The following is a 56,166-nucleotide window of genomic DNA, read 5'->3' as shown; positions in this document are numbered from 1 at the left end:
CTCGCCCGCTGTCTCGCTACGTTCCAGTCCGCGATGTTTCCGGTCACTCCGGCGACAGAGTGAAATTACTCTGCAGCTTCTTCTTCAGTCGCTTCTGGAGCAACACGTGGAGCGTGGACGTTGGCAACAGCCTTGTCATCGCCGTGCGCCAGGGCAACAAACTCAACGCCTTTAGGGGCCTTGAGGTCGGACAGGTGAATGATCGTGCCGATTTCGGCGTCAGCCAGGTCGACTTCGATGAATTCAGGCAGGTCTTTCGGCAGGCAGGAAACTTCCAGCTCGGAAGTTACGTGCGAGATTTCGCCGCCTTTCTTGACCGGAGCAGCTTCGTTGATGAAGTGCACTGGAACAACAGCAGTCAGCTTCTGACCGGCAACAACGCGTACGAAGTCAGCGTGCATCACGTGGCCTTTGGCCGGGTGACGCTGCAGGGCTTTGATCACGACGTTTTGCTTGGTGCCGCCAACGTTCAGCTCGATGATGTGGCTGTAGGCCGCTTCGTTTTCGAGCAGTTTGGCAACTTCTTTGGCCAGCATGCTGATGGACTCAGGGGCTTTGTCGCCACCGTAGACTACAGCTGGAACCAGGCTTGCGAGACGACGCAGGCGGCGGCTCGCACCTTTCCCCAGGTCGGAACGCACTTCAGCATTCAGGGTAAATTCGTTCATGTTGTATCTCCAAAGTAACCACATTCACCCCAGCGCTTGCGACCAGCGCTAAAGGCGATATGGGCAAAAAAGCCCCGCCCCGGCAGGTAATGTCGGGGCGGGGCGCTTTTCGTCAACGAGATGTAATGGAAAGGGCAGGGCCCTTAACGGAACATCGCACTGATCGATTCTTCATTGCTGATGCGGCGAACCGCCTCGGCAACAACCGGTGCGATATCCAGTTGGCGGATACGCGCACAGGCTTGTGCTGCAGCGGACAGCGGGATGGTGTTAGTGACCACCAGCTCGTCCAGCACGGAATTTTCAATGTTTTCGATCGCTCGGCCCGACAGCACAGGGTGTGTGCAGTAGGCAAAGACCTTGGCAGCGCCATGCTCTTTCAGGGCCTTGGCCGCGTGGCACAGGGTGCCGGCGGTATCGACCATGTCGTCGACCAGAATACAGGTACGCCCTTCGACGTCGCCGATGATATGCATCACTTCGGAGTGATTGGCTTTCTCACGGCGTTTGTCGATGATACCCAGATCAACTCCCAGGGATTTGGCAACGGCCCGTGCACGCACGACGCCGCCAATGTCCGGGGACACGATCATCAGGTTTTCGAAGCGCTGATCTTCAATGTCATCCACCAGAACCGGGGAGCCGTAGATGTTATCCACGGGAATATCGAAGAAGCCCTGAATCTGGTCAGCATGCAGATCGACCGTGAGCACACGATCGATGCCGACTACGGTAAGCATGTCAGCCACGACTTTCGCGCTGATTGCCACACGTGCGGAACGCGGACGGCGATCCTGACGGGCATAACCAAAGTAAGGAATAACAGCAGTAATACGAGTAGCCGAGGAGCGGCGGAAGGCATCAGCCATCACGACGAGTTCCATCAGGTTATCGTTGGTCGGAGCGCAAGTCGGCTGAATAATGAAGACGTCTTTACCGCGAACGTTTTCATTGATCTCGGCAGTGATTTCGCCGTCGGAGAACTTACCGACAGAAATGTCACCGAGAGGGATATGCAGCTGACGTACAACACGCCGAGCCAGATCGGGGTTAGCGTTCCCCGTAAAGACCATCATCTTGGACACGCGCAGTACCTGAAGGCTGAGGGTATACCTGGATGAGTATAGGAAAATGGCAGGGGCGGCTGGATTCGAACCAACGCATGGCAGGATCAAAACCTGCTGCCTTACCGCTTGGCGACGCCCCTGTATCTGTTGCTTCGAGTGCCCAGCACTCGATTCCGTTAGAGCAGACTTTGCAGCTTGCGATGCAACATCGAAACGTTGCTTCCTTTTGCTACAAACCCTGTAAGGGTCTCTGTCAGAAGGGCCGAGACTTTATCAGCTTCAGCTTTGCTTGGGAAGCCCCCAAACACACAACTTCCAGTTCCGGTGAGTTTTGCTTCGGTAAATTTACCTAACAAATTCAAAGCGTTACGAACATCTGGATAACGCCTTGCTACCACCGGTAAGCAGTCATTTCGACTGTTTCCCTTGGGAACGGGGCGCACTTTAATGGGAGGAGAGTTACGTGTCAACAGTGGATCTGAAAAAATTTCTGCTGTACTTACAGATACTTGCGGCACCAGCACCAAGTACCAAGGTTCCTCGGGCTCTACCGGTGTGAGTTTTTCCCCGACGCCCTCGGCAAAAGCCGCGTGGCCCCGTACGAAAACCGGCACGTCGGCGCCCAGCGTCAGGCCCAATGCGGCCAGGCGATCAGCGTCCCAACCCAGCTGCCACAGGTGGTTGAGCCCCAGCAAAGTCGTTGCCGCGTTTGAGCTGCCGCCGCCGATGCCGCCGCCCATGGGCAGGATTTTTTCGATCCAGATATCAATGCCCAGCGAACACCCGGATTGCTCCTGAAGTTTTTTCGCGGCTTTGACGATCAGGTTGCTGTCGTGAGGAACGCCTTCGAATTCGGTGTGCAGGTGAATCACGCCGTCGTCACGCACGGCAAAGGTGATTTCATCGCCGTAGTCGAGAAACTGAAAAATCGTCTGCAACTCGTGATAGCCGTCCGGGCGACGGCCCAGGATGTGCAACATCAGGTTGAGCTTGGCCGGGGAGGGCAGTGTCAGGCGCGCAGCGGTCATGTCATTGCCCCAGCTTGCGCGGCTGCCATTGCTTGATCACCAGCGTGACGTCCAGGTTGCTGCCGTGCAGTTTGATGCGCTCGGGCAACCAGTAACCGTTTTGCTCGGCGTAGCTTAAGTATTCGATCTGCCAGTCGTCCTGCTCCAGGTTGGACAGGCGACTGTCGGCATCGAGGGTCAGGCGGCTTTTGCTGTCCGGTGCCGGCAGGCCGCGAACCCACCAGGTCAGGTGGGATACGGGCAGCTTCCAGCCCAGTTGTTCTTCCAGCAAGGCTTCCGGCGAGGGTGATTCGTAGCGACCCTGATTGGCCACTTCCAACGAAACCTGGCCTGGTCGGCCGGTCAGGCGCGCCGCGCCACGACCCAGCGGGCCGGACAGGCGAATGTCGTAGTAGTCCTGGCGTTGCAGCCAGAACAGCGTGCCGCTGCCTGAGTCTTTCGGTGCGCGTATGCCGATCTTGCCGTCGATCTGCCAGCCGTCGAGACCGCTCAGTTGTTCCTTGTGCTCTCGCCATTGGGCCGTGTTGCCGTGGCCCTGGACGGATTCTCGGGCGCCGAAGCCGGCGCAACCGGCGAGCAGGGCGATAAAGCTGAAAACGATGAAGTGGCGCAAAAGCATAATTTTAAAGGGTCTCTGATCCGGTCAGGCGTTTGATGGTGCTGCGCAGGATGGGGCTGTCGGGCTGTTCCTTGAGGAACTTGCTCCAGATCTGCCGGGCTTCGCGCTGTTTGCCGTTGGCCCACAGGACTTCGCCCAGGTGCGCGGCGACTTCCTGGTCGGGAAAGCGCTCCAGGGCCTGGCGCAGCAGGCGTTCGGCCTCGTCGAGGTTACCCAGGCGGAAATGCACCCAGCCAAGACTGTCGAGCACCGCCGGGTCTTCCGGGTTGAGCTGGTGGGCCTGTTCGATCAGCACCTTGGCTTCGGCGTATCGGGTGGTGCGATCGGACAAGGTGTAGCCCAGGGCATTGAGGGCCATTGCATTGTCGGGGTCGCGCTGGATGATCAGGCGCAGGTCTTTCTCCATCTGCGCCAGGTCATTGCGTTTCTCCGCCAGCATGGCGCGGGTATACAACAGGTTCAGGTCGTCCGGGTACTGCTTCAACGCCCGATCGAGCACAGTCCAGGCTTTGTCGCCCTGATTATTGGCCGACAGGGTTTCAGCCTCGATCAGATACAACTGGATGCCGTAGTCCGGCTGGGTGTCCCGCTGCACGGCGAGGCGACTCTGGGCCTCGGCCGTTTTGCCGTTGCTCATCAGGATATCGGCCTGGCGCAACTGGGCCGGCAGATAATCGTTGCCTGGGCCGACCTGGGCGTACTCGAGCAGTGCACTCTCGGGGTCGTTGCGTTCTTCCGCGATGCGGCCCAGGTTCAAGTGGGCGGAGTCGACATGCGTTCCCCGCGCAATCAGGTCTTCCAGGTGACCCTTGGCTTCTTCCCACGCTTTGGCTTCCAGGCAGACCAACGCCAGGGAATAGCGCAATTCATCGTCTTCAGGGTACTGCTGGACCAGGCTGGAAAACTCCACCTTGGCGTCGTCCATGCGGTCGTTTTCCACCAGCATGCGCGCGTAGGTGAGACGCAGGCGCTTGTCGTCCGGGTATTGCCTGATGCCTTTTTCCAGCAACGGCAGGGCTTCGTCGCCGCGGTTCGCGCCTTGCAGCAAGCGAGCGCGCAGCAGAATCGGCGCCACTTCGCCCGCTTGCGGCGGGTTGTCTTCCAGCAGGGAAAGGGCGCCCTGGATGTCACCATCCTGTTGCAGCAGCAGGGCCTTGCCGAAAATCAGCTGACCGTTATCGGGATGGCGCTGCAGCAGTCGGTCGAAGCTTTTAGTCAGGCCGTCGCGGGTTTCCTGGTCGGTATCGGCCGCTGATAGCGCAAGGAAGTCGAAATGGGTGTCGCCCTTGCCCAGCAGGACTTTCTCCATATACACCATGGAGTCGTCGTAGCGTCCGGCCCGGGCCAGTTGCACGGCGGCGGCGCGTTGCGCTTCGAGGTCTTGCGGGGCGTTTTTGGCCCAGATCAGTGCGGTATCCAGCGCGGGCTGGTCGGCACCCAGGTATTCGGCAATGCGAAACGCCCGCTCGGAGATGCCCGGGTCCTGCGTGTTGATGGCCTGGGTGACGTAGTTGTCCAGCGCAATGTCGAAGCGATTGCGCTGGCCTGCCAGTTCGGCGCTCAACAGGCTGAAAATGGTTTCTTCGCTGAATGAGCTATAGACCTTGGGCTTTTCAGGGGCCTGGGTGCTGTCTTCGACCGGCGGCGTACCGTCTGTCGACACGGGGGCCATGGACTGACAGCCGCCGAGCAAGGCAAAAGCGAGGAGCAACGCGGAAGATCTATTCATATAGGAAAAGGACGACTAACCTGCGGTCGGATCATCATGACACAGCCTTCGGTCAAACATAACCGGCCCGTCGATTTACGGCACGGGGCAGGGCGATAGATATCGAGTGGTTGTTCTGAATCTGGCGAAGTAGGACAATTGCCGGCTTCACGTCACTATCAGCGACCTTGAATGGCCTTCCTTGCACTTGGTATTAACCACAAGACTGCTTCCGTAGACGTCCGCGAGCGCGTGGCCTTTACGCCTGAGCAACTGGTTGAGGCCCTGCAGCAGCTTTGCCGACTCACCGAGAGCCGCGAGGCTGCCATCCTCTCCACCTGCAATCGCAGCGAGCTTTATATAGAGCAGGATCACATTTCGGCCGATACCGTGCTGCGCTGGCTGGCCGAATATCACGATCTGAGTCTTGAAGAGCTGCGCGCCAGTGCCTATGTGCATGAAGACGATGCGGCCGTTCGTCACATGATGCGCGTTGCCTCCGGGCTCGATTCGCTGGTGCTGGGCGAACCGCAGATTCTCGGCCAGATGAAGTCGGCTTATGCCGTGGCCCGTGAGGCCGGCACGGTCGGGCCTCTGCTGGGGCGCTTGTTCCAGGCCACGTTCAATGCCGCCAAACAGGTGCGCACCGACACGGCCATCGGCGAAAACCCGGTGTCCGTGGCATTTGCCGCGGTCAGCCTGGCGAAACAGATTTTCAGCGATCTGCAACGCAGCCAGGCGCTGCTGATCGGCGCGGGGGAGACCATCACCCTGGTCGCGCGCCATCTGCACGACCTGGGGGTCAAGCGTATCGTGGTTGCCAACCGTACCCTGGAGCGCGCCAGTACCCTGGCCGAGCAGTTCGGCGCCCATGCTGTGCTGCTCTCGGACATCCCGGCCGAGCTGGTGCACAGTGACATCGTCATCAGCTCCACCGCCAGCCAGTTGCCGATCCTGGGCAAAGGCGCGGTGGAAAGCGCCCTGAAACTGCGCAAGCACAAGCCGATTTTCATGGTGGACATTGCCGTTCCCCGGGACATCGAGCCGGAAGTGGGCGAGCTCGACGACGTTTATCTGTACAGCGTCGACGACCTGCACGAAGTGGTCGCCGAGAACCTCAAGAGCCGGCAAGGGGCGGCCCAGGCGGCCGAAGAAATGATCACCATCGGCGCCGAGGACTTCATGGTTCGCCTGCGCGAGCTGGCGGCGGTGGATGTGCTCAAGGCTTATCGTCAGCAGAGCGAACGCCTGCGCGACGAAGAGCTGCAAAAGGCCCAGCGCCTGCTGGCCAACGGTGGCAGCGCCGAAGAGGTGCTGGTGCAACTGGCTCGCGGCCTGACCAATAAATTGCTTCACGCGCCCAGTGTCCAGCTCAAGAAGCTGACCGCCGAAGGCCGCCTCGATGCGTTGGCCATGGCCCAGGAACTCTTTGCCCTCGGTGAGGGTTCACCGGATAGTTTTTCGGATAAAAAATCGCAATGAAAGCGTCACTGCTCAATAAGCTGGACATTCTCCAGGACCGTTTCGAGGAACTGACCGCCCTGCTGGGCGATGGTGAAGTCATTTCCGACCAGAACAAGTTTCGCACGTATTCCAAGGAATACGCCGAAGTCGAGCCGATCGTCGCCACCTATAAACAGTTGCTCAAAGTGCAGGGCGACCTTGAAGGCGCCCAGGCGTTGCTCAAGGACAGCGATCCGGACATGCGCGAAATGGCGGTCGAGGAAGTCCGTGAAGCCAAGGAGCAGTTGCTCGAGCTTGAAAGCAACCTGCAACGCATGTTGTTGCCCAAGGATCCGAATGACGGTCGCAATGTGTTTCTCGAGATCCGTGCCGGCACCGGCGGCGACGAAGCGGCGATATTCTCCGGGGACCTGTTCCGCATGTATTCGCGTTACGCCGAGCGTCGCGGCTGGCGGGTGGAGATCCTCTCGGAGAACGAAGGCGAACACGGTGGCTATAAAGAGGTCATCGCCCGGGTCGAAGGTGACAACGTCTACGGCAAGCTGAAATTCGAATCCGGCGCCCACCGCGTGCAGCGTGTCCCGGCCACCGAATCCCAGGGGCGTATCCACACTTCGGCCTGTACCGTGGCGGTTTTGCCCGAGCCGGACGAGCAGGAAGCCATCGAGATCAACCCGGCGGACCTGCGGGTCGACACCTACCGCTCCTCGGGGGCGGGCGGTCAGCACGTCAACAAGACCGATTCGGCGATCCGTATCACTCACCTGCCTTCGGGCATTGTGGTCGAGTGCCAGGAGGAGCGTTCCCAGCACAAGAACCGTGCGCGTGCCATGTCGTGGTTGTCGGCCAAGCTCAACGATCAACAGACCAGTGCTGCGGCCAACGCCATCGCCAGCGAACGCAAGCTGTTGGTGGGCTCTGGAGATCGCTCGGAGCGGATTCGTACCTACAACTTTGCCCAGGGGCGGGTCACCGACCATCGAGTCAACCTGACGTTGTATTCGCTCGACGAAATTCTCGCCGGCGGCGTCGATGCAGTGATCGAACCGTTGCTGGCCGAATACCAGGCCGACCAGTTGGCCGCGATTGGCGAGTAAGCACAGGTGAACATATGACCATCATCGCCAGTTTGTTACGCGCCGCCGAGCTGCCGGATTCGCCCACGTCCCGACTGGATGCCGAATTGCTGCTGGCCGCGGCACTGGGCAAGTCCCGCAGCTTCCTGCACACCTGGCCCGAGCGAATCGTGCCAAGCGAAGCGGCGTTGTTGTTCTCTGAATACCTGCGCCGCCGTCGTTCTGGCGAGCCAGTGGCTTATATCCTCGGGCAGCAAGGCTTCTGGAACCTCGACCTGGAAGTGGCGCCTCACACCTTGATTCCGCGCCCCGACACCGAACTGCTGGTGGAAACCGCGCTGGCCTTGCTGCCGGCCACACCGGCGAGGGTTCTGGATCTGGGCACCGGCAGCGGCGCGATTGCCCTGGCATTGGCCAGCGAGCGCCCGGCCTGGACAGTCACCGCGGTCGACCGTGTGCTGGAGGCGGTGGCCCTGGCCGAACGCAATCGCCAGCGCCTGGACCTGCGCAACGTCACGGTGCTGAGCAGCCACTGGTTCAGCGCTTTGGACGGTGAGCGTTTTGAGCTGATCATCAGCAACCCACCCTATATAGCCGCCACCGATCCTCACCTGGCCGAGGGCGACGTGCGGTTCGAGCCGGCCAGTGCCCTGGTGGCAGGACACGACGGGCTTGATGATTTGCGCACAATTATCACCCAGGCCCCCGATCATCTTGAAACGGGTGGCTGGTTGATGCTCGAGCACGGTTACGATCAGGCCGACGCGGTGCGTGATCTGCTGCAAACCCAAGGGTTTACTGAAGTCCACAGCCGCCAGGACCTGGGCGGGCATGAGCGCATCAGCCTGGGGCGCCTGCCGTGCTGAACGATCAGGAGCTGTTGCGCTATAGCCGGCAGATTCTGTTGCAGCACGTCGACATCGACGGGCAACTGCGACTCAAGCACAGCCGCGTGTTGATTGTCGGCCTCGGCGGGCTCGGCGCTCCGGTGGCGTTGTACCTGGCCGCTGCTGGCGTCGGTGAGTTGCACCTGGCGGATTTTGACACGGTCGACCTGACCAACCTGCAACGCCAGATCATCCACGACACCGACAGTGTGGGCCTGAGCAAGGTCGATTCGGCGATGCGTCGCCTGACGGCGCTCAACCCCGAAATCAGCCTGGTGCCTCACCCACAGGCCATGGACGAAGACAGCCTGTCTGCTGCCGTCGCGGCGGTGGATGTGGTGTTGGATTGTTCCGACAATTTCTCCACCCGCGAAGCGGTAAACGCGGCGTGTGTCGCAGCGGGCAAACCGCTGGTCAGCGGTGCGGCGATTCGCCTGGAAGGGCAGTTATCCGTGTTTGATCCGCGCCGCCCGGAAAGCCCCTGCTATCACTGCCTCTATGGCCACGGCAGCGAAGCCGAATTGACCTGCAGCGAAGCCGGTGTGCTCGGGCCGCTGGTGGGGTTGGTGGGCAGTCTGCAAGCCCTTGAAGCCTTGAAACTGTTGGCCGGTTTCGGCGAACCACTGGTGGGACGCCTGCTGTTGATAGACGCCGTGGGCAGCCGTTTTCGTGAGCTGAGGGTCAAGCGTGATCCGGGGTGCAGCGTCTGTGGTGGCAGCCAGCATGACTGAAGCGCCGGTCGGTGTGTTCGATTCGGGTGTCGGCGGGTTGTCGGTGCTGGGGGAGATTCGTCGGCTGTTGCCCAATGAGTCACTGCTCTACGTTGCAGACTGTGGGCATATTCCCTACGGCGAGAAAACCCCGGAATTCATCCGGCAGCGGTGCGCAATCATCGCCAACTTTCTCCATCAGCAGGGCGCCAAGGCACTGGTGGTGGCTTGCAATACCGCGACGGTTGCCGGGGTCGCCGATTTGCGTCGCGATTATCCCCACTGGCCCATTGTCGGCATGGAGCCGGCGGTCAAACCGGCGGCGGCCGCCACTCGAAGTGGCATTGTCGGTGTGCTGGCAACCACTGGCACATTACAAAGCGCCAAATTCGCCGCGTTACTTGATCGGTTCGCCACCGATGTGCAGGTGATCACCCAGCCGTGCCCCGGGCTGGTAGAGCTGATCGAAGCAGGCGATCTCCAGAGCCCGGCTTTGCGTCAATTGCTGCAGGGCTATGTCGAACCTTTGCTGGCCGCCGGCTGCGACACGCTGATCCTGGGTTGCACGCACTATCCCTTCCTCAAGCCATTGCTCAAGCACATGGTCCCCGCGCACATCAGCCTGATCGACACGGGGGCCGCCGTTGCCCGGCAACTTCAACGCCTGCTCGCTGAACGCGGCCTCCTGGCCGCCGGTCCCGCCAGCGAAACGCGATTCTGGAGTAGCGCAGATCCGATACATTTAAGAAAAATCCTACCAACGCTATGGAATTCGTCCGGCGTTGTGCGAAGCTTCAGTCTGTAAAAAAACCTGAAAAATACCTAAATCAGGCTGAACTTCTGTTTTAACGCGGATTTCTATAGCTTTGTCTGTTTGTAACAAAACTAACTAAGTCTGTTCGGAAAAGGATGTTTCTAATGAAGCGTTTATTCTGCTTGGCCGCACTTGCGGCTGCATTGTTGGGGCACACTTACTCCGCACAAGCGGCAGGTGTGGAGTTTGGGGTGGGCCAGACCGGCGAGTCGACCATGACTTACCGCTTGGGTATGCAGTTCGATTGGGACAAGAGCTGGTTGCAGAGTGATGTAGGTCGCCTGACCGGCTATTGGAGCGGCGCTTACACGTATTGGGAAGGGGATGAGGCCTCCAGCAATCACAGCCTGTCGTTCTCGCCTGTCTTTGTGTATGAGTTTGCCGGTCAAAACGTAAAACCCTACATCGAGGCGGGTATCGGTGTTGCGTTGTTTGAAAATACCCAAGTGGAAAACAACCAGCTCGGTACGGCTTTTCAGTTCGAGGACCGCATTGGTTTCGGCCTGCGCTTCAACGGTGGACATGAAGTGGGTATTCGCGCCACTCATTACTCCAACGCCGGCATCAAGTCGACCAACGACGGTGTCGAAAGTTACGCGCTGCACTACACGATGCCGCTGTAACCCAAACCCGTGGGAGCGAGCCTGCTCGCGATAACGAAGTATCAGACAACCTCATATTGACTGGTCTACCGCTATCGCGAGCAGGCTCGCTCCCACGGGCTACCGATACGCAGTCGCAATCCCTTTGCGTTCTTCAATACATTCCGGCGCGCCCATCTCGAACTCGCGGCAGATCAGCGGGCGTTTTTCGTAGATCGTGCACCTCATGCTGTCGCGATCCAGCGCCGCGCACCAACCATCGTCGAGCCGCAACATCACTTCTCCACCCCATTCGTCCGTGTCGATAAAGCGTTCGGGCACGCCAGTGTCAGTGATCAGCATGACTTCCAGTTGGCAACAGCACGCCGCGCACGTCGAACAAGTGACGGCAGGCTGGGGGATCTGATGGACAGGGATGGTTTTCATGGCGCGCAGTGTAAGGCAACCGCGCCCCTCAGGGTTGGCCCTTGATCGGGCACCCATTCCCCGCTTTATCTGAGTTGACGTCAGTGAGCATCGATTCGGTCGATGAAGGTAGCGGCCAGAGTACGGTCATGGACGAAACGGGGAGCGCCACTTCATGGGGGCGCTCGGCCAGTTGTTTCAGCACGTGATGTGCCGCCGTTTCGGCCGTCCACTGGACTGGGGCCGGAAAACAGTCGTCGAGGCTGAGCGAAGGGCTGTCGAAGCCCGGATGAACCAGCGTCACGTCGATGCCCTCGGCCACCAGTTCGACGCGAGCCGACTCAAACAGAAAACGCATGCCTTTGCCGTCGGCCTCGCTATATGACGGTGGCAGGTAAGTCGCCGGGCTGGCGATGCCCACCAGATGGGACCGGTTTCCTGCACGCAGCAATGGCAGGGCAGTGTGAATGCAGAAGCTGGCCGCTATCAGATTGCTGCGCACAATGTGTTCGATGATCAAAGGGTCGGCGGGTTGGCCGTCGATGTATTCGGCGGTTCCTGCATTGAGAATCACGGTGTCCAGGGAACCCCACTGCCGGGCAATCTGTTCGCCGATCTCGCGTACGGTCTGGCTGTCGGTCAAGTTGCCGGGCACCGCCAGTACTTGTCCCGGATAACGTGCCGAAAGGTCTTCACTCGAGCGCGACGAGCGCGAGCTAACGGCCAGGTGTGCGCCGGTTTTGAGTATCGCTTCGGCCAACGAAACGCCGATTCCGTTGCCCGCGCCGGTCAGCCAATATCGCTTACGAGTTTCTAGACCCATTCCATACTTCCTTCGCCGAGCAGAGTGCACGAGTTTGGTATAAGACTGTATGGCCGCAGGGTTGAAATTGCATCTTACGGTCCGTGTTTTTCTGTTCGCTGATCGCCCGATTTCTTGGTTTTACACTTATCGAGTTGGCAGGTTTCTGAACGCCTGCAATGCACGAGCCCGGGACTGACCCAGGTCGACAATCGCCGGAGGATAATCCGTCACGCCAAACAATCGACCCTGCATGTTTGGATTATGGACCTGTTGCTTATCGAGATCGTTCAGTTCAGGTAACCAGCGTTTGATGAACAATCCTTCACGGTCGAATTTCTCCGATTGACTCAAGGGGTTGAAGATCCGGAACCAGGGCGCCGCATCCGTCCCGGTCGAGGCGCTCCACTGCCAGCCGCCGTTGTTGGCGGCCAGGTCGCCGTCGATCAGGTGTTGCATGAAAAAGCGCTCACCCTCGCGCCAGTCGATCAGCAGGTTCTTGGTCAGAAACATCGCCACCACCATCCGCAAACGGTTGTGCATCCACCCGGTTTCCAGCAACTGGCGCATGGCCGCGTCGATGATCGGCAAGCCAGTGCGTGCCTGTTTCCAAGCCTCCAGCTCTTCGGGGGCGTTGCGCCACGCCAGCGCTTCGGTTTCCGGACGGAACGCGCGATGGCGAGACACCCGTGGATAGCCCACTAGAATGTGTTTATAGAACTCACGCCAGAGCAATTCATTGATCCATGTCACAACACCGACATTTCCGCTCTCGAATTCACCCTGGTTGGCCTGCAGCGCCGCATGCAGGCATTGGCGTGGCGAGATCACACCCGCCACCAGGTACGCCGAGAGCTGGCTGGTGCCTGGCCTGGCGGGAAAGTCCCGTTCGCTCTGGTAATAATCGAGGTGTTGCTCAGCGAAGGTGTCCAGGCGCCGCCGGGCTTCGTTTTCACCCGCTGGCCAGAGGGCGCGCAGCGTTTCACTCGCAGGCGAGAAGCCTTCGACTTGCGTGGGCACCGGGTCGCTGACAATGCCGGTGGGTGCCTGCCGGGCCGGTTTGGCGACCAGGCTTGGCAGCGAAAAGTGCAGGCGGCTGTAACAGACCTTGCGGAACTGGCTGAACACCTGGAAATAGGTGCCGGTCTTGGTCAGCACACTGCCGGGCTTGAACAGCAACTGGTCGAGGTGGCTGTGAAATTCGATGCCCTGGCCCTGCAACGTTCGGGCAACTTCGGCATCTCGGTGGGTTTCGTTCAAGCCGTATTCTTCATTGACATGGACGGCGTCGATTGCCAGTTCGTGGCACAGCGAGAGCAGAATCTGCGGTGCCTGATCCCAGCGTGCAGCGTGGCGGATCAGCAGCGGGATGTTCAACGCCTCCAGGGCAGTGCTCAACGAGGCGAGGTTACGCAGCCAAAAGTCGATCTTGCACGGTGCATCGTCATGCGCGCGCCATTGTTCCGGGCTCGGCAGGTACACCGCCACACAAGGTCCCCGGGCTGCTGCGGTGGCGAGGGCGGTGTTGTCGTGCAGGCGCAGGTCGCTGCGCAGCCAGATCAGTTGCGTGGGCTTTTTCATTCAAATAAGTGCTCTGCGACTCAGTTCGCGGTAAGCCGATAACGGATCTTCGGCCCACGTAAGGTTGTCGGTCGAAATGCCTGTGGATAACCGGGCGTGATGGATCGATGCGGCCGGGCCGGCGATGATGATCGGGCAATCCACCCCACTGATCAGCTTGGGCAGTTGGGACAGGTTCAGCGCGTTGCTGGAGTACAGCAGCACTCCACGGGCTTTGAGGCGTTCGACGGCCAAGGCCAGTTCGCCTGCGGGTATCGGCCCATCGAACACTTCCACGGGGCAATCGGCGCTGCTGGCCAGCCAGGCGCTAAGCCACAATTGGGGTTCCAGGGGCAGGTCCGAATGGTTGACCAGCAGCAATGGCGCACCGCGCAACTGACGATTGTTGTGGTAGATCCGACTGCCGAATTTGCTGCGCAGCCAGGAGTACAGAAACACCCGCTCCAACTGCGCACCGAACTGGCCTTGCCAGCGCAATTGCAGTTCGGCCAGCAAAGGCAACAACAACTGCTCGCACACCGTCCAGGGCGGATAAAGCGCCATAGCCTGGTTGACCAGATCATCGACCTGACGCTCGGCCAGTTGCGTGACCGCCAGCATCAGGGCGTGGCGCTGACGCTGCCAGTCGTTTTCCAACGGTTCACTGGGCGGCTGCGGTGTGTCGAGCAGCGGTTTTATCTTACTCACCGCCACCCCCCGATCGATCCAGGTGAGGATGCTCAAGATACGTTGCACATGATCGGCATTGAACAGTCGGTGACCCTTGGGGGTGCGGTGCGGCACGATCAGGCCATAACGGCGCTCCCAGGCTCTCAGGGTGACGGCATTGACCCCGGTTTGGCGGGCGACTTCGCGTATGGGCAGCCAGCCCTGCGCCAGGGCTTTGGCGAAGTCGGCCCCCAGGTCTTCGCTGGCGCTGGAATCAGGTTCGCTTTTCATCAAATGGCATTTCGCAGACTGAGGTTTTCCGGGTGTGGTTGCAGGTAGACCTGCTGCGCCAGATAGGGATCGGGATGCAGGCGCAAGTGATGCTTGAGCAAGGTCAGCGGAACTACCAGGGGGACGATGCCGAGGCGGTATTGCCCGATGAGGTGTTGCACTTCCTGCTTGTCTTCGGCGTTGATGGCGCGTTTGAGGTAACCGCTCAGGTGTTGCAGCACATTGGTATGAGTGCGGCGGGTGGCGCATTTTTTCAAAGCAGCCATCAAGGCGCTGAAGTAGCGTGCGCCCAGCTCGTCAGGATCGGCCTTGCCCATGTTGCCCAACAGATTGCCCAAGGCTTTGTATTGCACCGGGTTATGGGCCATCAACAGATATTTGTAGCGCGAGTGAAAGTGGATCAGGTCACGGCGTGTCAGGCCTTTGCGGCGCAGCGGTTGCCAGGCCGCGTAGGCAAATACCCGGGTCAGGAAATTTTCCCGCAGCACCGGGTCGTTCAGGCGACCGTCTTCCTCCACCGGCAAGTCGGGGTGGCGCTCGCAAAACGCCTGGGCATAGATGCCGCGTCCGCCGCCGTCCTGTGGCACGCTGTTGTGATCGTAGACCTTGACCCGCTCCAGTCCGCAGGACGGCGACTTCTGCATGAAGATGTAGCCGCAGATGTCATCCAGTTCCTCGGCCATCTGCTCTCCGTAAGCGGCCAATGGCCGGGTTACATTGAGGTCGTGCCTGACCGTACCAACCGCGTCAGGCCGTTCGGGATTACCCACCAGCCGGATCGGCTCGCGGGGGATGCCCAGGCCAATGGCGACTTCAGGGCAGACCGGCACGAAGTCGAAGTAGTCGACCAAGGTACGGCTGCATAGCTGCGATTGCTTGTGTCCGCCGTTGAAGCGAACTTCAGCGCCCATCAGGCAGGCGCTGATAGCGATTTTCGGTTTGACGACGGCATCATGGGGCATGGGCGACCTCTGATTTCAAATCTTGTACAAAATAACATTTGTGTACAATATTTTCATCATAGATCCGAACGCGCACAAGTCAACCGCTTTTGCGTGTGGGGCGATGTGGTTTTTGCGCAGACAGGCTGCTGCCTGTTTCGACAGCAGCGGGTGACGTAGGCTGGCGCGTTCTATTGCAGGCTGGCGTGCAGACGGCGTGCGGCTTCCTGACCGCTTAGCCAAGCACCTTCGACACGACCGGACAGGCACCAGTCGCCACAGACATACATACCCAGGTCGGCATCGGCCAAGGCGCCCCATTCATGGTTGCCGGCGGGGCGCGCGTAAAGCCAGCGGTGGGCCACGCTGAAGCTGGGCGCAGGCATTGCACTGTGCAGCAACTCGGCGAACGCGCCGTGCAGGTGTTCGATCACCGCTTCCTTGGCCATGTCGATGTGTTGGCGACTCCAGTCGCTGGTGGCGTGCAGCACCCAGGTGTCGAGCGTGCTGTCGCGCCCCGGTTTGCTGCGGTTGCGAGCCAGCCAGTCGAGGGGGCTGTCCTGGACGAAGCAGCCTTCCATGGAGGTATCCAGCGGTGTTTCGAAGGCCAGGGCCACGGCCCAGGTGGGGTCCATCTTCACGCCCGCCGCCACTGCGGCCAGCTTTGGCACGGCCGCCAGCAATGCCGTGGCCTGGGGCGCGGGCGTAGCAATCACCACCTGGCCGAAGGGGCCGTGGGTGAAGCCTTCCGCGTCCTGCAAGTGCCAATGCTCCTGACCGCGGTACACCTCGGTGATGCGGCAGGAGAACTGCACCTGCAACTCGCCAAGCAGGGCACGGGTGATGGCGCTCATGCGCGGGGTGCCGACCCAGCGGGTCTGCTCATCCGGCGACGGGCTCAGTTGCCCATCCTTGAAATGATAAAGCTGAGGTGTCCATTCCGCCGCCCAGCCCTGGGCTTGCCAACGCTGGACTTCCATCACGAAGCGGCGATCGCGGGCAGTGAAATACTGCGCGCCCATGTCCAGTGCGCCGGCATCACTGCGCTTGCTGGACATGCGTCCGCCACTGCCATGGCTTTTATCGAAGAGTTGAACGACATGCCCGGCCTCCGTCAGGGCCTGGGCGGCTGAAAGTCCGGCGATGCCGGTGCCGATGATTGCGATAGGTACAGTCATGAGGGCCTCGTTTACCTTTCTGTACAGACTACGCCGTCGTTTAAACCTGTACAATTAGGGTTTTTGGTATAAGTTTTACCGTTCGCGTTTTGACAGGGTGACCTATTGTTAAACACAGACCCTGCCTGATACGAAAAATCCCTGCTTATAAAAATAGACTAATGGGCTGGGTAAAACGCGATGCGAGGAACACTTCATGCACATATTGCTGACCGGCGGTACTGGTTTGATCGGACGTCAGCTCTGCCGCCACTGGTTGGCGCAGGGCCATCGCTTGACGGTGTGGAGTCGTCGCCCCGAAGACGTGGCGAAGATCTGCGGCGCGCAAGTGCGGGGTGTCGCCCGGCTCGAGGAGATTGCCGAGCCGGTGGATGCGGTGGTCAACCTCGCGGGGGCACCGATTGCGGATCGACCCTGGAGCCATAAACGCAAGAAGTTGTTGTGGAGCAGTCGCATCACCCTGACAGAAGCGTTGTTGGCTTGGCTGGAGCGTAGCGAACACAAACCCGGGGTATTGATTTCCGGTTCCGCGGTGGGGTGGTACGGCGACGGCGGCGAGCGTGAGCTGACCGAGGACTCGGGACCGGTGAGCGAGGACTTCGCCAGCCAGTTGTGCATCGCCTGGGAGGAAACCGCGCAGCGCGCCGAGGCCATGGGCATACGGGTGGTACTGGTTCGCACCGGTCTGGTCCTGTCGGCCGAGGGCGGCTTTTTGTCGCGGCTGCTGCTGCCGTTCAAACTGGGGTTGGGCGGGCGTATTGGCAATGGCCGGCAGTGGATGCCGTGGATTCACATTGCCGATCAAATCGCTCTGATTGATTTTCTTCTGCACCGCGATGAGGCCAGCGGTCCTTATAATGCCTGCGCGCCGAACCCGGTGCGTAACCGCGATTTTGCCAAGGCCCTGGGGGGCGTGTTGCATCGGCCGGCCGTGGTGCCGATGCCGGAGCTGGCGCTGAAGGTCGCATTGGGAGAATTGTCATTGCTGTTGCTGGGCGGCCAGCGCGCAACGCCGGCCCGATTGCAGGCGGCGGGTTTCACTTTCCGGTTCACTGATTTGCATGCGGCTCTCGACGATTTGTCGGACCGCCTTTGAAATAGGACGTTGCATGACCGATCACGCGTTGCTTCTGGTGAATCTGGGTTCGCCTGCTTCTACTTCGGTGGCCGATGTGCGCCGCTACCTCAATCAGTTTTTGATGGATCCCTACGTCATCGACCTGCCGTGGCCGGTGCGGCGCTTGCTGGTGTCGCTGATCCTGATCAAGCGCCCCGAGCAATCGGCCCATGCCTATGCGTCGATCTGGTGGGACGAGGGCTCGCCGCTGGTGGTGCTCAGCCGTCGCTTGCAACAAGCCATGACTGCGCAATGGACCCAGGGGCCGGTTGAGTTGGCGATGCGTTATGGCGAGCCGTCCATTGAGTCGACCCTGGTGCGCCTGGCAAGCCAGGGCCACAAGAAGATCACGCTGGCGCCGTTGTATCCGCAATTTGCCGACAGCACAGTCACCACGGTGATCGAAGAAGCCAAGCGGGTGGTGCGCGAGAAGAAGCTCGATGTGCAGTTCTCGATTCTCCAGCCGTTCTACGATCAGCCGGAATACCTCGACGCCCTGGTTGCCAGCGCCAAGCCGTATCTGATGCAGGATTACGACCACCTGCTGTTGAGCTTCCATGGTTTGCCCGAGCGGCACCTGACCAAGCTCGACCCCACGGGTTTCCATTGCTTCAAGGACGCCGACTGCTGCAAAAATGCGCCGCCTGAGGTCATGGCTACGTGTTACCGCGCGCAATGCATTCGCACCGCCGACCTGTTCGCCCAGCGCATGGGGCTCAAGGATGGCCAATGGTCGGTGTCGTTCCAGTCGCGACTGGGGCGTGCCAAGTGGATCGAACCCTACACCGAAGCGCGCCTGGATGAACTGGCTAAAAGTGGCGTGAAAAAAGTGTTGGTGATGTGCCCGGCGTTTGTGGCCGACTGCATCGAAACCCTGGAAGAAATCGGTGATCGCGGGCGCGAGCAATTTCGTGAGGCGGGCGGGGAGGAGTTGGTGCTGGTGCCGTGTCTCAATGATGATGTGCAATGGGCGCAGGCGTTGAGCACCCTGTGCGAGCGGGCACCGATCGCTTTGTAAAAATCAAGGGCCCAATCGCGAGCAGGCTCGCTCCCACAATGGATCTCGAGTGTTCAAAGATCCGCTGATGTGGGAGCGAGCCTGCTCGCGATAGCTATCTGACTGGCAGCACAAAACTTCAAGCTTGAGTCAGATCAGCGGCTCATCCGCCTTCTTCTGCTTCCAGCCGTCATTGCCCGGCAGGATCAGGTTCAGGGCGATCGCCACTACCGCGCACAATGCGATGCCTTTGAGGCCGAAGTCGTCCGGGCCGGTGCCGGTGCCTACCAGCACACCGCCGATACCAAACACCAGCGTCACCGAAACGATCACCAGGTTGCGCGCTTCGCTCAGGTCGATCTTGTGGCGGATCAGCGTGTTCATGCCCACCGCCGCGATCGAACCGAACAACAGGCACAGGATCCCGCCCATCACCGGCACTGGGATGCTTTGCAGCAGCGCGCCGAACTTGCCGATGAACGCCAGGCTGATGGCGAAGATCGCCGCCCAGGTCATGATTTTCGGGTTGTAGTTTTTGGTCAGCATCACCGCGCCAGTGACTTCGGCGTAGGTGGTGTTGGGCGGGCCGCCGAACAGGCCGGCTGCCGTGGTGGCGATGCCATCGCCGAGCAGGGTGCGGTGCAGGCCGGGTTTTTTCAGGTAGTCGCGACCGGTCACGCTGCCCACCGCGATGACCCCACCGATGTGCTCGATGGCTGGCGCCAAAGCCACCGGCACGATGAACAGGATCGCTTGCCAGTTGAACTCCGGCGCGGTGAAATTCGGCAGGGCGAACCATGGCGCGGCGGCGATTTTGGCGGTGTCCACTACACCAAAATAAAACGCCATGGCAAAGCCCACCAGCACGCCGGAAATGATCGGCACCAGGCGGAAAATGCCTTTGCCGAACACCGCGACGATCAGGGTGGTGAGCAGCGCCGGCATCGAGATCAGCATCGCCGTCTGGTAGGCAATCAGCTCGGTGCCGTCGCCGGCCTTGCCCATGGCCATGTTGGCGGCAATCGGTGCCATGGCCAGGCCGATGGAAATGATCACCGGCCCAATCACCACCGGCGGCAGCAAGCGGTCGATAAATCCGGTGCCCTTGACCTTCACCGCCAGGCCCAGGAAGGTGTAGACGAAACCGGCCGCCATCACCCCGCCCATGGTCGCGGCCAGGCCGAACTGGCCCTTGGCGAGAATGATCGGGGTGATGAAGGCAAAGCTCGATGCCAGAAACACCGGCACCTGACGCCCGGTGACGATCTGGAACAGGATTGTTCCCAGGCCTGCGGTGAACAGCGCTACGTTCGGGTCCAGCCCGGTGATCAGCGGCATCAGTACCAGCGCGCCGAAGGCGACGAACAGCATCTGCGCGCCGGATAAGACCTGGCGCCAGAGCGGATCGTTGAACTCATCCTGCATGCTCAAGCGTCCTTCTGCTTGGTACCGAAGATCTTGTCGCCGGCATCGCCCAGGCCTGGGATGATGTAGCCATGTTCGTTGAGTTTCTGGTCGATGGAAGCGGTGTAGATGGTGACGTCGGGGTGAGCGTCTTCCACCGCCTTGATGCCTTCGGGGGCCGCCACCAGCACCATGGCGCGGATGTCACGGCAACCGGCTTTTTTCAGCAGGTCGATGGTGGCGACCATGGAGCTGCCGGTGGCGAGCATCGGATCGATGATCATTGCCAGGCGCTCGTCGATTTCCGGCACCAGTTTTTCCAGGTAGGTGTGCGCCTGCAGGGTCTGCTCGTTGCGGGCCACGCCCACGGCGCTGACTTTGGCGCCCGGGATCAGGCTCAGCACGCCTTCGAGCATGCCGATGCCGGCACGCAGGATCGGCACCACGGTGATCTTCTTGCCGGCGATTTTTTCCACCTGGACCGTGCCGGCCCAACCGTCGATTTCATAGGACTCCAGCGGCAGGTCCTTGGTGGCTTCATAGGTGAGCAGTGCACCGACTTCCTGGGCAAGTTCGCGGAAGTTCTTCGTGCTAATGTCGGCGCGGCGCATCAGGCCGAGTTTATGTCTGATCAGCGGGTGGCGGATCTCGAGGATGGGCATGGGGAAAGCTCCGGCGGCGGGCAAAAAAACCGGCCTAGATTAATCTATCCGAGGGTGTTGTCCTATAGACAATACAGAACGTTAGTCCACAAACGCTTGATCTGGCCGGGCGGGATGCGTACCTTTGCCCGCTTTTCCGAACCCGTCCCTCCCCCAACCTCCCCTGGAGAGCGCCATGTCCGCTGATCTCGAGCATATCCGTCAAATCATGCGAGAGGCTGACTGCCTGTACACCGAAGCCGAAGTCGAAGCGGCCATCGCCCGTGTCGGCGCGCAAATCAACGACCAGTTGGCCGATTCCAACCCGGTGGTGTTCTGCGTCATGAACGGTGGGCTGATTTTCTCCGGCAAACTGCTGACCTACCTGAACTTCCCGCTGGAAGCGTCCTATCTGCACGCCACCCGTTACCGCAACGAAACCAGCGGTGGCGACCTGTTCTGGAAAGCCAAGCCGGAAGTTTCGTTCATCGACCGTGACGTGCTGATCATCGACGACATCCTCGACGAAGGTCACACCCTGGGCGCCATCATCGACTTCTGCAAACACGCCGGTGCCCGCGCTGTGCACACTGCCGTGCTGATCGACAAGGACCACGACCGCAAGGCCCGTCCGGACCTGAAAGCCGATTTCGTCGGCCTGCCGTGCATTGACCGCTACATCTTCGGCTACGGCATGGACTACAAAGGTTACTGGCGCAATGCCAACGGTATTTTCGCCGTCAAAGGAATGTAATCGATGAACCGGCCGGGCTTTCTGGATCAAGCGCTGTTCAACGAACTGGCCGAGAAAGCCACGGCCAGTCCTCGCGGGCGCCAACACCACAATTTTCATCAGATGGACGAGCCTTGCCATCGCATGGCGGTTGGCTTGCAGCCGTCCACTTACATCCCGCCGCATCGCCACCTGAGCGCCGACAAGGCTGAAACCTTGCTGGTGCTCAAGGGCCGGCTCGGTGTGTTGATCTTTGATGAAACCGGGACGGTGGTGGACAAGCGTATCCTGCAGGCCGGTGGCGATTGCCTCGGTGTCGACCTGCCGGCGGGCGTGTACCACGGTTTAGTGGTGCTGGAAGCCGACAGCCTGATGTTCGAGTGCAAGGCCGGGCCTTACCGCCCGGTGGGCGATGGCGAACTGGCCCCCTGGGCGCCCCGCGAAGGCGAGGCGGGGGTGGCGCAGTACCAGGCCTGGATGCGCGCTCAGTTCGACTGAGCGTTGCTTCTGTGGCGAGGGAGCTTGCTCCCGCTGGGCTGCGCAGCAGCCCCAATTGCAGGTGGATGCTACGCACCCAAGCGGGAGCAAGCTCCCTCGCCACAAACAGCTGCGTGGCAACAGATCAATCAGGCCGGGCTCGAGTGTGCAGCGCTACCGGCGAGCCATTTTTCGCTTTTGGCCCGTGCCTGCTCCAGGGTCTGCACATACGCCAGTTGGCGCTGCTCGCGATGGATGCCGGCGCGGCGCAACTTCAGGCGTACCCGTGGCGCGGTTGCCACCAGAATCAGGCCGATGCCCTGCTTGCGGTAGTCCTTGAGGATGCTTTCAAAAGCCGCCAGCGCAGTCATGTCCAACATCGGCACGGCGCTCATTTCCACCACCATCACCCGAATCCCCGGATCGAATTTGCGCAGCACATCCAGGGCCTTTTCTGCCGCGCCAAAAAACAGCGGTCCGCGAATGGCGTAGCAGCGAACGTGTTCGGGCATCTCCAGCAGGGCCTGATGGAAATGGCGCGGCAGTTCGGCGGTGTCCGTCAGCTCGCTCATGCGTTTGATGAACAGCCCGGCGGCCAGCAGCAGGCCGACGGCGACGGCCAGGACCATGTCGAACAGTACGGTCAGGCTCAGGCAGGTCAGTAGCACCAGCACGTCACTGCGTGGGGCGATACGCAAGGTGTGCAGCACGTGTCCGGCTTCGCTCATGTTCCAGGCCACCATCACCAGCAACGCCGCCAGCGCTGCCATGGGCAGATAGCTGAACAACGGCGCCAGCAGCACAATTGCCCCCAGCACCACGAGGCTGTGAATGATTGCGGCCAATGGCGAAAACGCGCCGCTGCGCACATTGGTGGCGCTGCGGGCAATCGCCGCCGTGGCAGTGATGCCGCCGAACAGTGGCGCCACCAGATTGCCCAGGCCCTGGCCGATCAGTTCGGCGTTGGGGTCGTGTTTACTGCCGGTCATGCCGTCGGCCACCACCGCGCACAACAGCGACTCAATGGCACCGAGCATGGCGATGGCAAAGGCAGGCCCGAGCAATTGGCGGATCAGATCGTAGGACAGTTCCAAGGAGCGGCCCTGATTGTCCGGGAGATTCCAAGGCCAGTCGAAACTCGGCAAAAATGGCGGGATGCCGGGGTAACTGATGCCGTCGACCACGTAGCTGAAACGTTCGCCCAATGTCGCGATTTGCCAGCCGCCGCTTTCCAGCGCCAGCCCCAACAGCGCACCCACCAACAGGGCGACCAGATGTCCCGGAACACGCGGCACCCAGCGCGGCCAGACAATCAATACCGCCAGGCAGATGAGGCCGATAAGGCCGTCGCCGAGCCGGGCGCTGGGCAGCGCCGTGATCAAGGCGCCCAATTGCTCGATGTAATGCTCGGCGTTGCCGACAGTGGTCAGGCCCAACAGGTCTTTGAGTTGCAGGGTGGCAATGACCACGCCGATCCCAGCGGTAAAACCGAGAACGACCGGATAAGGAATGTACTGGATCAGCCGCCCGGCCCGCATCAGGCCCAGCGCTATCAGGATCATGCCCGCCAGCATCGTGCACAGCAGCAGGCCGCCCAGGCCGTATTGCTGGGTAATGGGCAGCAGGATCACCACGAACGCCGCTGTCGGCCCGCTCACGTTGAAGCGCGAGCCGCCGGTGAGGGCGATCAGGGGGGCGGCCACTAGCACCGTGTACAAGCCATGCTGCGGCGGCACGCCCACGGCGATTGCCAGGGCCATGGCCAAGGGGATGGCAATGATGCCGACGGTCAGCCCGGCCACCAGATCGCCGCGCAGGCGCTCAAGGGTGTAACCGGCGCGCCAGGTTTGGCGCCAAGCGGCGAATATCGGTGGGGCGGAGAAGGACATGGGCACTCCACGAAATGAGCGGGGCAAATACCAAATACCCGGCAAACACCTAACCAGTGGCGAGGGGATTTATCCCCGTTGGGCTGCATAGCAGCCCCCGTCGGGTTGGGTGATCTGTCTGATTCACCGAGTATCCGGTTTAGGTCTGCTTCGCAGCCCAGCGGGGATAAATCCCCTCGCCACAAGGGGCATCATGTGATGCGAGGGCTGATGGCTCCTTGAGTATGCCGTGCTCGTGGCGCGGATGTATTGACCTGGATCGTTATTTTTACCGCCTGGGCTCATGCTAGAGTGCCGGGCCAAGATCCTGGAGCCTGTCATGAGTGTACTGACCCGTCGCTGCGCCGCTCTGCTGCTGATGTCCAGCCTGTCGTGGGCGGCCGTTGGCGCGCCGATGCACAGTCAATTTCTGCCCCCCGACGATCTGGCGGTACGTCAGGAACAACCCGAACACCAGCAATTGCTTCAGGTCACCGAGTATTCGGTGGTGCTGGGCAATCAGCGTCAGTCCAACCAGCAACCGATACCGGTTACATCGCCGTTGCTGGTGCGCCTCAAAGGTAAACCCCTGAACAAAGGCGCCACCCTCAACCAGGTGATCTTGAACTTCGATGGCGAAAGCAAAAGCCTGAAAAAACCTGCCTTCGACGAGGCGAGCAAGACCCTGACCCTGTCTTATCCACAGGCCCAGTATCAAGTGGTGATCGATCTGCTGCGCAACGACACGGTGTACGTGCAGTTCCTCAGCTACGCCAATGGCCATATCTGGGCCGACCTGCACACCGGTGCTGTACGCCCGCGTTGAGCCCCGAGGCCTGCCGGGGGTAAACTGCCCGCCCCCGTGAACTGTGCGAGCTGGAGCCCGGCAATGCGTAAAGACAAGAAACAAGTGATTGGTGACGAGATTGGCGATGAGCAGATCAAGCTGTTCCTCAATTTCGATCCGGTCGATGCCACTTCGCCGTCGCTGCACAAACTGATCAAGGCCTACCGTGGCCTGCGGGTCGACGACTTCGAGCGCTTTCTGACGTTTTTCGTCGAGGCCGGCTACGACCTCAACGGTAAGGATGAGCATGGCAACGATTTCGTGGCGCTGATCCAAGATCAGCGCAATGCCGAGGAATACATCGAGTTGATCAACAAGGCTCGTGGCTGATTACTAAGCGGCCTGCTTCGCTGGCTAGCGGGAGAAAGCCCCCTCGCCACGACAGCTTCTCCCATAAAAAAACGCCCCGCTCTCAGAAAGAACGGGGCGTTTTTTTATCCGGCAGAATCAAGCGAAGCTGGGTGTCTCGCTGCTTTCTTCAACCAGTTCCAGGGCGACGTTGTTCTGCGCATTGACCTTGCGATACAGCGCTGCGTCGGTTTCCAGCACTTTTTCCCGCGCCGGGAAGATCTCAGCGAGTTTGCTCGCCCATTCTCCCTTGGCTTTGTCCGGGAAGCAGCGCTCGATCAGGTCCAGCATGATCGAGACGGTCACCGAAGCACCGGGCGAGGCGCCGAGCAAGGCGGCGAGGGTGCCGTCCTTGGCCGCTACCAGTTCGGTGCCGAACTGCAGGACACCGCCTTTCTTCGGGTCTTTCTTGATGATCTGAACCCGTTGGCCGGCCACTTCCAGGCGCCAATCCTCGGCTTTCGCCTCGGGATAGAAGCGACGCAGGGATTCCAGGCGCTGCTCCATGGACTGCATCACTTCGCTGATCAGGTACTTGGTCAGGTCCATGTTGTCCCGGGCCACGGCCAGCATCGGGCCGATGTTGCCGGCACGTACCGACAGCGGCAGATCCATGAGCGAACCATGCTTGAGGAACTTGGTGGTGAAACCGGCGTATGGCCCGAACAGCAGGGATTTCTTGCCATCGACTACGCGGGTGTCCAGATGCGGCACGGACATCGGTGGCGAGCCCACGGCGGCCTGGCTGTAGACTTTGGCCTGGTGATGTTTGACCACTTCCGGGTTGTCGCAACGCAGCCACTGGCCGCTGACCGGGAAGCCACCGAAGCCTTTGCTTTCTTCGATGCCCGACGCTTGCAGCAGCGGCAATGCCGCCCCACCGGCGCCCAGGAAGACAAACTTGGCATCGACGTCACGGCTGCTGCCGGAATTGACGTCCTTGATGCTGACGGTCCAGCCCGCGCCGTTGCGCTTGAGGCCGGTGACGCGCTTGCAATATTTGACCTGGGTGTCCGGGGCGCTGGTCAGGTGCTTGAGCAACTGGTTGGTCAGGGCGCCGAAGTTGACGTCGGTGCCGTTCATGACGCGGGTGGCGGCGATGACTTCGTCAGCTGGCCGGCCCGGCATCATCAGCGGCATCCACTCGGCCATCACGGCCTTGTCCTCGGTGTATTCCATGTCAGCGAAGGCGTGATGCTGGCGCATCAGTTCAAAGCGCTTTTTCAGGAACGACACGCCTTTTTCACCCTGCACGAAGCTCAGGTGCGGGACGGGGGCAATGAAGGATTTGGATGAGCCGAACGTGCCTTTTTTGGTCAGGTACGTCCAGAACTGCTTCGACACCTCGAACTGGGTGTTGATGTGCACGGCTTTCTTGATGTCGACACTGCCATCGGCCGCCTGGGGCGTGTAGTTCAGCTCACACAGCCCGGCGTGGCCGGTGCCGGCGTTGTTCCACGGGTTGGAACTCTCCGCGGCACCGGAATCCATCAACTCGACGACTTCCAGCGAGATCGCGGGGTCGAGTTCCTTGAGCAGCACGGCCAGGGTGGCACTCATGATGCCGGCCCCTACCAGAACTACATCGACTGCTTCGTTATGCGCCATTTAACGCGTCTCCAAAATCTGCAGCACCAAATTGTCGGCATGGCGGCCAGGAGTGGCGGGGCAGGTCAGTTGCGCCCCAGGTATCCATGGCCAGGATCGCCATGTCCGAATCTTCGCAATTTTTCGCAACTACTGCGGATGCATGCAGCCTGGCCTCAGAGTCCCATGAACTCATTTAAGCGCCGGGCAGGCAATTCGACTTATGGCCGAGACATCCGTTCGTGCAACCAAATCCGTAGCGGACAGGCTTCAGGCGCCGGTTCTTGAGCGATAGGCGGTCCTGTGTCGTTGGGCTGTTTCAGACGCTAATGGTGCTTGTTCAGACGCAAAACTATTCATTTGCTCGCCACACTCTCGTGAAGTTGTGAAAACCCGTTTTTTCACGCTCTTTTGAAGACGTGAACCTCAAAAAAGGGCTGTCCCAGCCTGGCACCGCGCCCGGTTTGGTTTGCCCCCATGTAATACATGACAGGCAAAACGGGCAGACAGCTCAGTGACCGAGCGTAATGACAGCTCTGCAGATTCGCGAAAAGTGGTGATTTGCTTGAAGAACAGCAAGCGCGCCAGCTTCACTCGATCTGTGTGGGCGGCTCTCTGTGGGCGGTGCGGGGTGCCAATACAAGCGCATTAGCGGTGTTGCGAGGCCCGATCAGGAGACGTCCTTATAATCGGGGGCAGATTGTATCGAAGAAACGCAGGGAAATGGTCGTGTTTAATGACTTTTATTAGCCATCCGGTCAGACGGCCAACAGTTGACGGTTGCGTGGGCGAGCGCCAAGGGTTTGCACGCGGGCGCTGGCGGGCAATGGCTGGTGCAGCCAGTTCAAGCGAATCTCTTCGATTTCCACCCAACCTTCACCCATGGGCTGCAGGTTGCATTGCTTGAATGCCTGGCAACGGCCGTTGCGGTCCAGCAGGGCGAAGCAGCGGTGCTGTGGGCGCGGAGTGAACAGGGAAATGAGAAAACGCATGGTCGGACACCGTGTCGGGGAGCTTGTGCGAAGGCTGACAGGAGGCCATGACATGCCGGTGTAAGGATCATGACAATGGCATGACACGAACCGGTTTTCCCATGGGGTGTCAGACATTTGAGTATTCATCGTGCAGCGCTAGTTCACCGCCATAGCGCACCGCTATACTGCGGGCCTGTTTGTGCCCGATTCTGGAGAGAAGAGCATGTTGCAACGCCTGTTGTTCGGTTTGATCGCTGTGACCAGTCTGGCCCTCGTCGGCTGCGCCCACAGCCCGCAACAACTTAACCCGGAGCCCAAGCTCAACGCCCAGCTGGCGCCCGTGGGCCGCGGCCAGCCGGTGGTGGTACGGGTGGTGGACGGTCGTCCGTCGCCGACCCTCGGCACCCGCGGCGGGCTGTACCCGGAAACCAGTGTGATCACGGTGCAGGGCGCGCAGATTTTGCCCAAGCTGCAGGCCCAGGCCGAAGCGGCGGTACGTTTGCTGGGCTTCACCCCTACCGCCAATGCGATGAATGCACCGCAACTGACCGTCACCCTGGCCGAGTTGAAGTACCAGTCGCCCAAGGAAGGCATGTATGTGACCGAAGCCACCATCGGCGCGACCTTCCGCTCCGAGGTGCAGAACGCCAATCGTCGTTACAGCGGTCGTTACGGCGCCTCGCTGGACCAGCGCTTCGGCATGGCGCCTAACCAGGACACCAACACCAAGCTGGTCAGCGACGTGTTGAGCGACGCCCTGACACGCCTGTTCAAGGACCCGACCATTGGTCAGGTGCTGGCTGAGTAAGTAGGACGTTCCGTAACCCCTGTGGGAGCGAGCCTGCTCGCGATGGCGGATCAGTCAACATTGAGGTGACTGACACTCCGCTATCGCGAGCAGGCTCGCTCCCACAGTTTTTTTGCAAGCAAGAAACCTTCATGCAGCCTGGGAATACAGCTCCAGCACGCTGATCCCAGTCAGCAGATCGGTCTCCGGAAGGTCGGCGTGTTGATGGCCGCCAAGGGCGCAATACACCAGCCAATGCCGATCCTGTACGTTGAAGGACAGGCTGCCGACGAGGTTCTGTTGTTCGTCGCTCGGGCTGATGAGATAGAGACGATCCTGGTTTTCGGCGTGGAGCATGGTGGGTTCCGGGCAGGTTTGAAGGGCGACAGGGTGGCCTATTCAGATGACGAAACCGTGACGCCCGGAATTAGCCGGATTGAACCTGTGGCGAGGGGATTTATCCCCGCTGGGTCGCGAAGCGGCCCCTGGGACGTCTGCCTTGCTTAAGCGTTTGCGAGCGCTGCGCACTCGAGCGGGGATAAATCCCCTCGCCACAAAGTCTGCGCGCCATCGCCCCAACTGATCGTTATTGGTCGGAAAAAGTGCAGTAGGCGAGGGCGCTTTCGGTAGAATTCACGCCGTTCGTAGGTCCCGGGCGCGTCCTGTCCGTTTATTGCTTGAGGTTTGTGATGTCGCTGCATTTGTTTTCGTTGTTCGCTGCTCACCCCGCCAAACTGATCAACCTGCTCGCATTGTTGTTTGCCTGCCCGGGCGGTTGGGTGCTGCATGCCACGCGCCGCCGTGAACAACGGGCGCGGGCCTGCCTTGAGGCGCGCAAGAGCGACGGCGACGAGCGATTCGAAGCCTTGCTGGACCTGGCGACCCAGCGCATGAACCGGTTTTTCTACCGTTTCGGCTTTGCCTGCCTGGGCCTGGCACTGCTGGTGTCGTGGGTCAGCACACAGTTCTGATGGATAAAAAAAGATCGCAGCCTTCGCCAGCGCCTACAAGATGAACAATCGATTCATGTAGGCGCTGGCGAAGGCTGCGATCTTTTTGACAGGCGTCGCTTAAAGCGCCAATCCCGCCTTGACCCGATACTGATTACGCACCGGTGTCGCGTATTGCAGCACCAGGAATGGGCGGTGCTCCGGCGGGCAAGCGTCCAGCCGGCGCTGCCATTCTTCCTGGGCCTTGGCCAGTTCATCGGCGCCAAACACCTCGGCCGCTGTCGGAACCTGCAACTGCGGGTCGGCGTCGGCCCATTGGGCGTAAGCCAGGTAATGCACCGGGAACAGGCGGTAGCCGCCGAGAATCTGCCGGTCCATTTCCTGGGCCAGTTGCTTGGTGTCCTCGAACAGCTCGGTGATCGGCGCGGCGAAGTTCACGTGGACCCGCCCCTTGTAGCCGGTAATGCCCTTGGCGATGCTCACGTCGTCTTCGCCCGGTGCCTTGGTGTAGGTGCCGGTGGTGGCGCGGATGTACAGCTCGCGGGCCTTGGCCTGGTCGCACGGGTCGTATTCGTAGCTGATGGACACCGGCGTGAGGTTCAGCGACTGGATGACCTCGCCGAAGGGTTCGTCCTTGCGGCTCATGTGGAACATCTTGAGGATCGCCGATTCGGTGCGGTCGTCACCGTCCTTGGCCCGACCCTCGGCCTGGGCAATCCAGATCGAGGCGCAGTCGTTGCGGATCGAGTGATTGATATAGGCCGAGAGCAACTGGTACGCGGCCATTTTTTCCCGCCGTCCGGTGATGGAGCGGTGCACGATGAAGCTTTTGTTCAGACGCATCAGATCGCTGACAAAGGGCTTCTGCAGCAGGTTGTCGCCGATGGCGATGCGTGGCGTCGGCAAGCCGGCGTGGTACACGGCGTAGTTGACGAAGGCCGGGTCCATCACGATGTCGCGGTGGTTGGCGATGAACAGGTACGCGCTACCGGATTTGAATTGCTCCACCCCGGTGTAGGTCACGCCATCGGTGGCACGCTCGATCGTGTGGTCGACATAGAACTCCACTTTGTCCTGCAAAGTGGCGACCGATGTCACGCCGGCGAACTCACGACGCAACCTTTGCGCTATAAGAGGCTTGAGCATCCAGCCGAAAGCCCCGGCCAGGCGTGGGAAGCGGAAGTGGGTGAGGATATCTAGAAACGCCTTGTCGCCGAGCAGCCGTGCCAGCACCGCTGGGACTTCGCTGTCGTCGTAAGGTCGGATGGCATCGAATTCGCCCATCATGCTCTCTTGTAGGAAACGGCTAGGGTAAGTAAAGGTTCGATCGAAAAACCGACAGGGCACGGCCTGGAAGATCCGCCAGACAAAAATAGCCCTGCAAATAGACCGGCGATTATACGCACAAGTCACCTGGGAGACCGCGATGCTGGAAACCGCTCCGTATGAATGTCCGTATTGTGGTGAGGAAGTGGAAACGCTGGTGGACCTGTCCGGCGGTGATCAGACCTATATCGAGGACTGTCAGGTCTGTTGCCGACCGATAACATTTGTCCTGCAGGTCCACGATGAAGAATGGCATCTGGAAGTCTTCAGTGAAAACGAATGATGGGGGACGTCCATGCAGCGAATCTACGAGCTGGAAAACCTGATGGAAGGCGAACTGCTCCAGGGCATGCTCGCCAGCGAAGGCATCACCGCCCACCTGGTGGGCCGTGACCTGGTGGGCGGCGCCGGCGAGTTGCCGATGTATGGCCTGCTGGGACTGGCGGTGGAGGACGACCAGGCGCAATACGCCCGGGAGCTGATCGCCGCCTACAATGCCGCGCTGCCATTGCCCGGCGATGAGCCGGACAGTTACCCCGGCACATTGGTCTGTTAGGCTGGCGACCGTTTGATCAAGAGTCGTGTTGCCCCATGTGTGGACGTTATGCCCTGTTTCGCTGGAACCCCGCCTTTGCGGCCTTGCCCGGCTTCCCCGCCGACCAGAAGGCCCAGTGGAATATTTCGCCCAACGATTCGGTGCTGATGCTGCGCGCCGGCGCTGAGGGGCAGCGCGAACTGGCCCGGGCCCGCTGGGGCCTCACGCCGCCCTGGCTGACCGACCTGTCCCGTACCCCGGCCCACGCCCGGGCCGAAACCGTGGCCGAGCAGCCGATGTTTCGTGAGGCCCTGCGCCTGCGCCGTTGCCTGCTGCCGGCCAACGGCTTCTATGAATGGCGCGGTGGCACGCGCAAACGCCCTTACTGGTTGACGCCGGGTGAGGGCTCTTCGTTGTTTTTCGCCGCGATCTGGGAAGCCTATCCCGTGCAGGAACAGGTGTGGCTGAGCACCGCAGTCATCACCCAGCCGGCGGCAGGGCAGCGTCGGCCGTTGATCCTGGATGAAGAGGGCCAGCGTCTGTGGCTCGATCCCGAGACGCCACTGCATGTATTGCAAGGCTTGCTGGCCAGTGAACCGGCGGCATTGCGCGAGCGGGTACTGGCCAACATGGTCAATGATCCGAAGCTCAACGGGCCGGAGTGCCTGACTCCGGCTTGAGTGTTGAGGCGCCTGTGCTGGCCCCATCGCGAGCAGGCTCGCTCCCACATTAGAAATCGTGTTCGCCACCAACCCTTTGTGGGAGCGAGCCTGCTCGCGATGGGGCCCTCGGATCAAACCTTGAACTGATTGATCAACCGCCGCTGCTGCTCCGCCAGTTTGGTCAGATCCGCACTGGCCGCGCTGGATTCGTCCGCGCCACCGGCCACTTCATTTGCCACTTGCCCGATGTTGATCACGTTACGGTTGATGTCATCGGCCACCGCGCTTTGTTCCTCGGCGGCGCTGGCGATCTGGGTGTTCATGTCGTTGATCACCGACACCGCCTGGGTGATGGTCTCCAGGGCCTGGGCCGCTTTCGCTGCGTGTTGCACGCTTTCATCGGTGCGGTGCTGGCTGTCTTCCATCACCCGCACCACATCCCGGGTGCCTTGTTGCAACTGTTGGATCATCGTCTGGATTTCTTCAGTGGCCTGCTGCGTTTTCTGCGCGAGGTTGCGCACCTCATCGGCCACCACCGCAAATCCACGCCCCTGTTCACCGGCGCGAGCTGCTTCGATGGCCGCGTTGAGGGCCAGCAGGTTGGTCTGTTCGGCGATCCCGCGGATGGCGGTGAGAATCGCGTTGATGTTCTCGCTGTCCTTGGCCAGAGCCTGCACCACGCCCACGGCCTTGCCGATTTCCACGGCCAGGGCGCCGATGGAGGTGGAAGTGTCCCGCACGATCTGCATGCCCTGGCTGGCAGCCTGGTCTGCGTGACCAGCGGCTTGGGCGGCCTGGGTCGCGTTGCGGGCCACGTCCTGGGCGGTGGCGGTCATCTCGTGCACGGCGGTGGCGACCTGATCGATCTCCACCATTTGTTTGTGCACGCCCTGGTTGGTGCGGATGGCGATGTCGGCAGTGTGCTCCGAGGAATCGCTGACGCTCTGCACCGAGGTGACGACCTGGGTGATCATCCCTTGCAACTTGCTCAGGAAGGTATTGAAGCCCTTGGCGATCGCACCCAGTTCATCCGCGCGGTCGCTCACCAGCCGACGGGTCAGGTCGCCTTCGCCCTGGGCGATGTCATCGAGCATCGCCACCATTTGCTTGAGGGGACGGGCGATGCCGTGGGCCACCAGCCAGATCACCAGCAGGCCGATGCCGGCAATCACCAGGCCCACCATGGCCATGCCGAAGATGTCGGTCTGGCGTTGCGCATCCAGGTCTTTTTGCAACGCTTGCAGTTCGGCCATCACCGCATCCAGTGGCAGTTGCAGCATCAGCGTCCAACGGGCTTGGGTTTCACCGATGCCGAACGGCATGTACACCTCGATATGCCCATGGGCTTCATCGACGTCGTAACGTACCTGGCCGACGCTGAGCTTGGACAGGTTGTCCAGTTCATTGGCGTCCAGCAGGTCGCTGGCCTTTTCTCCCAGTTTGGACGGGTCCTTCGTGAAGGCCACCAAGCGGTTGTTGCTGGAGAGCAACGCCATTTCCCCGGCGCCCTCATACAGCTCGCGGTCGGCAGCGACGAGCATGTCCTGGATGAAGTTCACCGACAGGTCGGCGCCGACGATGCCCTGGAACTTGCCATCGACCATGATCGGCTCGATGAACGAGGCGAGCATGGTCATGGTGTTGCCAACGCGATAAGGCGCCGGGTCGATCACGCAGGCTTTCTTGCTGTCCCGGGAGCACAGGTAGTACTCACTGGCGCGAATACCGGTGGACAGCAGTTTCTGGTCCGTCACATCGGCGAGCTTTTCCAGGCCCAGGGTGCCGTCCTGGTTGCGAAACCACCACGGCAGGAAGCGCCCGTCGGCTTCCATGCCCAGCACCGGGCTGTTCACGTAATTGGCGTCGTCGTGGTCAATGGCGTTCGGTTCCCAGGCGATGTAGGCGCCGAGAATCTTCGGGTTGCGCACCACGGTTTCGCGCAGCAGGCTGATCATCTGCTCGCGGGGCACCTTCAATTGCGCGTTGCCGTCCGGGCCGTTCATGCCCATCAAGGCATTGGTGGTCGCCAGGCCCCGGGCAAGCAACAGCGGTGCCTCCAGTTCTCGCTGGATCAGGCTGGCCTGGGTGCGGGCGAGCGCGTCGAGGCGTTGTTCGATCAGATGCTCGAACTGCGCCTTGGTCCGCTGTTGCACCATGTCCTGGGTGCGGGCGCCGGCAAACAGCGCGTACAGCACCAGGGCACCGACCACACTGAGGATGATGGCGCCGGCCAGAGCGGCCACGGAAAACTGGATCGATTTGAATTTCATAAAGGCTCCGGACGCGGGAATGACGTCTGAAGCCTGTATCGGCGATTCTTTGGCCCAGCATGAGGCGCTGTTCGTCGGATGACTGTTTTGGCTTTGTGGGTGTCGTAAATGGACTGGAGTAGGGTCTGTCTGAAAAAACTGTAATCCCACGCTATGTATCTGGCGCCGATACAAATCAGCGCCTAGGATACGCCCACGTTTCCAGGGAGCTTCTTACATGAACAAGATATTGATGGTGAGTGCACTGAGTGTGGGCTTGCTGCTTGCCGGTTGCCAGTCGGTCAACACTACCAGCGGCGGAGCCGTGGGCGTGGAGCGCAAGCAATACATGTTCAGCATGCTGTCCACCGACCAGGTCAATCAGATGTATGCCCAGTCCTACCAAAAGACCATGGGCGAAGCGAGCGCCAAGGGTGTATTGGACAAGACGAGTAGCGATGCCAAGCGCGTCCAGGCCATCTCCAGTCGGCTGATCGCTCAGGCACCTGTGTTCCGCCCGGATTCGGCGCAATGGAACTGGGAAGTGAACCTGATCAAGAGCGATGAGCTCAACGCCAGTTGCGGCCCCGGCGGCAAAATCATTTTCTATACCGGCTTGATCAACAAGCTCAAGCTCACTGACGATGAAATCGCCGCGATCATCGGCCACGAAATCGCTCACGCCTTGCGCGAGCACGGCCGCGAAGCGATGTCCAAGGCCTACGGCATCGAAATGGCCAAGCAGGGCGCCGGTGCATTGTTCGGTCTGGGCCAGGACAGCCTGGCACTGGCCGATACCGTGGCCAACTACGGCATGACCCTGCCCAACAGTCGCGGCAATGAGAACGAAGCCGACCTGATCGGCCTGGAACTGGCCGCTCGCGCCGGCTACGACCCGAATGCCGCGATCACGTTGTGGAACAAGATGGCCAAGGCTTCGGAAGGTGCGCCGCCGGAGTTCATGAGCACCCACCCGTCCTCCAGCAGCCGGATCGCGTCGCTGCAGGCGGCGATTCCGAAGGTGATGCCGCTGTATCAGCAGGCCAGAAAGTAACCATCGTTGTGGGAGCAAAGCTTGCTCGCGACAGAGGCGACGCAGACTTCAATCAGACCGCGTCATCGTTTATCGCGAGCAGGCTCGCTTCCACAAGAGATTGGCCGTGTTCGATATTCTTGTGATCACCCGCAGCCAGTGTGGGAGCGAGCCTGCTCGCGATGAACGATAACGCGGTATTACTCACCTACCCGATCAAACCCACCCACTGCTCTGCATCGCCTTGTACACCGCCACGATCGCCAGGACCAAGAACGCCGAGGCGGCCAGGCGGCGGATCAGCGTCAGGGGGAGCTTTTCAGCGGCGAAGTTACCGGCCAATACCACCGGCACGTTGGCAATCAGCATGCCCACGGTGGTGCCGATGATCACCAGCCACAGTTCCGGGTACTGCGCGGCGAGCATCACTGTGGCGATCTGGGTCTTGTCGCCGATTTCCGCCAGGAAGAACGCGATCAGCGTGGTCAGGAATGGCCCGAACTTGCGGGCCGTACTGGCTTCGTCATCGTCCAGTTTGTCCGGCACCAACGTCCACAGCGCCGTGGCGGCAAAGCTCACCGCCAGGATCCAGTGCAGGACCGCGTCCGAGAAAATACTCCCGACCCAGGCCCCCACCGCGCCGGCTGCCGCATGGTTGGCCAAGGTGGCGGCAACGATGCCGGCAATGATGGGCCAGGGTTTGCGAAAGCGAGCCGCGAGAATAAGCGCGAGCAGTTGCGTCTTGTCGCCGATTTCGGCCAGCGCAACGATAGCGGTAGGTACGAGGAAAGAGTCCAGCATCAGGTGATTCCTAGAGGGGCGGGTCGACACGGCTATGACACGTACAGCCTTCCCGCCCCGGGTAAGGTGTGCGTGTCATAGGTCTTGTCAAACCCAGCGACCATCTGCGTGGACGCTTGGGCCGCATACGCCATGGTCTGCTGACCAAGTATGTTGACGTATGCCGGGCGAGCGTGGCGCTCGCGGGAGACTACTCCCCTAGGACGGAGCGGATTCTGCCTAGGCAAATCCGATTGGGCAAGTGCTGTTTCTTAAATTTGCTTCAGCCGCGCTTGGCCCGGTAGATGCGAAAACCCTGGCCTTCGGCCTTGATCGCGCACACCCCCAGATGCTCTTCGATCAGCGGCTGATACTTGAGGAAACTGTTCGCCACCAAGCGCAGTTCGCCGCCATTTTTCAGATGTTTAGCTGCTTTTCGCAGCAGGTTTTCCGTGGCGTGGTAGTCGGTGTGCACGCCCACATGGAACGGCGGGTTGCTTAGAATCGCGCTTAATCCCATGGGCGCGGCGTCGATACCGTCGCCGGTCAGCACCTCGGCCTCCAGACCATTGGCGGCCAGGGTCAGGCGGCTGCTGGCGGCAGCGAACGCATCCACGTCCAGTAGCGTGACGGTGTTGTGCGGATAGCGACGCTTGACCACTGCCCCCAGCACCCCGGCGCCACAACCGAAGTCCAGCAGGTGGCCGCTGGGCAGTTTATCCAGGTGTTCCAGCAACAGCGCACTGCCGCGATCCAGGCGACCGTGGCTGAACACCCCCGGCAGGCTGATGACCTTCAGTGCGCCTTCGGCCAGGGGCAGCTCGTAGGTCTGGGCGAGGCTTTCCAAAGGCTTGGCCTCGGGGACGTCGGCCACGGTGACCTGCCATAGCTGACAATGGCGCGCGCTGTCGAGCTTGCGCGGCTTGCCGAAGGCATTGAGCTGCTTGGACGCGCCTTCGATGCCGCTGCGCTTTTCCCCCACCAGATACACCTCGCGACCGGCCAGGCGCGAGGCCACGGCGTTGAGGATGTAGTCGGTCAGGTCCTTGGCCTTGGGCAGGAACACCACGGCGGTATCGAACTCACGGGCCGGCACGTTCACGCCAAAGTGGCTGCGCTCGGGGAAACGGGCATCCAGCGCGGCCTGATCACCGGCGTGCCAGCACCAGCCATGGGCTTGGGGCAAGCGGCCGAGCAGATCGTCGGCGGGCAGGCCGGCCAGCAGGACCGAACCCTCAAACAACTCGGCCTGACGAAGCAGTACTTCACTGCGCGGATCCATGGTCTGCTCCTTGAAAAAAAGTGCGGCAGTTTATCAACTGACGACTCGCCGCGCTGTACCGCTGAAAAAACCTTGGGCGTTTTCCGTCAGTTGGCCAACGATCCGTTGCCGCGCCTCGCGGCTGCCCCAGGCGTTATGGGGCGTGACGATCAAGCGAGGAATGTCGGCGGCCAACAGCGGATTGCCCTGGGTCGGTGGCTCCACGCTCAGTACATCGGTGGCCGCGCCGCCCAAATGGCCGCTGCGCAAGGCATCGGCCAGGGCCTGTTCGTCGATCAGGCCGCCGCGGGCGGTGTTGAGCACAAAGGCGCCGGGTTTGAGCTGCGCCAGTTGCCGGGCGCCGATGAAGTTGCGCGTGTGTTCGTTGAGAGGACAGTGCAAGGTCAGGGCATCGATCTGCGGCAACAGTTGATCCAGAGGCAAGCGGTCGGGGCGGGCAGGGCGTCCGGGGATCTGCCCCAACAGCACGCGCATGCCAAAGGCCTCGGCCAGTCGTCCGACGGCGCTGCCCAGTTCACCATGACCCAACAGCCCGAGGGTTTTGCCTTCCAGTTCGACAATGGGATAGTCCAGCAGGCAAAACTGCGAAGCCTGCTGCCACCGACCTGCGCCGACTGCTTTTTGGTAATCACCCAGGCGCGTCGCCAGATTCAAGAGCAGCATGATCGTGTGCTGGGCCACCGACGGCGTGCCGTAGCCCTGACAGTTGCACACTGTTATGCCGTGTTGGCGCGCGGCGTCCAGGTCGACGTTATTGGTGCCGGTGGCGCTGATCAGGATCAGCTTCAGCTCGGGGTTGGCGGCCATGGCGGTCGCATCGATCACGACCTTGTTGGTGATCGCCACCGTGGCGCCCTTGAGCCGCTCGCTCACTTCATCCCGGCTCGTGCGGGCGAACAGTTGCAGTTCACTGAAGCAGTTGCGCAGTGGTCCCAGGTCCAGATCGCCGAGGTCCAGGGAAGGGTGGTCGAGGAAAACTGCGCGGCCGTTGTTCGTCATCAGCTGTACCTTTTATCGCAGGAATCGAAGGCGTAATGTGGCGAGCCTATCAGATGTGTGTGGGAGCAAGCTTTGCTCCCACACAGCCCCTCACTCACAGTTGATGTTTGTCTTGAGATTGAGCTAGCCAAGGAGTCCCCATGTACCTCACCGAATTCCTCACCGTCGCCCTGATCCACCTGTTGGCCGTGGCCAGCCCCGGGCCGGATTTTGCCGTGGTGGTGCGCGAGAGCGTGACCCATGGTCGCCGCGCCGGAACCTGGACTGCGCTGGGTGTGGGCACGGCGATTTTCCTGCATGTGGGGTATTCGCTGCTGGGCATTGGCCTGATCGTGTCGCAATCGATCGTGCTGTTCAACGCGCTGAAATGGGCCGCCGCCGGCTACCTGCTGTACATCGGCTTCAAGGCGCTGCGGGCGCAACCGGTCAAGCCGACGGCGGACAACCTGCACAAAGAGGCCGGCCAACGTACCGCCCGTGGCGCGTTCACCTCGGGCTTCGTCACCAACGGCCTGAACCCCAAGGCGACGCTGTTTTTCCTGTCGCTGTTCACCGTGGTCATCAACCCTCATACCCCCCTGGCAATCCAGGCCGGTTACGGCGTGTACCTGGCGGCGGCGACGGCAGTGTGGTTCTGTTTGGTGGCCATGCTGTTCAGCCAGCAGCGCGTGCGCGCCGGGTTTGCCCGCATGGGCCACTGGTTCGACCGGACCATGGGCGCGGTACTCGTTGCCATTGGCGTCAAATTGGCGTTTACCGAGATGCGTTGATCGCCCCGACTCCTGACTGCAGGTGACGGTATATGGCTCAAGGCCAGTATTTGCGGGCGGATCAAATCATTCCTTTGGCTGATTTGATCCGCGTACCGGCGCTCTACAGTGCTCACTTCCAGCCAAGACCGTGCAGTCAGAAAAGGGACTCTTATGTTGCAGACTCGCGTTATTCCTCCAGCCGAAGGCGCTTATCAATACCCGCTGCTGATCAAGCGGCTGCTGATGTCCGGTGCGCGTTACGAGAAAACCCGCGAGATCATTTACCGCGACCAGTTGCGCTACAGCTATCCGACCCTGATCGAACGCGTCGCGCGGCTGGCCAATGTGCTGACCGAGGCCGGGGTCAAGGCCGGTGATACCGTGGCGGTGATGGACTGGGACAGCCATCGCTACCTGGAATGCATGTTTGCGATCCCGATGATCGGCGCGGTGATCCACACCATCAACGTGCGCTTGTCACCGGAACAGATCCTCTACACCATGAATCACGCTGAAGACCGCTTCGTGCTGGTCAACAGCGAGTTCGTCGGTTTGTACCAGGCGATTGCCGGACACCTGACGACCGTAGAAAAAACCCTCCTGCTGACCGACCTGCCTGAAAAAACCGCCGACCTGCCGAACCTGGTGGGCGAATACGAACAACTGCTCGCCGCCGCCAGCCCCGCCTACGATTTCCAGGACTTCGACGAAAACTCGGTCGCCACCACGTTCTATACTACCGGCACCACCGGCAACCCCAAGGGCGTGTATTTCACCCATCGGCAACTGGTGCTGCACACCATGGGCGTGTCGACCATCATGGGCGCCATCGACAGTGTGCGGTTGCTGGGCACCAACGACGTGTACATGCCGATTACGCCGATGTTCCATGTCCATGCCTGGGGCCTGCCGTACGTGGCGACCATGCTCGGGCTCAAGCAGGTCTACCCCGGCCGTTATGACCCCGAATTCCTGGTCCAGTTGTGGCGCAAGGAGAAAGTCACCTTTTCCCACTGCGTGCCGACCATTCTGCAAATGGTCCTCAATGCCAAGGGCGCCCAGGACACCGATTTCGCTGGCTGGAAAATCGTCATCGGCGGCAGCGCCCTGAACCGCAGCCTTTATGAAGCGGCCAAGGCCAGGGGCATCCAGCTCACCGCCGCCTATGGCATGTCGGAAACCGGCCCGCTGGTGTCCTGCGCCCACCTCAACGACGAATTGATGGCCGGCAGCGAAGACGAACGCATCACCTACCGGATCAAGGCCGGCGTACCAGGGCCATTGGTGGAAGCGGCGATTGTCGACGCCGAGGGGCATTTCCTGCCCGCTGACGGCGAGACCCAGGGCGAGCTGGTGCTGCGCGCACCGTGGCTCACCGAGGGTTATTTCAACGAGCCGCAGAAGGGCGCCGAGCTCTGGGCCGGCGGCTGGCTGCACACCGGCGATGTCGCCACGCTGGACAGCATGGGCGTGATCGATATTCGCGACCGCATCAAGGACGTGATCAAGACTGGCGGTGAATGGATCTCGTCCCTGGACCTGGAAGACCTCATCAGCCGTCACGTGGCGGTACGCGAAGTAGCAGTGGTGGGGATTCCCGATCCGCAGTGGGGCGAGCGCCCATTTGCCTTGCTGGTCATCCGCGAAGGGCATCAGATCGGGGCTCGCGAGCTCAAGGAACATCTCAAGCCGTTCGTCGAATTGGGGCACCTGAGCAAGTGGGCGATCCCGAGCCAGATCGCCCTTGTTACGGAAATTCCCAAGACCAGCGTCGGCAAGCTCGACAAGAAGCGTATCCGCATCGACGTCACCGAATGGCAGAGCAATAACAGCACCTTCCTGTCGACGCTTTAAACGTTTTTGCCGTGCCCGAAAGGGCACGGCAGCCCCACCAAGCAAGCGCTTGCCTTGTCAAACCGAAAATTTCAGCCATCCTTGCCGTGCCGACATCTGTCGGCCTGGCGAAAGGACTGTTCCAGAGTGGTCGCGGGCTGCAAATCACACTTTAGAGGGATCAAGCCGTACTACCTGCTGGCTATAGTCCGTTTAAGGATTTTCAAGAACGGGGCGCACGCACTAAACGGGCGATGCGACTTTGAACGGGGTGGAACGTTGCCATTCCCAGCCGTTGAAAGTGTTCTTGGAAAATACTGACTGCCATAAAAATAAAAGCACATGGAGTAGCGTCGATGACCTCAGCAAACACGTTCTGGCGCCGGGCAAAACTGCCTCTGGCGGTCAGTCTCGCCTCTTCGCTCGCCGGGCCAGCATTCGGCGTCAGTTTCAACATCGGTGAAATCGAGGGCCAGTTCGACTCGTCCCTGTCGGTCGGCGCAAGCTGGTCCACGGCCAAGGCCAACAGGGACCTGATCGGCGTCAACAACGGCGGCAAGGGCCTGTCCCAGACCTCCGACGACGGTCACCTGAACTTCAAGCGCGGGGAAACCTTTTCGAAGATCTTCAAGGGTATCCACGATCTGGAACTCAAGTACGGCGATACCGGCGTGTTTGTGCGCGGCAAGTACTGGTACGACTTCGAACTCAAGGACGAACATCGCCTGTACAAGGACATCAGCGACACTAACCGCAAGGAAGGCGCCCAGTCTTCCGGCGGGCAGATCCTCGATGCCTTCATCTACCACAACTACGCCATTGGCGATCAGCCGGGTTCGGTTCGTCTGGGTAAACAGGTGGTCAGCTGGGGTGAAAGTACCTTCATCCAGGGCGGGATCAACTCGATCAACCCGGTCGACGTGTCGGCGTTCCGTCGTCCTGGTGCCGAGGTCAAGGAAGGCCTGATTCCGGTCAACATGTTCTATGTGTCCCAGAGCCTGACCGACAACCTGTCGGCCGAGGCGTTCTACCAGTTGGAGTGGGACCAGACCGTGGTGGACAACTGCGGTACGTTCTTCTCGCAGCCGGACGTGGTTGCCGATGGTTGCACCGACAACCTGCGAGTGCTGAACAAACGCTCCACGCTCCCGGCGGCCGCCCTGGGCCCAGCGGAGGCGCTGGGCGTCAACGTCAACGAAGAAGGCGTGCTGGTGCGTCGCGGTCCGGATCGTGATGCTCGCGACAGTGGCCAGTGGGGCGTGTCGTTCAAGTACATGTTCGAGCCGCTGGACACCGAGTTTGGTGCCTACTTCATGAACTACCACAGCCGTGCGCCGATTTTCAGTGCCACCGGTGCTCCACAGTCCGTTTTTGACCTGGCAGCAGGACTGCCGCCTGCGTTCGCCGCGCTGTCGCCTCTGCTGGTGGCGGGTAACTCGAACTATTTCATCGAGTACCCTGAAGATATCCGTCTCTACGGTTTGAGTTTCTCCACCACCTTGCCTACCGGTACGGCGTGGAGCGGTGAACTGAGCTATCGTCCGAACGCCCCGGTGCAACTGAGCACCACGGACATTCTTTTCGCCGGTGTGACCCCGCTTCCCGGTCTTGGCAATGCTTCGATCCTCCCTGGCTCGCCGGGTCAGGACCTGCATGGCTATAACCGTAAGGAAATCACTCAGTTCCAGACCACGTTCACCCACTTCCTGGATCAGGTCATGGGCGCCAGCCGTCTGACCCTGGTGGGCGAAGTCGGCGTGACCTACGTGGGCGGCCTGGAAAGCAGGTCCGACGCTCGTTACGGCCGTGACCCGGTGTTTGGTCCGGGGGAACTGCCCAACGGTTTCTGTAACCTGCTCAATGGCTCGACTGCGGCCGGTGGTGGCCAGACCAGTGCCGATGTGAACAGCAACTGCAACAACGACGGCTTCACCACCTCCACTTCCTGGGGCTACCGTGCCCGCGCCATCTGGGAATACCCGGACGTGTTCGCCGGTGTGAACCTCAAGCCCAACGTGGCCTGGTCCCATGACGTCAAAGGCTACTCGCCAGGCCCGGGCGCCAACTTTGAAGAAGGCCGCAAAGCTGTCAGCCTCGGACTGGATGCCGAGTACCAGAACACCTACAACGCGAGCCTGGCCTACACCAACTTCTTTGGTGGCGACTTCAGCACCGTGGACGATCGCGATTTCCTGGCGCTCAGCGTCGGCGTGACCTTCTAAGCACAGTATTTCAGGACGACACACTATGAAAATAACAAAGAGTCTGTTGCAGGTCGGTGTTTTGGGGCTATCCCTGCTGGCCGCCAGCGTCATGGCGGCTGTGCCTGCCGCCGAAGCCGACAAACTGGGCAAAAGCCTGACGCCGATGGGCGCCGAAATGGCCGGCAATGCCGACGGTTCGATCCCGGCCTGGAAACCCATGGCCAAGAACGCCGGCAGCGTGGACAGCAAGGGTTTCCTTTCCGACCCGTACGCCAGTGAAAAGCCGCTGTTCACCATCACTGCGCAGAACGTCGACCAGTACAAAGACAAGCTCGCGCCGGGCCAGTATGCGATGTTCAAGCGTTACCCGGAATCCTTCAAGATGCCGGTCTACCCATCGCATCGCGGCGCCACCGTGCCGGATGACGTGTATGCCTCCATCAAGAAAAACGCGGTGAACACCAAGCTGGTGTCCGGCGGTAACGGTCTGGAGAACTTCGAGACGGCTGTGCCGTTCCCGATTCCCCAGAGCGGTGTGGAAGTGATCTGGAACCATATCACCCGCTATCGCGGCGGCAGCGTGACCCGCCTGGTGACCCAGGCCACGCCGCAGCCCAACGGCTCCTACAGCCTGGTGTACTTCAGGGACCAGTTCGTGTTCCGCGACAAGATGAAGGATTTCGATCCGGCCAACCCTGGCAACATCCTGTTCTACTTCAAGCAGCAAGTCACCGCGCCGGCGCGTCTGGCCGGTGGTGTACTGCTGGTGCACGAAACCCTCGACCAGGTGAAGGAACCGCGTTCTGCGTGGGTCTACAACGCCGGCCAGCGCCGTGTGCGCCGTGCGCCACAGGTCTCCTATGACGGCCCGGGCACCGCTGCCGACGGCCTGCGTACCTCCGACAACCTGGACATGTACAACGGTGCGCCGGATCGCTACGACTGGAAGCTGGTGGGCAAGAAAGAACTGTACATTGCCTCCAACAGCTACAAGATCGATTCGCCTCAGCTCAAGTACGCCGACATCATCAAGGCCGGCCATATCAACCAGGACCTGGCTCGCTACGAGCTGCGTCGGGTCTGGCATGTGACCGCGACCCTGAAGGAAGGCCAACGCCACATCTACGCCAAGCGTGACTTCTACATCGACGAAGACACCTGGCAAGCCGCGGTGATCGACCATTACGACGGTCGTGGCCAACTGTGGCGCGTTGCCGAGGCCCATGCCGAGAACTACTACGACAAGCAAGTGCCGTGGTACGCCCTGGAAACCCTCTACGACCTGCAGTCCGGCCGCTATCTGGCGCTGGGCATGAAGAACGAAGAGAAATCGGCCTACGACTTCGGCTTCACCGCCAGCACCGCCGAGTTCACTCCCAACGCATTGCGCCAGGAGGGTATCCGCTAAACAGCTTCACCCGAGGCCGCATCCTCGAAAAAACGCCCCGACTGGTTCGGGGCGTTTTTTTGCCCAACACAAACCCCCTGTGGCGAGGGGATTTATCCCCGCTGGGCTGCGAAGCAGCCCCAAAAAGCTCTAGCGTTACCTCGCTCCTGCGTGGGAATGATCAAAACTCCCGCGCCACAAGAGCGGTGGCTGCCTGAGTTTTTCGAATCGGTCGGCTTGTAGCCTTTTTGTAGCCATTTGTAGCAACTCCCTTCAATACCTCCTCGTTTACCGCTAGTCTGCGGACATCTGCAACGCCGCCACCCGCATTTCAACAAGAGCCGGCCATGACTGATCTGTCTTCACTCCCGGGTTCTGCCCGCACCGCCGTCGCGGTCCAGGACGGGCGCTTCTACCGCCCGCCCTTGCCTGACGGCCATGTCGTGCGGCCGCGGTTGTGCGAGCGCTTGAGTGCGGGGCTTGGAGGGCGGTTGCTGTTGGTGAGCGCACCGGCGGGGTTCGGCAAAAGCTCACTGGCGGTGGAGTTCTGCCAGAGCCTGCCGGCCTATTGGCAAAGCCTCTGGCTGGGGCTCAGTGCCCGGGACAACGACCCGGGACGCTTTCTGGAACGGCTGCTCGAAGGGCTCCAGGCGTTCTTCCCGCAGTTGGGAGGTCGGGCGTTGGGGCTGCTGAAAATGCGCCAGCGCCACCAACCTTTCGCCTTCGAAGAATGGCTCGACGGCCTGCTGGATGAACTGTCCGCGCATCTGTCGCCGGATACACCCTTGCTGCTGGTGCTCGACGACTACCACCTGGCCCAAAGCCCGGTGCTGGACCGTTGCCTGCAATTTTTCCTTAATCACCTGCCCGAAGGTTTGCTGGTGCTGGTCACCAGTCGGCAGCGCCCGGACTGGCATCTGGCGCGCCTGCGTCTGTCACGCCAATTGCTCGAACTGAACGAGCAGGACTTGCGTCTGACCCATGAAGAAGCCCTGACCCTGCTGCAGCACCACAGCAGTTCGTTGCGCGGGGAAGCCCTGGAGAGCCTGATCCAGCGCAGCGAAGGCTGGGTGGCCGGGCTGCGTTTCTGGTTGCTGGCCGCTTCCGAGGCCGGGACTGAGGGCCGGATGCCCCAGGCTCTGTATGGCGGCGAAGGGCTGATTCGCGATTACCTGCTTGAGGAAGTCATCGACTGTCTGCCCGCCGAAGTGCAGGCGTTTCTCTACGACACCGCGTCCCAGGAGCGTTTCTGCAGCGAACTGTGTGATGCCGTGCGCGAAGCCCATGACAGCGCCGAAATCCTGGAGTATCTGGCGGCGCACCAGGTGTTCCTGGTGCCGCTGGACGAGCATGGCCACTGGTACCGTTACCACCATCTGTTTTCCGATTTGCTGCGCAGCCGTCCCAGTGCGCCGGCCATGGTGCCGGCTGCGACCCTGCACCTGCGGGCCTGCCGCTGGTTCAATGCCCGGGGCTTGATCGACGAGGCCGTGGAGCAGGCGCTGCGGGCCGGGCACCTGGATGTGGCGGCGAACCTGGTGCAGAACCTCTCGGAGGAGCAATTGCTGGCCGAGCAGAACGTCGGCATGTTGCTGCGCTGGAAAATGGACTTGCCCGACAGCCTGCTCATCAGCACACCGCGCTTGATCGTGCTGTACAGCTGGGCGCTGGGGCTGGCCTGCCAGTTGGACGCCGCTGAAGAACTGGCCGCCCACCTGAGCCGGTTCCTGCCGGCGCCTTCGGCCACTGCGCAAAAATCCATGCTTGCCCAATGGCTGGCCCTGAGCGGGATCATTGCCCGTGGCCGTGGGGATCGCGAGGCCACTGTGCGTTACTGCACCGAAGCCCTGGAGAGCCTGCCGCAAAAGCGCTATGGCCAACGTCTGATGTGCCTGTCCACGCTGTCGAACCTGGCGATTGCCGACGGTGACCTGTGGCGCGCCCGGGCCTTGAACCGTGACTCCCTGGAGCTGGCGCAGCGCGTCGGTAACCCGTTGTTCGAGGCCCTGGCCCATTACGACCGCGCCCGGGTGTTGCAAGCGCGAGGGGAGATCCTGCGGGCGCTCGATGAAGTGCGCCAGGGCCTGCAACGCCTGCACGCACTCTCGCCGCAACGGCTGTATGCCGTGCGGGCGCGATTGATTCTGTACGAGGGGTTCCTGCTGACCTTGCGCATGCAGCCCCAGGCCGGCTTGGCGCGGTTGCAGGCCGGTCTTACCGAAGCGCGGGCGTGTCGCGACATCAGCGTGTTGATCGGCCACTGCGTGATCGCGCGGGTTGAAGGCCACGCTCGTGAATTCGCCCGGGCCTTTGCCGAACTGGCCGAAGCCGAGCGCCTGATGCATATCTGGGACGTTCCGCCGATTTATTACCTGGCGATGATCACCCTGGTCAAATGCGAACTCTGGCTGGCCCAGGGCCGTACGGACCTAGCCGAAGCCTGGCTGGCGCGGCTGGGGCAGACCTACACCGGTGAGCGGGCCGCCGCGCCGCCGGAATTCCACCCGCAACTGCCGCTGCACGTCGAACTGCAACAGGCAGTGCTGGAGTCCATCCGCGGCCAGCCCATGTTGGCCGAAGGACGGCTCAATGCCTTGCTTGAACACGGCCAGCAAACCGGCCGGCAGATGCTCAGTGTGATGGCGCTCAACCAGAAGGTCGCCTTGCTGCTGAGCGTCGGCCGCGAACCCGAAGCCCGCAGTACCCTGGCCCAAGCCCTCGAAGCCGCCGCTGGCGGGGTGCTGCAGCCGTTCGAATGGTTGCTGGGCGAACATCGGGAGTGGCTGCGCGAGCAATTGTTGCGCGCCCCCCCCAGCCCCTTGCGCCAGAACCTGCTTGAGCGCTTGCCGTCGACGGTGGCTGCCGATTCACCGGCCCCCGTCGAAACCCTCAGCAGTCGCGAGCGGGCGGTGCTGCAATTGATTGCCCAGGGCTGTTCGAACCAGGAAATCAGCGAGCAGTTGTTCATCTCACTGCACACGGTCAAGACCCACGCCAGCCACATCAACAGCAAACTCGGCGTGGAGCGCCGCACCCAGGCCGTGGCGCGGGCGAAGGTGCTGGGGTTGTTGGGCTAGGACTGGTTACTTGTGCCAAGCAGTTGGCCAGCGATAAGGAATGCTTGATGTTACCCCTGTACAAAACCATCCCATCCCCCGTGGGCCAACTGATCCTCGTCGCCCGGGATACAAAACTGGCGGCCATCCTCTGGGAAAACGAGCGTCTCAACCGCGTGCGCCTGGGGCCTTTGGAAGAGGACAGCCAGCATCCGGTCCTCAAGGAAACCGAGCGCCAGCTCATGGAGTATTTCGCCGGCCAGCGCCGCCGTTTCGACCTGGCGCTGGACTTTGCCGGCACCGACTTCCAAGTCCGGGTCTGGCAGGCGCTGCTGAGCATTCCGTTCGGTGAAACCCGCAGCTATCGCGACATCGCCATCCAGATCGGCCAACCCACGGCGGTGCGGGCGGTAGGCGCCGCCAACGGCCGCAACCCCATCTCCATCATCGCCCCCTGCCACCGCGTCATCGGCACCTCCGGCAGCCTTACCGGCTTTGCGGGCGGCCTTGCGGCCAAACAGTTCCTGCTGAGCCTGGAAGGTCAGCAGACGCTGCAGTTGGTGTTTTGAGTTATTTCATTTGGCCGCAAACCCATAACACTGCAAATCCCTTGTGGGAGCGAGCCTGCTCGCGATAGCGGAAGGTCAGCTTGCAAGGATGTTGGATGGGCCTGCGCTATCGCGAGCAGGCTCGCTCCCACACAGGACTCACTCGGTTCAGGCCGAAGGCTCTTGCGGCGCCAGCATGCGCGTCGGCGGTTGGCCGTTGGCGTTGTGCTGGAATATCTGCGTCGGCTGCCCCTGTTCATTGAAGAACACCTGCCCGATCCCCGCCGAGTTCCACAACCGCTCTCCCGCCTCGGCGTGTTCGGGGGTGTGAGGAATGATGCGCATGCTGCGACGCTTGGTGAACCAGTTCAGGGGCGAGCGGGGAGAGTAGAGCCAACGGTTCAGACGATCGAACCATTCCAGCAGCGCCGGCGGGAACTCATTCTTGATGCCGCTGCTGGTGATCTGCCAGATGCGCGGGCCGCCCTTACGGTGTGGGATCAGCACCTCATAGACGAAGGAATAATGCACATCCCCGGACAGCACCACGTAATTACCGGGCGTGCGTGAGTGCCGGAAAATGTTCAGGATTACTTGCGCCGCGCCGCGATGGGCCATCCAATTTTCCGCGTCCACCAGCAGCGGATAACCGCACCAACTGAACACCCGTTGCACGGTTTCGATCAGCTTCACACCGAAGATCGGCGCCGGTGAAACGATAATCGCCGAGGGATGATCCAGCAGTTCCTGCTGAAGTTCGCTCAGGGCTTCCCAATCGAGCAGTCCCGAAGGCTGCTTGAGGTTGCGCTCGCTGCGCCAGCGGCGGGTGCGGGTGTCGAGCACCACCAGGGCCGGGGTGGTCGGCAACACGTAGTGCCATTGCTGGAAACCCAGCAGCGTGTCGATCAGTTTGTCCTGTGGGCCGCTGTCCAGGTAGCGGTCCCGGGCGGTGTCGCTCAGGGCCAGGGTTTGCTGGATCACCTCATCAAACGCGTCCGGGTTGTTGCCCCAGCCCTGGCAGAGCATGTAGGCGATCAACGCGTTGCCGATGATGCGCTTGGAGAACGGGTGGCCGTAGGCCGTTTCTTCCCACTGCGCGGATAGATTCCAGTCATCGGTGATGTCGTGATCGTCGAAAATCATCAGGCACGACAGGTGTGCAAACACCCGCGCCGCGCCCCCAAGACCGGTCTTGAAACCCTCGATGCGCTGCTGTTCCAGCGCATAGCGCTGGCGCCGCTCGGCGGTCAGTTCCGGCGGTTGCGGGTCGATCAGGGTCCACGGCACGGGTGACCACACCAGCAAATACATCGCCATCACTTCAGCGAAGGTCACCAGATGATTGTCGGCGCTGCTGCTGGTGAATATCGGCTTGCGGGCCCCGCCGAAAAAACGCTCGCGCAGGGTTTCATTGCTTTCCAGCGCCGGTAATAAATCGGCGCGGTGGTAGTAGCTGGCCGGGTGTTCATAGAGCTTGGCGCTGTCTTCAACCACCGCGCCGTCCAGGCATTCCTCGAACAGCCCCAGCCGCTCGATCAACGCATGAATCGCCCGCAGCATGGGCCCGGCGACGTCATCGGCATAGACCTGATCGCCGCTCATCATCAACAACGCCGGACGCTGCTGTGGGGCTTGTGCCAACAGCCGGTCGACGCAGAGCAAGCCGTCGTGGGTCGGGTAGTGGGGTTTGCGGCAGGAGCCATGGACCAATTGATCGATACGCGAATGCAGGACGAAGTTCGGGCACTGCGCCTGGCCATACAACAGATGGGGCGCCCATTCGGCAATGGGCGCGCCGTCCACCAGCAGGTCGTAGTCAATCACCACGTCCTGGGGCAGGGCGGTGTCGAGTCGTACATCGATCAGGTGCACAAAGGCCTGCTGCCCCACCGGCACTACGGTGCAGCGCGGGGCATCCAGCGTGAGATCGCCCACACCGTCCACACGCAGCGTCAACGTGAGGGGGCGTGTACCCACCAGCCACATCACCAGCCGTGTGGGCTCCAGTCGCCGCAGCAGCGGGCCGACCAGGACAGGGGGCAGGGCAGGGGAGATGTCAGATGAGGACGGCAACATTCGCAGGTAAAGCTCTGGCTCCGATGGAGGCGGGGATCATAACGCAATGCGCTGGAGAACTGGGACTCGGTGAAAAGGCGACGTGCTCCAGCTCTTGTGGCGAGGGAGCAAGCTCCCTCGCCACAAGGTTCACCGGGCTTTGCTGCATCACTGCGCCTGGTTGGAAGCTTCAGCGGCTTTAATCAAATCCGGCCCAATCTCTTTTTCAAACTTTGCCCACACCGGTTTCATCTTCTCGCGCCAGGCGTTGCGCTGCTGGGGGGTGAGGCTGATGATCTCGGTGGTCCCGGCGTCGAGGATGAACTGCTTGTCCTGCTGGTTCAGTCGGTCCGCCTCACTGTTTGCATAGGCGGTGGCCTCGACCACGATCTTGTCCAGTTCGGTGCGGATATCCGGCGGCAGGCCGTTCCAGAAGTCGGACGAGGCGATCAGCATGTAGTCGAGAATGCCGTGGTTGGATTCGGTGATGTACTTCTGCACTTGATGCTGTTTCTGGTTGTAGAAGTTTGAGTAGGTGTTTTCCGTACCGTTGACCAAACCGGTGCGCAGGCCCTGGTATACCACAGAGAAAATCATCGGTTGGGGGATGGCGCTCACGGCTTTGAATTGTTCTTCCAGCACGGCCGAACTCTGCACCCGGAACTTCAAGCCACGGGCATCCTCGGGTACACGCAGTGGTTTGTTGGCCGACAACTGCTTCATGCCGTTGTGCCAATAGGCCAGGCCAGTGACGTTCTTGCTTTCCATGGACTTGAGCAGTTTCTGGCCTTCCGGGCTCTGCTGGAAGCGGTCCACCGCGGCAATGTCGTTGAACAGAAACGGCAAGTCGAACAACTGCACGGATCGGGTGTACTGATCGAACTTGGCCAGCGAGCGCGCAATGATCTGCACGTCACCCAGCAGCAGCGCTTCCATCTCCTTGTCATCGCCAAACAACGTGGAGTTGGGATACACCTCGACCTTCACCCGGCCTGGCAATCGTTCATCCGCCAGTTTCTTGAACATCAACGCGCCCTGGCCCTTGGGCGTTTGCTCGGCCACGACATGGGAAAACTTGATCACGATCGGTTCAGCCGCCATGGCTGAGCCTAGCAGGCTGAAACTCAAGGTACAGACGAGCGCTTTGCAAAGAGGTTTTAGCATGGTGAGGCTTCCCTTTTATTGGTCGACGGTGCGACACGCAGGCTTAGCCCGACAGCGCAGTGGCGAGGGAACAAATGCCCTCGCCGCTGCGCCTGTCTTGAGTCGGGGCTAGCTCATCCCCAACCAGTTCGGCAAGGCCAGCGAGATCCATGGCACATAGGTAATCAGCATCAGGAACGCCAGCAGGAGCATCAGCCATGGCATAGCTGCGCGGATGGTGGCGGGCAGCGACATGCCGGTCACCGCCGAGGTGACGAACAGGTTCAGCCCCACCGGAGGCGTGATCAGGCCGATCTCCAGGTTCACCACCATGATGATGCCCAGGTGGATTGGGTCGATGCCCAGTTGCATGGCGATAGGGAACAGGATCGGCGCCAGGATCAGGATGATCGCCGAAGGCTCCATGAACGCACCGGCAATCAACAGCACGATGTTCACCACCAGCAGGAAGGTCACCGGCGTCAGCCCGGCATCGATCACCCAAGCGGTGATTTGCTGCGGCAGTTGCTCGGTGGTCAGCACATGGGCGAAGAGCATGGCGTTGGCAATGATGAACATCAGCATGATGCTCAGCTTGGCCGATTCGAGCAGCACTTTGGGCGTCTCACGGAACGTGAGGTCCTTGTAGACGAACAGTGCGATGAAGGCTGAATACACCGCCGCCACCGCAGCCGCTTCGGTGGGTGTGAACATCCCGGAATAGATCCCGCCGAGGATGATCACCATCAGCAGCAGACCCCAGAGGGCCTTGCGCGCCGTGGACAGCCATTCGCGCAACGTTGCCCGAGGCAGGGCCGGCAGGTTTTTCTTCACGGCGACGATATAGATCGCCACCATCAACGATAAACCCAGCAGCAGGCCCGGGATCACCCCGGCCATGAACAGCTTGCCCACCGAGGTTTCGGTCGCGGCGGCGTACACCACCATCACGATCGACGGCGGAATCAGGATGCCCAAGGTGCCGGCGTTGCAGACGATGCCGGCGCCGAACGCCTGTGGATAACCCGAGCGCACCATACCGGCAATGGCGATGGAACCGACCGCCGCCACCGTCGCAGGGCTTGAACCCGACAACGCGGCAAACAGCATGCACGCCAGTACCGCCGCAATCGCCAGACCGCCACGGATATGCCCGACGCAGGCGTTGGCAAAGTCGATCAGGCGTCGCGCCACGCCACCGGTGGTCATGAACGCACCGGCCAGCAGGAAGAACGGAATCGCCAGCAGTGTGTAGTGCTCAGAGGTTTCGAACAGCTTGATCGCCAGGGAGCGCACTGAGTCCGGGCTGAAGAAAATGATGGTCAGCGAACCGGCCAGCCCCAACGAAATGGCGATGGGCACGCCGATAAACATCAGCACGAACAGCGCCACGAACAGGAAGGCAATGGTCATGGCTTGTCTTCCTCGTGTTCAGTCAATTTGATGGCTTCGGCCGCTTCATCGGCCAGGCCCAAGCCGGTCTGACGATTCATCAGGATGCGCACGAGAATTTCCGCGAAACGGATAAACACCAACGCAAAACCCACCGGCACGATCAGGCCGATGTGCCATTGCATGATGCCGAAGTGGCCCAGGTCCTCTGCGCCGATCTGCGCGATCATCAGGGTATTGATCCACTCGTAACTGGCGACGGCCAGCAGCCCGGCGTAAGTCAGGCAGCACAGGCAAGCGATCACGCCGATAAAGCGTTGTACCGGTTTGCTCGCCAGTTTCACCAGCGCATCCACGCCGATATGCCCGGCCGTGCGCACGCCGTAGGACAACCCGAAAAAGATCAGCCAGCCAAACAGGGCCTTGGTCAGCGAGCTGCTCCAGGTCATGGCCTGGGCCATGCCCATGATGCTGTCACCAATGGCGAACGCCGGCTCACTGGCGGCTGGCCAGTTGTCACCGAGGCTGTAAAAAACGGTGTAGAGGTTGTTGAGCACCACGTAGACGAAAGTAACCAGCGTCATGGCGGCCAGAAGAAAGGCAATGAAACCTTCCTCGAAGTGTTCCCAGATGCGCCGAAGGGCGTTCATGGATGACATCTCCTGCAGGGGGGACGACAGGCCGGCGCTGCCAGGGCGGCAGCACCGGCCAACCCATTACTGAGCCTTGTTGGAGGCTTCGGCGGCTTTGATCAGATCAGCACCGATGTCACCTTCAAACTTCTTCCACACCGGCTTCATCTTGTCGCGCCACTCGCCGCGCTCTTCAGGCGTGAGGGTGATGATTTCGGTGGTCTTGGCGTCCAGGATGCGCTGCTTGTCTTTCTGGTTCAGTTGCGCCGCCTCGTTGTTCACGTGGGTGGTGACTTCAACCAGAATCTTGTCCAGTTCGGTACGGATGTCAGGTTGCAGGCCGTTCCAGAACTTGGTGTTGGTGATCAGCATGTAGTCGAGTACACCGTGGTTGGACTCGGTGATGTACTTCTGTACTTCATGCATTTTCTGGCTGTAGATGTTCGAGTACGGGTTTTCCGCACCGTTGACCACGCCAGTCTGCAGGCCTTGGTAGACCTCGGCGAAACTCATTTTGCGCGGGTTGGCGTTCACCGCCTTGAACTGCTCTTCCAGCACGGCCGAGGCCTGCACGCGGAACTTCAGGCCACGGGCATCCTTGGGTTCACGCAGTGGCTTGTTCGCCGACAACTGCTTCATGCCGTTGTGCCAATAGGCCAGGCCGGTGATGTTCTTGCTTTCCATGGACTTGAGCAGCTTCTGGCCTTCAGGGCTCAACTGGAAGCGGTCCACAGCGGAGATGTCATCGAACAGAAACGGCAGGTCGAACAACTGCACGGACTTGGTGTAGTGCTCGAACTTGGCCAGCGACGGCGCAATCATCTGCACGTCGCCCAGCAGCAGGGCTTCCATTTCCTTGCCATCGCCGAACAGCGAGGAGTTGGGGTACACCTCGACCTTCACTTTGCCTGGCAGACGCTCTTCCACGAGCTTCTTGAACATCAGTGCGCCCTGGCCCTTGGGCGTTTGTTCGGCTACTACGTGGGAGAACTTGATGACGACAGGATCCGCCGCCATGGCCGTGCTCAACGCACTGAGTGCCAGCGTACAGGCGAGCGCTTTCCAGATAGGTTTGAACATTGTGGGGTTTCCTCTTTTGTTTTTGTATTTATCGTGCGGGCTCATTCAAAACGCAGCGCACGGCGGGACAGTTGCAAGTCTAGGCAGAAAAACAGTTTGCCGGGGGATTGTGACGGTCAGTGCGGGAAAATCGCGAGTATTGGCTAACGCCTCAAAAGGGTGCGTTAGAGCCTTCCAGGGCTGGGACGACAACCATCGGGACCGAAACAGGGCGAAAGGTTTCAGCCTGCAACCGTAACGGGGGTCAGGAAACCATAAAAGCGAAATAATGGCTACTGGCCTGTTCGCTGGCCACGCATCGGGTGTCGGGGGATTTAGCCCGGTGAGACGGCGAAATGCTCGGTCATGGCCTTGTGATGTTACTCCTGGCTGCGCGAGAATCCCCGCGCCCGTCTCGATATGGGCCCAGGAAGCCTGGAACGCTTTTCAACCCCACAAGGATTTACGGATGATCGATTTCAACAACAAAGGCTTCTTCAAGCTCAAGCAGAACGATGAATACGCCGAACGCGTAACAGCGCTGCTGCTGGATGGTGAACAGGTCATCGACGCCTATAAGTCCATGCGCGACGGCGTAGTCTTCACCAACAAGCGCATCATCGCGGTGAACGTGCAAGGCATCACCGGCAGCAAAAAGGACTTCACCTCTCTGCCTTATAAGAACATCGTGGCCTACTCGGTAGAAACCTCCGGTACCTTCGACCTGGATTCGGAACTGGAGATTTACTTTTCATCCCTGGGCAAGGTGAAGTTTGAATTCACCGGCAAGACGGGCATCGTCGAAATATCGAAGCTGATCTCCAGGCATCTTTTGGCCTGATGTCAGCGGACCCTGAATGAATACGAAAACTCGATGGGTGAAGTGACGCCTGTTACGTTGAGCATTCAAGCGGCAGGGTGACAGCCACATGCCACTTCAATGAGGGGCATGTGGCGAGTTCTTCGGGACCGTTCATTTGCAGTACATGTCGGTCACTATTTTGCTGCTGGAGTTGTCGGTAACCACAGTGAGACGATCATTTCTCAAGTCCTTGGTCATGACGACTCCGGTGACCCTGACCGCTTCCAGGTTCAGTTGCGTTACGTACTCTTCTTCGGACAGAGCCGTTTCCCCCATCCCCCCTGGTTTCAACTCCTTGGCTTGCGCGACCTTGTCCGCGCTGCAAGGCTCGCGTCCTGCCGCGAAAGCTTGAAAAGTCATGCCGCTCAATAATAGGGAAAGAGCCAGTAGGGTCGGTTTAGTGGGACAGTATCTTGTGTTCATCATGAACTCCTTGCGGGTCATCGAAGATTGGCTTCGCATACTTGCGAGGCTGGATCAGGTTAGAAGTGAGCCGCAGTGAGGACCACTGTCATATCTGACAGTAGCCAAGACCTGATGGAAGTAAGTGAATACGGATTTTGTATTGGAACGCTATAAGCGAAAGCCCGCCACACATCCCCTGTGGGAGCGAGCCTGCTCGCGATGACGGCGGCCCATTCAGCACCACCGGTTCAGGCAGACCGCCATCGCGAGCAAGCTCGCTCCCACAGTTTTGATTGACGGTGTTCACGAATTTTGTGTCCGCAACACATCCCCTGTGGGAGCGAGCTTGCTCGCGATGACGGCGGCCCATCCAACATCACCGTTTCAGACAGGCCGCTATCGCGAGCAAGCTCGCTCCCACAGTTTTGATCGCGGTGTTCACAGATTCTATGCCCGCCACAGATCCCCTGTGGGAGCGAGCCTGCTCGCGATGACGGCGGCCCATCCAACATCACCGGTTCAGACAGACCCCTATCGCGAGCAAGCTCGCTCACACAGTTTTGATTGGTGGTGTTCACGAATTTTGTGCCCGCCACAGATCCCCTGTGGGAGCGAGCCTGCTCGCGATGACGGCGGCCCATCCAACATCACCGGTTCAGACAGACCCCTATCGCGAGCAAGCTCGCTCCCACAGTTTTGATCGCGGTGTTCACAGATTCTATGCCCGCCACAGATCCCCTGTGGGAGCGAGCT

Annotated in this window: 53 protein-coding genes, 1 tRNA gene, 1 pseudogene and 1 riboswitch; of the genes and pseudogenes, 25 read left to right on the top strand and 30 right to left on the bottom strand. The window is 60.7% G+C overall.

What is annotated here, in order from left to right:
* Positions 1-65: 65 nt before the first annotated feature.
* From T3A99_RS17440 to T3A99_RS17415, 6 genes are all read right to left on the bottom strand, one after another.
* Complete coding sequence (locus tag T3A99_RS17440) at positions 66-668, bottom strand: 50S ribosomal protein L25/general stress protein Ctc (protein ID WP_076386312.1); 603 nt, start codon at positions 666-668, stop codon at positions 66-68.
* Between the two features lie 143 nt (positions 669-811).
* Entirely contained in the window at positions 812-1,753 is a 942-nt protein-coding gene (locus tag T3A99_RS17435) for a ribose-phosphate pyrophosphokinase (protein ID WP_003171603.1), read from the bottom strand.
* A gap of 47 nt (positions 1,754-1,800) precedes the next feature.
* Positions 1,801-1,875 (bottom strand) — tRNA-Gln (locus T3A99_RS17430).
* A 36-nt stretch (positions 1,876-1,911) separates the two neighbouring features.
* Positions 1,912-2,763, bottom strand: coding sequence for a 4-(cytidine 5'-diphospho)-2-C-methyl-D-erythritol kinase (ispE, locus tag T3A99_RS17425; RefSeq protein WP_047229394.1), 852 nt, complete (start codon positions 2,761-2,763; stop codon positions 1,912-1,914).
* Between the two features lies 1 nt (position 2,764).
* Entirely contained in the window at positions 2,765-3,382 is a 618-nt protein-coding gene (gene lolB, locus T3A99_RS17420) for a lipoprotein insertase outer membrane protein LolB (protein WP_047229395.1), read from the bottom strand.
* A gap of 4 nt (positions 3,383-3,386) precedes the next feature.
* A complete protein-coding gene (locus T3A99_RS17415) occupies positions 3,387-5,111 on the bottom strand; it encodes a tetratricopeptide repeat protein (protein ID WP_160893530.1) in 1,725 nt (574 codons plus the stop codon).
* A 171-nt stretch (positions 5,112-5,282) separates the two neighbouring features.
* On the opposite strand from T3A99_RS17415, the gene hemA reads away from it, so the two are divergent.
* The 6 genes from hemA to T3A99_RS17385 all read left to right on the top strand — a co-directional run bounded on the left by hemA (position 5,283) and on the right by T3A99_RS17385 (position 10,664).
* Positions 5,283-6,572, top strand: a complete 1,290-nt coding sequence (hemA, locus tag T3A99_RS17410; protein WP_047229397.1) for a glutamyl-tRNA reductase — start codon at positions 5,283-5,285, stop codon at positions 6,570-6,572.
* Positions 6,569-7,651: a peptide chain release factor 1 gene (prfA, locus tag T3A99_RS17405; protein WP_047229398.1), complete on the top strand. Its 1,083-nt coding sequence runs from the start codon at positions 6,569-6,571 to the stop codon at positions 7,649-7,651. Before hemA ends, prfA begins: the two co-directional genes overlap by 4 nt.
* A gap of 14 nt (positions 7,652-7,665) precedes the next feature.
* Positions 7,666-8,496 (top strand): peptide chain release factor N(5)-glutamine methyltransferase, encoded by an 831-nt coding sequence (gene prmC / locus T3A99_RS17400; protein WP_322834606.1) that lies wholly within the window; start codon positions 7,666-7,668, stop codon positions 8,494-8,496.
* Positions 8,490-9,248 carry a molybdopterin-synthase adenylyltransferase MoeB gene (locus T3A99_RS17395; protein WP_274091316.1) on the top strand — a complete coding sequence of 253 codons (759 nt, stop codon included), beginning with the start codon at positions 8,490-8,492 and terminating at the stop codon, positions 9,246-9,248. The genes prmC and T3A99_RS17395 overlap by 7 nt, the downstream gene beginning before the upstream one ends.
* Positions 9,241-10,032, top strand: coding sequence for a glutamate racemase (murI, locus tag T3A99_RS17390; RefSeq protein ID WP_274091317.1), 792 nt, complete (start codon positions 9,241-9,243; stop codon positions 10,030-10,032). The genes T3A99_RS17395 and murI overlap by 8 nt, the downstream gene beginning before the upstream one ends.
* 113 nt (positions 10,033-10,145) lie before the next feature.
* Entirely contained in the window at positions 10,146-10,664 is a 519-nt protein-coding gene (locus tag T3A99_RS17385) for an acyloxyacyl hydrolase (RefSeq protein WP_047229402.1), read from the top strand.
* A gap of 99 nt (positions 10,665-10,763) precedes the next feature.
* On the opposite strand, the gene T3A99_RS17380 is transcribed toward T3A99_RS17385, so the two are convergent.
* From T3A99_RS17380 to T3A99_RS17355, 6 genes are all read right to left on the bottom strand, one after another.
* Complete coding sequence (locus tag T3A99_RS17380) at positions 10,764-11,069, bottom strand: YkgJ family cysteine cluster protein (RefSeq protein ID WP_076386300.1); 306 nt, start codon at positions 11,067-11,069, stop codon at positions 10,764-10,766.
* A gap of 28 nt (positions 11,070-11,097) precedes the next feature.
* On the bottom strand, positions 11,098-11,871 hold the full coding sequence (locus tag T3A99_RS17375) for an SDR family NAD(P)-dependent oxidoreductase (protein ID WP_173407382.1): 774 nt from the start codon (positions 11,869-11,871) through the stop codon (positions 11,098-11,100).
* A gap of 126 nt (positions 11,872-11,997) precedes the next feature.
* Positions 11,998-13,431: a deoxyribodipyrimidine photo-lyase gene (phrB, locus tag T3A99_RS17370; protein ID WP_076386296.1), complete on the bottom strand. Its 1,434-nt coding sequence runs from the start codon at positions 13,429-13,431 to the stop codon at positions 11,998-12,000.
* Complete coding sequence (locus tag T3A99_RS17365; RefSeq protein WP_047229406.1) at positions 13,432-14,370, bottom strand: MerR family transcriptional regulator; 939 nt, start codon at positions 14,368-14,370, stop codon at positions 13,432-13,434.
* A complete protein-coding gene (locus T3A99_RS17360) occupies positions 14,370-15,332 on the bottom strand; it encodes a YbgA family protein (RefSeq protein WP_047229407.1) in 963 nt (320 codons plus the stop codon). Before T3A99_RS17360 ends, T3A99_RS17365 begins: the two co-directional genes overlap by 1 nt.
* A 170-nt stretch (positions 15,333-15,502) precedes the next feature.
* Positions 15,503-16,489 carry an NAD(P)/FAD-dependent oxidoreductase gene (locus T3A99_RS17355; RefSeq protein ID WP_047229408.1) on the bottom strand — a complete coding sequence of 329 codons (987 nt, stop codon included), beginning with the start codon at positions 16,487-16,489 and terminating at the stop codon, positions 15,503-15,505.
* A 196-nt stretch (positions 16,490-16,685) separates the two neighbouring features.
* On the opposite strand from T3A99_RS17355, the gene T3A99_RS17350 reads away from it, so the two are divergent.
* On the top strand, positions 16,686-17,585 hold the full coding sequence (locus tag T3A99_RS17350) for a TIGR01777 family oxidoreductase (protein ID WP_322834605.1): 900 nt from the start codon (positions 16,686-16,688) through the stop codon (positions 17,583-17,585).
* Positions 17,586-17,598: 13 nt separating this feature from the next.
* The gene (gene hemH / locus T3A99_RS17345; RefSeq protein ID WP_047229410.1) at positions 17,599-18,624 is read left to right on the top strand and encodes a ferrochelatase; all 1,026 of its coding nucleotides are present in this window, start codon (positions 17,599-17,601) and stop codon (positions 18,622-18,624) included.
* Positions 18,625-18,753: 129 nt separating this feature from the next.
* On the opposite strand, the gene T3A99_RS17340 is transcribed toward hemH, so the two are convergent.
* Positions 18,754-20,028 (bottom strand): uracil-xanthine permease family protein, encoded by a 1,275-nt coding sequence (locus T3A99_RS17340; protein WP_076386292.1) that lies wholly within the window; start codon positions 20,026-20,028, stop codon positions 18,754-18,756.
* 2 nt (positions 20,029-20,030) lie between these two features.
* Positions 20,031-20,669, bottom strand: coding sequence for a uracil phosphoribosyltransferase (gene upp, locus T3A99_RS17335; protein WP_030138594.1), 639 nt, complete (start codon positions 20,667-20,669; stop codon positions 20,031-20,033).
* A gap of 175 nt (positions 20,670-20,844) precedes the next feature.
* Between upp and T3A99_RS17330 the strand changes: the two genes are divergently transcribed.
* Together T3A99_RS17330 and T3A99_RS17325 are read left to right on the top strand one after the other, a co-directional pair.
* Complete coding sequence (locus T3A99_RS17330) at positions 20,845-21,402, top strand: hypoxanthine-guanine phosphoribosyltransferase (RefSeq protein ID WP_047229412.1); 558 nt, start codon at positions 20,845-20,847, stop codon at positions 21,400-21,402.
* A 3-nt stretch (positions 21,403-21,405) separates the two neighbouring features.
* Entirely contained in the window at positions 21,406-21,879 is a 474-nt protein-coding gene (locus tag T3A99_RS17325; protein ID WP_076386290.1) for a WbuC family cupin fold metalloprotein, read from the top strand.
* A 128-nt stretch (positions 21,880-22,007) separates the two neighbouring features.
* Here the strand turns inward: T3A99_RS17325 and dauA are convergent, their stop codons facing one another.
* Positions 22,008-23,747 (bottom strand): C4-dicarboxylic acid transporter DauA, encoded by a 1,740-nt coding sequence (gene dauA / locus T3A99_RS17320; RefSeq protein ID WP_047229414.1) that lies wholly within the window; start codon positions 23,745-23,747, stop codon positions 22,008-22,010.
* A 319-nt stretch (positions 23,748-24,066) separates the two neighbouring features.
* Here dauA and T3A99_RS17315 point away from each other — a divergent pair, with 319 nt between their 5' ends.
* On the top strand, positions 24,067-24,552 hold the full coding sequence (locus T3A99_RS17315) for a hypothetical protein (RefSeq protein WP_092402479.1): 486 nt from the start codon (positions 24,067-24,069) through the stop codon (positions 24,550-24,552).
* Between the two features lie 63 nt (positions 24,553-24,615).
* Positions 24,616-24,903, top strand: a complete 288-nt coding sequence (locus T3A99_RS17310) for a PA4642 family protein (RefSeq protein WP_047229416.1) — start codon at positions 24,616-24,618, stop codon at positions 24,901-24,903.
* A gap of 117 nt (positions 24,904-25,020) precedes the next feature.
* Here the strand turns inward: T3A99_RS17310 and mqo are convergent, their stop codons facing one another.
* Complete coding sequence (mqo, locus tag T3A99_RS17305) at positions 25,021-26,529, bottom strand: malate dehydrogenase (quinone) (RefSeq protein WP_047229417.1); 1,509 nt, start codon at positions 26,527-26,529, stop codon at positions 25,021-25,023.
* A gap of 737 nt (positions 26,530-27,266) precedes the next feature.
* Positions 27,267-27,500, bottom strand: coding sequence for a hypothetical protein (locus T3A99_RS17300; protein WP_047229418.1), 234 nt, complete (start codon positions 27,498-27,500; stop codon positions 27,267-27,269).
* 205 nt (positions 27,501-27,705) lie between these two features.
* Here T3A99_RS17300 and T3A99_RS17295 point away from each other — a divergent pair, with 205 nt between their 5' ends.
* Positions 27,706-28,290 (top strand): YajG family lipoprotein, encoded by a 585-nt coding sequence (locus tag T3A99_RS17295; protein ID WP_047229419.1) that lies wholly within the window; start codon positions 27,706-27,708, stop codon positions 28,288-28,290.
* 129 nt (positions 28,291-28,419) lie between these two features.
* Here T3A99_RS17295 and T3A99_RS17290 read toward each other — a convergent pair whose 3' ends face one another.
* On the bottom strand, positions 28,420-28,626 hold the full coding sequence (locus T3A99_RS17290) for a hypothetical protein (protein WP_047229420.1): 207 nt from the start codon (positions 28,624-28,626) through the stop codon (positions 28,420-28,422).
* A 332-nt stretch (positions 28,627-28,958) separates the two neighbouring features.
* Here T3A99_RS17290 and T3A99_RS17285 point away from each other — a divergent pair, with 332 nt between their 5' ends.
* Positions 28,959-29,240, top strand: a complete 282-nt coding sequence (locus T3A99_RS17285; protein WP_047229421.1) for a hypothetical protein — start codon at positions 28,959-28,961, stop codon at positions 29,238-29,240.
* 99 nt (positions 29,241-29,339) lie between these two features.
* Here the strand turns inward: T3A99_RS17285 and T3A99_RS17280 are convergent, their stop codons facing one another.
* Entirely contained in the window at positions 29,340-30,506 is a 1,167-nt protein-coding gene (locus T3A99_RS17280; RefSeq protein WP_047229422.1) for a 1-acyl-sn-glycerol-3-phosphate acyltransferase, read from the bottom strand.
* A 139-nt stretch (positions 30,507-30,645) separates the two neighbouring features.
* Between T3A99_RS17280 and T3A99_RS17275 the strand changes: the two genes are divergently transcribed.
* From T3A99_RS17275 to T3A99_RS17265, 3 genes are read left to right on the top strand one after another with little or no spacing between them, the layout of a single operon-like run.
* Positions 30,646-30,828, top strand: coding sequence for a CPXCG motif-containing cysteine-rich protein (locus T3A99_RS17275; RefSeq protein ID WP_047229423.1), 183 nt, complete (start codon positions 30,646-30,648; stop codon positions 30,826-30,828).
* 12 nt (positions 30,829-30,840) lie between these two features.
* A complete protein-coding gene (locus tag T3A99_RS17270) occupies positions 30,841-31,101 on the top strand; it encodes a putative signal transducing protein (RefSeq protein ID WP_014340166.1) in 261 nt (86 codons plus the stop codon).
* 35 nt (positions 31,102-31,136) lie between these two features.
* Entirely contained in the window at positions 31,137-31,760 is a 624-nt protein-coding gene (locus tag T3A99_RS17265) for an SOS response-associated peptidase (protein WP_047229424.1), read from the top strand.
* A 113-nt stretch (positions 31,761-31,873) separates the two neighbouring features.
* Here the strand turns inward: T3A99_RS17265 and T3A99_RS27925 are convergent, their stop codons facing one another.
* A complete protein-coding gene (locus tag T3A99_RS27925) occupies positions 31,874-32,617 on the bottom strand; it encodes a methyl-accepting chemotaxis protein (RefSeq protein WP_372241397.1) in 744 nt (247 codons plus the stop codon).
* A 114-nt stretch (positions 32,618-32,731) separates the two neighbouring features.
* Positions 32,732-32,926: pseudogene (locus T3A99_RS27920) on the bottom strand (HAMP domain-containing protein); the annotation flags it as partial.
* Positions 32,927-34,229: 1,303 nt separating this feature from the next.
* Here T3A99_RS27920 and T3A99_RS17255 point away from each other — a divergent pair.
* Positions 34,230-35,045 carry a M48 family metallopeptidase gene (locus T3A99_RS17255; protein ID WP_047229426.1) on the top strand — a complete coding sequence of 272 codons (816 nt, stop codon included), beginning with the start codon at positions 34,230-34,232 and terminating at the stop codon, positions 35,043-35,045.
* 195 nt (positions 35,046-35,240) lie between these two features.
* Here T3A99_RS17255 and T3A99_RS17250 read toward each other — a convergent pair whose 3' ends face one another.
* The 3 genes from T3A99_RS17250 to T3A99_RS17240 all read right to left on the bottom strand — a co-directional run bounded on the left by T3A99_RS17250 (position 35,241) and on the right by T3A99_RS17240 (position 38,085).
* Positions 35,241-35,825 (bottom strand): TMEM165/GDT1 family protein, encoded by a 585-nt coding sequence (locus T3A99_RS17250; protein ID WP_047229427.1) that lies wholly within the window; start codon positions 35,823-35,825, stop codon positions 35,241-35,243.
* Positions 35,826-35,915: 90 nt separating this feature from the next.
* Positions 35,916-36,036, bottom strand: a riboswitch (yybP-ykoY riboswitch).
* Positions 36,037-36,087: 51 nt separating this feature from the next.
* Complete coding sequence (locus T3A99_RS17245; RefSeq protein ID WP_322834604.1) at positions 36,088-37,086, bottom strand: class I SAM-dependent methyltransferase; 999 nt, start codon at positions 37,084-37,086, stop codon at positions 36,088-36,090.
* Positions 37,087-37,119: 33 nt separating this feature from the next.
* A complete protein-coding gene (locus T3A99_RS17240) occupies positions 37,120-38,085 on the bottom strand; it encodes a 2-hydroxyacid dehydrogenase (RefSeq protein WP_076386281.1) in 966 nt (321 codons plus the stop codon).
* Between the two features lie 140 nt (positions 38,086-38,225).
* Here T3A99_RS17240 and T3A99_RS17235 point away from each other — a divergent pair, with 140 nt between their 5' ends.
* From T3A99_RS17235 to T3A99_RS17210, 6 genes are all read left to right on the top strand, one after another.
* Positions 38,226-38,855: a LysE family translocator gene (locus tag T3A99_RS17235; RefSeq protein WP_322834603.1), complete on the top strand. Its 630-nt coding sequence runs from the start codon at positions 38,226-38,228 to the stop codon at positions 38,853-38,855.
* A gap of 153 nt (positions 38,856-39,008) precedes the next feature.
* Positions 39,009-40,691 (top strand): fatty acid--CoA ligase, encoded by a 1,683-nt coding sequence (locus T3A99_RS17230; protein ID WP_076386273.1) that lies wholly within the window; start codon positions 39,009-39,011, stop codon positions 40,689-40,691.
* Between the two features lie 335 nt (positions 40,692-41,026).
* Entirely contained in the window at positions 41,027-42,892 is a 1,866-nt protein-coding gene (locus tag T3A99_RS17225; protein ID WP_047229432.1) for a DUF1302 domain-containing protein, read from the top strand.
* A gap of 25 nt (positions 42,893-42,917) precedes the next feature.
* Positions 42,918-44,282, top strand: coding sequence for a DUF1329 domain-containing protein (locus T3A99_RS17220; protein ID WP_047229433.1), 1,365 nt, complete (start codon positions 42,918-42,920; stop codon positions 44,280-44,282).
* A gap of 326 nt (positions 44,283-44,608) precedes the next feature.
* Positions 44,609-47,338 carry a LuxR C-terminal-related transcriptional regulator gene (locus tag T3A99_RS17215; protein ID WP_322834602.1) on the top strand — a complete coding sequence of 910 codons (2,730 nt, stop codon included), beginning with the start codon at positions 44,609-44,611 and terminating at the stop codon, positions 47,336-47,338.
* Positions 47,339-47,385: 47 nt separating this feature from the next.
* Positions 47,386-47,886 carry a methylated-DNA--[protein]-cysteine S-methyltransferase gene (locus T3A99_RS17210; protein ID WP_076386269.1) on the top strand — a complete coding sequence of 167 codons (501 nt, stop codon included), beginning with the start codon at positions 47,386-47,388 and terminating at the stop codon, positions 47,884-47,886.
* 147 nt (positions 47,887-48,033) lie between these two features.
* Here T3A99_RS17210 and T3A99_RS17205 read toward each other — a convergent pair whose 3' ends face one another.
* The 5 genes from T3A99_RS17205 to T3A99_RS17185 all read right to left on the bottom strand — a co-directional run bounded on the left by T3A99_RS17205 (position 48,034) and on the right by T3A99_RS17185 (position 54,167).
* Positions 48,034-49,941, bottom strand: coding sequence for an alkaline phosphatase D family protein (locus tag T3A99_RS17205; RefSeq protein ID WP_322834601.1), 1,908 nt, complete (start codon positions 49,939-49,941; stop codon positions 48,034-48,036).
* Between the two features lie 147 nt (positions 49,942-50,088).
* Complete coding sequence (locus T3A99_RS17200; RefSeq protein ID WP_160893504.1) at positions 50,089-51,084, bottom strand: TRAP transporter substrate-binding protein; 996 nt, start codon at positions 51,082-51,084, stop codon at positions 50,089-50,091.
* A gap of 108 nt (positions 51,085-51,192) precedes the next feature.
* Complete coding sequence (dctM, locus tag T3A99_RS17195; RefSeq protein WP_322834600.1) at positions 51,193-52,476, bottom strand: C4-dicarboxylate TRAP transporter large permease protein DctM; 1,284 nt, start codon at positions 52,474-52,476, stop codon at positions 51,193-51,195.
* Entirely contained in the window at positions 52,473-53,105 is a 633-nt protein-coding gene (locus T3A99_RS17190) for a TRAP transporter small permease (protein ID WP_047229439.1), read from the bottom strand. Before T3A99_RS17190 ends, dctM begins: the two co-directional genes overlap by 4 nt.
* A gap of 66 nt (positions 53,106-53,171) precedes the next feature.
* Positions 53,172-54,167 carry a TRAP transporter substrate-binding protein gene (locus T3A99_RS17185; protein WP_047229440.1) on the bottom strand — a complete coding sequence of 332 codons (996 nt, stop codon included), beginning with the start codon at positions 54,165-54,167 and terminating at the stop codon, positions 53,172-53,174.
* Positions 54,168-54,615: 448 nt separating this feature from the next.
* On the opposite strand from T3A99_RS17185, the gene T3A99_RS17180 reads away from it, so the two are divergent.
* Positions 54,616-54,987: a PH domain-containing protein gene (locus T3A99_RS17180; protein WP_047229441.1), complete on the top strand. Its 372-nt coding sequence runs from the start codon at positions 54,616-54,618 to the stop codon at positions 54,985-54,987.
* 132 nt (positions 54,988-55,119) lie between these two features.
* Here T3A99_RS17180 and T3A99_RS17175 read toward each other — a convergent pair whose 3' ends face one another.
* The gene (locus tag T3A99_RS17175; RefSeq protein ID WP_047229442.1) at positions 55,120-55,431 is read right to left on the bottom strand and encodes a hypothetical protein; all 312 of its coding nucleotides are present in this window, start codon (positions 55,429-55,431) and stop codon (positions 55,120-55,122) included.
* Positions 55,432-56,166 lie beyond the last annotated feature (735 nt).

The sequence above is a fragment of the Pseudomonas sp. N-137 genome (assembly GCF_034555295.1).
GTDB classification, from domain to species: domain Bacteria; phylum Pseudomonadota; class Gammaproteobacteria; order Pseudomonadales; family Pseudomonadaceae; genus Aquipseudomonas; species Aquipseudomonas rhizophila.
Note: the sequence above shows the minus strand (reverse complement) of the source record. Positions and strands in the feature narration are given on the sequence as shown.

Bases quoted from the DNA above. Each gene is read 5' to 3' on its own strand.
- T3A99_RS17270 (WP_014340166.1), top strand. From the start codon at position 30,841: ATGCAGCGAATCTACGAGCTGGAAAACCTGATGGAAGGCGAACTGCTC.
- hemH (WP_047229410.1), top strand. From the start codon at position 17,599: ATGACCGATCACGCGTTGCTTCTGGTGAATCTGGGTTCGCCTGCTTCT.
- T3A99_RS17365 (WP_047229406.1), bottom strand. From the start codon at position 14,370: ATGAAAAGCGAACCTGATTCCAGCGCCAGCGAAGACCTGGGGGCCGAC.
- ispE (WP_047229394.1), bottom strand. From the start codon at position 2,763: ATGACCGCTGCGCGCCTGACACTGCCCTCCCCGGCCAAGCTCAACCTG.
- T3A99_RS17325 (WP_076386290.1), top strand. From the start codon at position 21,406: ATGAACCGGCCGGGCTTTCTGGATCAAGCGCTGTTCAACGAACTGGCC.
- T3A99_RS17360 (WP_047229407.1), bottom strand. From the start codon at position 15,332: ATGCCCCATGATGCCGTCGTCAAACCGAAAATCGCTATCAGCGCCTGC.
- prmC (WP_322834606.1), top strand. From the start codon at position 7,666: ATGACCATCATCGCCAGTTTGTTACGCGCCGCCGAGCTGCCGGATTCG.
- T3A99_RS17240 (WP_076386281.1), bottom strand. From the start codon at position 38,085: ATGACGAACAACGGCCGCGCAGTTTTCCTCGACCACCCTTCCCTGGAC.
- T3A99_RS17375 (WP_173407382.1), bottom strand. From the start codon at position 11,871: ATGGGTCTAGAAACTCGTAAGCGATATTGGCTGACCGGCGCGGGCAAC.
- phrB (WP_076386296.1), bottom strand. From the start codon at position 13,431: ATGAAAAAGCCCACGCAACTGATCTGGCTGCGCAGCGACCTGCGCCTG.
- T3A99_RS17330 (WP_047229412.1), top strand. From the start codon at position 20,845: ATGTCCGCTGATCTCGAGCATATCCGTCAAATCATGCGAGAGGCTGAC.
- T3A99_RS17245 (WP_322834604.1), bottom strand. From the start codon at position 37,086: ATGGATCCGCGCAGTGAAGTACTGCTTCGTCAGGCCGAGTTGTTTGAG.
- T3A99_RS17385 (WP_047229402.1), top strand. From the start codon at position 10,146: ATGAAGCGTTTATTCTGCTTGGCCGCACTTGCGGCTGCATTGTTGGGG.
- T3A99_RS17275 (WP_047229423.1), top strand. From the start codon at position 30,646: ATGCTGGAAACCGCTCCGTATGAATGTCCGTATTGTGGTGAGGAAGTG.
- T3A99_RS17380 (WP_076386300.1), bottom strand. From the start codon at position 11,069: ATGAAAACCATCCCTGTCCATCAGATCCCCCAGCCTGCCGTCACTTGT.
- T3A99_RS17440 (WP_076386312.1), bottom strand. From the start codon at position 668: ATGAACGAATTTACCCTGAATGCTGAAGTGCGTTCCGACCTGGGGAAA.
- murI (WP_274091317.1), top strand. From the start codon at position 9,241: ATGACTGAAGCGCCGGTCGGTGTGTTCGATTCGGGTGTCGGCGGGTTG.
- T3A99_RS17415 (WP_160893530.1), bottom strand. From the start codon at position 5,111: ATGAATAGATCTTCCGCGTTGCTCCTCGCTTTTGCCTTGCTCGGCGGC.
- T3A99_RS17235 (WP_322834603.1), top strand. From the start codon at position 38,226: ATGTACCTCACCGAATTCCTCACCGTCGCCCTGATCCACCTGTTGGCC.
- dctM (WP_322834600.1), bottom strand. From the start codon at position 52,476: ATGACCATTGCCTTCCTGTTCGTGGCGCTGTTCGTGCTGATGTTTATC.
- upp (WP_030138594.1), bottom strand. From the start codon at position 20,669: ATGCCCATCCTCGAGATCCGCCACCCGCTGATCAGACATAAACTCGGC.
- T3A99_RS17265 (WP_047229424.1), top strand. From the start codon at position 31,137: ATGTGTGGACGTTATGCCCTGTTTCGCTGGAACCCCGCCTTTGCGGCC.
- T3A99_RS17215 (WP_322834602.1), top strand. From the start codon at position 44,609: ATGACTGATCTGTCTTCACTCCCGGGTTCTGCCCGCACCGCCGTCGCG.
- mqo (WP_047229417.1), bottom strand. From the start codon at position 26,529: ATGGCGCATAACGAAGCAGTCGATGTAGTTCTGGTAGGGGCCGGCATC.
- T3A99_RS17285 (WP_047229421.1), top strand. From the start codon at position 28,959: ATGTCGCTGCATTTGTTTTCGTTGTTCGCTGCTCACCCCGCCAAACTG.
- T3A99_RS17280 (WP_047229422.1), bottom strand. From the start codon at position 30,506: ATGATGGGCGAATTCGATGCCATCCGACCTTACGACGACAGCGAAGTC.
- T3A99_RS17355 (WP_047229408.1), bottom strand. From the start codon at position 16,489: ATGACTGTACCTATCGCAATCATCGGCACCGGCATCGCCGGACTTTCA.
- T3A99_RS17175 (WP_047229442.1), bottom strand. From the start codon at position 55,431: ATGAACACAAGATACTGTCCCACTAAACCGACCCTACTGGCTCTTTCC.
- prfA (WP_047229398.1), top strand. From the start codon at position 6,569: ATGAAAGCGTCACTGCTCAATAAGCTGGACATTCTCCAGGACCGTTTC.
- T3A99_RS17230 (WP_076386273.1), top strand. From the start codon at position 39,009: ATGTTGCAGACTCGCGTTATTCCTCCAGCCGAAGGCGCTTATCAATAC.
- T3A99_RS17190 (WP_047229439.1), bottom strand. From the start codon at position 53,105: ATGAACGCCCTTCGGCGCATCTGGGAACACTTCGAGGAAGGTTTCATT.
- T3A99_RS17315 (WP_092402479.1), top strand. From the start codon at position 24,067: ATGAGTGTACTGACCCGTCGCTGCGCCGCTCTGCTGCTGATGTCCAGC.
- T3A99_RS17205 (WP_322834601.1), bottom strand. From the start codon at position 49,941: ATGTTGCCGTCCTCATCTGACATCTCCCCTGCCCTGCCCCCTGTCCTG.
- T3A99_RS17180 (WP_047229441.1), top strand. From the start codon at position 54,616: ATGATCGATTTCAACAACAAAGGCTTCTTCAAGCTCAAGCAGAACGAT.
- T3A99_RS17225 (WP_047229432.1), top strand. From the start codon at position 41,027: ATGACCTCAGCAAACACGTTCTGGCGCCGGGCAAAACTGCCTCTGGCG.
- T3A99_RS17290 (WP_047229420.1), bottom strand. From the start codon at position 28,626: ATGCTCCACGCCGAAAACCAGGATCGTCTCTATCTCATCAGCCCGAGC.
- T3A99_RS17200 (WP_160893504.1), bottom strand. From the start codon at position 51,084: ATGCTAAAACCTCTTTGCAAAGCGCTCGTCTGTACCTTGAGTTTCAGC.
- T3A99_RS17295 (WP_047229419.1), top strand. From the start codon at position 27,706: ATGTTGCAACGCCTGTTGTTCGGTTTGATCGCTGTGACCAGTCTGGCC.
- dauA (WP_047229414.1), bottom strand. From the start codon at position 23,747: ATGTCCTTCTCCGCCCCACCGATATTCGCCGCTTGGCGCCAAACCTGG.
- T3A99_RS17255 (WP_047229426.1), top strand. From the start codon at position 34,230: ATGAACAAGATATTGATGGTGAGTGCACTGAGTGTGGGCTTGCTGCTT.
- T3A99_RS17350 (WP_322834605.1), top strand. From the start codon at position 16,686: ATGCACATATTGCTGACCGGCGGTACTGGTTTGATCGGACGTCAGCTC.
- T3A99_RS17310 (WP_047229416.1), top strand. From the start codon at position 24,616: ATGCGTAAAGACAAGAAACAAGTGATTGGTGACGAGATTGGCGATGAG.
- T3A99_RS27925 (WP_372241397.1), bottom strand. From the start codon at position 32,617: ATGGTGGAGATCGATCAGGTCGCCACCGCCGTGCACGAGATGACCGCC.
- T3A99_RS17220 (WP_047229433.1), top strand. From the start codon at position 42,918: ATGAAAATAACAAAGAGTCTGTTGCAGGTCGGTGTTTTGGGGCTATCC.
- T3A99_RS17250 (WP_047229427.1), bottom strand. From the start codon at position 35,825: ATGCTGGACTCTTTCCTCGTACCTACCGCTATCGTTGCGCTGGCCGAA.
- T3A99_RS17185 (WP_047229440.1), bottom strand. From the start codon at position 54,167: ATGTTCAAACCTATCTGGAAAGCGCTCGCCTGTACGCTGGCACTCAGT.
- hemA (WP_047229397.1), top strand. From the start codon at position 5,283: ATGGCCTTCCTTGCACTTGGTATTAACCACAAGACTGCTTCCGTAGAC.
- lolB (WP_047229395.1), bottom strand. From the start codon at position 3,382: ATGCTTTTGCGCCACTTCATCGTTTTCAGCTTTATCGCCCTGCTCGCC.
- T3A99_RS17300 (WP_047229418.1), bottom strand. From the start codon at position 27,500: ATGCGTTTTCTCATTTCCCTGTTCACTCCGCGCCCACAGCACCGCTGC.
- T3A99_RS17210 (WP_076386269.1), top strand. From the start codon at position 47,386: ATGTTACCCCTGTACAAAACCATCCCATCCCCCGTGGGCCAACTGATC.
- T3A99_RS17340 (WP_076386292.1), bottom strand. From the start codon at position 20,028: ATGCAGGATGAGTTCAACGATCCGCTCTGGCGCCAGGTCTTATCCGGC.